A 57,551-nucleotide genomic window follows, 5' to 3' on the forward strand; every position below is an offset into this window, starting at 1 on the left:
TTTCTCGTCCGACACGGCCAACCCTGACTCGCTCTCGCAGAGCGTGAACGTGGTTGCCGGCGTGAGCTACTATCTGTCGTTCGACTATTTCGTGCCGCTGAATGGCTATGGCAATCCGTTCGACGCCTCGCTCCAGTTCCTGATCGACGACGTGCCGGCCGGGCTGAGCCTCACGGCGGGCAGCGTGAGCGGCACCACGCCGCAGACCTGGTACACCTTCACCACGCAGTTCACCGCGACGAACAGCGGCCCTGCCAATCTGAAGTTCAACTTCTTCGGTGACGGCAGCACGGCCGCCGACTTCGTGGTTGACAATGTGTCGATGGCTGCGGTTCCCGAGCCGGCGACCTGGGCTCTCATGATCGGTGGCTTCGCGCTCGCCGGCATGCAACTGCGTCGTCGTCGGGTTTCGACCAGCTTCGCCTGAGCCCCGCTCAGTCTGAACACATGAAAGGCCGCCGGTGCAAATCGGCGGCCTTCATTTTGCGCGTCGTGCCTGACGCGTGAGAGATTTCTTCAACCGTCCGCGCGGGTGAGAGTCAGGAAGACGTCTTCAAGGTCAGGATCATGCGTGGAGACGTCCACGATGCTGTAGCCCTGCGCCTGCACGACATTGAGCACATCGCCCGCCGTGGCCTTGTCCTTGAGATAGGTGATCTTGAGGCTCCGCGCGTCGGACCGCTCGACTCGCTCGAACCGGTCATGCGCGGGCAGCGTCCCGAGGTCGCGGTCGACGGTGACTTCCACCACCTTTTCCCGCGCCATGCCGACCAGCTCGCGCGTCGGCTTGTCCGCGATGAGCCGGCCGTGATTGATGATCGCGATGCGATCGCACAACTCCTCGGCTTCCTCCAGATAATGGGTGGTGAGCACAATGGTCACGCCCTGCGCGTTGAGCGAGCGGACATAGGACCAGAGCTGCTGGCGAAGCTCGATGTCCACGCCGGCGGTGGGCTCGTCCAGCACGAGGATCGGCGGGGCATGGACCATCGCCTTGGCGACCATCAGCCGCCGCTTCATGCCGCCCGACAACGTGCGCGAATAAGCCGATGCCTTGTCCTCAAGGTGCACCGCGCGCAGCAGGTCCATCGAGCGCCGTTCCGCCTTGGGCACGCCATAATAGCCCGCCTGATTTTCCAGCGTTTCCAGCGGCGTGAAGAAGGGATCGAACAGGATTTCCTGATTGACGATGCCGATCGAGAGCCGCGCGTTGCGCGCATCCTTGTCGATGTCGAACCCCCAGATCCGCGCCGTGCCGCTGGTCTTGTTGACCAGCCCGGCGAGGATGTTGATCATCGTCGACTTGCCGGCGCCATTGGGGCCGAGCAGGCCGTAGATGCTGCCGCGCGGCACGGTGAGGTTCACGCCGTCCAGAGCGCGCTTGCCGCCCTTGTAGGTCTTGCAGAGATCCTGAATTTCGAGAGCGGCTTGCGTCATGGTTCGCGCCCTAGACCAAATCGTGGAGCAAGGGAACGCTCAGCGCTCGGCCGCCAGCGCGCAATAGCGCGCCGCGTTGAGGAAATCTGTGCGACGACGTGCGAGCCGCGCGCTCTCTTCGGCATCCTCGCCCCATTGCTCGGCCTGCCAAGCCTCATCCAGGCTCGCCGCCGCAAACAGATCCTCCGCCGACAGCCTGCCTTCCATCAGCGCGAGCGAACCCACCAGCGTGCCGCTGATCTGCACGAGCGTGGCGAAGCCAGCCAGCAGCCACGGATCGAGCGCCTCGACGGCGGCGCGCAGGCCCGCCAATGTCAGCGCCGGCTGATCCACCGGGATGATGCCCTGCGTGACGACGAAGGCGATGCCAAAGCGCTCGCTCGCCCAATCCAGCAAGGGCTGCCATTGGGCTTCCTGCCGCGCGATCAGCGTCTGCGGTCCATCGGCGCGGTAGCAGAGCAGATCGCTCTCGGCATAAGCCGCCACCTGCCCGCGAAAGTCGCCTAAAGCCGGCAGTACGCGGTCGATCGTCGCATTGGCAAAGCCGGTCATCGGCATGGTGGCGGGGTCGATCTTCTCGCCCTGCCCGTTCCATTCCTCCGCAATCGCCTGCGCCAGCGCCGCACCGGGGACGACCAGCAGCGCGCGCGCGGGCGTGCGCACTGCGCGCCCGTCCAGCCCGATCGACCAGCCGTCCTCGCTCGCGATCGCCTGCGCGGAAGTCCAGAACCGCTTCATGTCGGGGCTCAGCTTTTGTCCTTCGGCGTCGCGAACGCGCGCGCCAGCATCCGGGGCACGATGAGAAACTGGATGAAGCCGACGGTGGAGACGATCACGCCCATCCACTTCGCCTTGTCGCCCTGCACCCAATCGAACCGCTCCAGCGAGATTGCCATGCCGAACAGCAGGATGAACGCGCCGGACAGCCGGAACAGGCTGATCGCATAGAAGCGCTGCTTGGCTGCCGCCGCTCGGCGGGTCTGCGCTGCGGCGTCGGACGGGTCCGGACCGGCGCTCTTGGATGTCGTCTCTGTCATGAAAGCCCGATATGGCGCGCCAGCTCGGCACTGTCCATGGCCACGGATGCAGCACCGGCTTCGATCAGCTCTTCGGCGCGATGATAGCCCCAGGCCACGCCCAGCGCCTGGACCCCGGCCGCCCGCGCCATCAGCATATCGAAGCTGGTATCGCCGATCATGACAGCGCTGGCCCGCTCGACGCCCGCCTCGGCAAGCGCCGCGCCGATCATCGCGGGGTCCGGCTTGGAGGGATTGCGATCCGCCGTCTGCAGCGAGATGAAGCGCTTCGACATGCCATGATGCTCGAGCAGCAGCCGCAAGCCCCGCTCCGATTTACCGGTGGCGATGGCGAGCAGCCAGCCTTGCGCTTCGAGCCGATCCAGCAGATCGGCGATGCCCGGGTACAGCGGCTCGCGCAGCCCACCAGAGGCGCGCAGATGCTGGAAGCGCAGCTTATAATGGTCGCAAATCTCGTCGCGCAGCGCGTCGGAGCCATCGGGCACCAGCCGGGCAATCGCATAAGGCAAGGAGAGGCCCACGACCGAAAGGCACTGCTGGCGGTCGGGCGGCACCAGCGACACCGCGCGAAACGCGCCATCCATGGCCTCGACGATGCTGTGCTGGCTGTCGACCAGCGTTCCGTCGCAATCGAAAATGGCAAGACGCAGGCTCATGACAGGCGAGGCATCCGGATCAGGCGGGTGTGGCTGGACGGGCAGACCGTCCAGCCGCCCGTGCCAGACGCGCCCGGGGCACGCAAGGCCAGCGATGGCTGCCCTTGCGGGAACCGCGCACGCCCACCACAGCCTCTCAGTCCAATTGCCGCGGGTCCTTCTCGCCCAGTTCGGGGTAGAACAATGCCCGATTATGGCGAGATTCGTTGAACACCGCGCGCTTGGAAAACAGCCACCTGCCGTCCTCCTTCACATAATCCTCGATGACATGGCCGAAGTAGAGCACCTGCACATCGGTTTGCGGCGTATTGTTCGTCAGCGCGAACCAGTAGACCCGGCCCGACGCGGTCTTGCCGTCCGGGTTCACCGTGATGTCGTGGTTGAGCACATAATGCCGCGTGCGTGGCTGCGACTTGGCGTCCGCTGGAATCGTCGCCTTTTTCGCGATCTGGCCGCGCCATTCCTCGATGGCCTTGCGGATCGCTTCGCGCCCATGTTCCACCCCGCCGATCCAGTCCAGCACGCCGTCACTGGCGAAGCTCTCCGCATAGGTCTCGGCATCCCGCGCGTCGGACGCGATCATGAGCCGGTTCGACAGGTTGACGATCTCGGCGCGCGCGACCGCATAGTCCTCCGCCGAAAGGCTCTGCGCCTGGGCATTACCGGTCATGACCAGCCCCATCGCGACGGCCGTCAGAGCCAGGCACCGCAGTCTCGTCATGGCCATATCTCTCTCCTCCTGTTTTTGCAGCCTCAAGGGCCTCGCTCTCATCACGCATCGATGCCTCCTGCTTTTGGAAATGGCGCCAGTTCGTCCGGCCGAACCCAGATGCCGTGAACCTGCGGACCTGCGCGGAACGGCAGGATCACGCGGGCGATGTCGCCCTCCTCCAGCCGCTGCGCATCGGCAATGATCAGCTCGGAGCGCATCTCCGCATAATTGGAAGCCGTGCCGATCAGATAGCCGTCGCCCTCCGGCGCATCGGCACTGCGCGGAATGAAGGTGCATTCCTGCAGGCTGTGCGTATCGCCGGGGAAATAACGATCGACCTTGTTCGTATGGAGATCGAACCGGGCATAGCTGTTCGTCACGCGCCCGCGCAGATTGCCCGCCCGCGCCTCGTCGAACGGCCGGGTCGGATCGGTGAAGCCCGTGAAGCAATAGCGGTTTTCCTGCGTCAGATAACGCGGATCGATCCGCCCCAGATCGCCGATGGGCAGCGGGAACAGGATCTCCTCCTCCCAGCTATCCTTCTTGGAATTGAGATCGAACGTCAGGCGGCGGACATAGGCCTTGGCCCGTGTCGGGTCCCAGGGCGAGCCATCGACATTAGGGAAGAAGGGGAAGAAATTGGAATCGTAGAAGGGGGCGTAGAACACCACCTTGTTGCCGATGGTCTGCGCGTTGAACGTGTGCATCATGCACCGCTCCGGGCCCTTGAACCAGCGGATGTCCTTGCCGTCGCCGTCGCGCGGCATGATGCCGATGTAGCTGTCCTTGCTGCGGTCCCACCCCCAGTGAACCTTGCCTTCGCGCAAGCGCTCCATGCTGGTGACATAACCACCGAACGGGAAGAGGATGTGCTTCTCGGTCAAGGCAATGTCATGCATCACCGAGACATAGGGGACCTCGAACCGGGTCTCGCGCGTCACCCGGCCCGCCTTGTCCATCGCATAGACGAACACGTCCTTGGAGGCAGGCCCGGTCGCCTCATAGCCGTAAGCGATCATCTCGCCGGTGAACGGGTCGATCTTCGGGTGCGCCGTGAAGGTCTGGCTCTTGTACTTGCCGTCGAAATCCCACGCGCCGATCGTGTCCAGCGTCACCGGATCGATCTGCTGGGGCAGCGAATCCTCCTTGAGCGTGAACAGCTTGCCGCCATGCACCAGCGGGGTGGTATTGGACACGGTGCCGTCGATGCCCTGCACGCTGGGATCGTCGGTAAAGCGATTGCGATAATAGCCAAAGAGCTGACGGCCCGCCTTGAGATTGGCCTGGAAGCGCGGCGTCCGGACGAACTTGCCCTTGTAGGAGACGCGCCCATCCTTGAACCGGAAGGTGCTGACATAGCCGTCGGTGTGCAGCATCGCATCGTCCGGCTTGCTCGGCGGATAATACCATTCGCCCCCCAGGCGTACGAAGGTGCCGACCAGATCGGCGGGCAGTGTGCCCTGCACTTCGCATTCGAGAATCTCGGCATCGTAGCGCTGCGCGGAAAAGAAGCCGCGCTTGGCCGGATCAGAAGAAAAATCGACCACTTGAACCTCCGGTCAAGGGCCGCCGCACATCTCGGCAGACCCGTTCAGACATAACAATTCACTCTGCGCAGCATCTCGTCGGACAGCGGCTCCACGCCCTCGCCGCTGCGGCACCCACACGGCGGATGCCAGGGCGCGGCGCGGCCGGTGCGGTCCAGCCACGGTTCGTTGGAATGGAAGGACAGCACGGCGTCCATCCGGGTTGGTCCGCTCGCGCGCGCCAGCACCGCAGAGCCGCCCGCGCCGATCAGCAAGGCGCCGACGCACGCCCCGCGCAACATCTGGCGGCGGCTGGCCAGAAGCCCCAGTTCATGCGCCAACCGGGGACGATGCGCCCGATTGTCCGACTCCACCGACACGTGCTGCTCTCCTGCAATTGCACATGGTCGTTAGAAGGGCCGGCCCCGCGGGGCTTTACTGGCGACGCATCGTGCTTTGCATTGCCGGGAACAAGCCGCCGGTGGGCAAACCGCCTTGCGCCACGTCCGGCAGCGGGCGGTCAGCCGAACCGGCGCAAGAGATCGCAAAGCTGGGCGATCCGCTCCGGCCCGATGCGCGCATCGAAATGCGCCTCGTAGGCATCGTGGCAGCGCCGCAACTCGGCCAGGAAATCCGTGCCCGCCGCCGTCATCCGCAGCAGGCGCACGCGACGATCCGCTTCGCTCACCTCCCGCGCCACGAAGCCGCGCTTGACCAGATCGTCGAGAAGGCGCGTCATGTTGTTGGAGGTGATGCCCATGATCTCCGAGAGGTCGCCCGGCGCGCAACCGGGATTGCTGTGGATCAGCAGGAGAACGGAATAAGCGCTCGGCGTCATGTCCGTGCCGGCGAAGAAGCGGTTGAAGGTCGTGGAGGCATCGCGCCAGGCCGCATGGAGCAAAAAGCCGAAGGTGTGCTCCAGCCCGGCCAACTGGAAGCCCCTCTCTTTCAGTTGCTCTGTTCGTTCCACCGCCGCCTCGCTCATGTCCGCTCCAGCCTTGGCGCGGGCGATGCGCCCTGTCGACCCTCATGCGCGCGCGCCGGCCATCTTCGGCAGCCCAGTTCGCCGGCAGACGAACAAGAGTTCCCTGTCCGCAAATTGCGAGGGGGCCGGACTTCCTAGAATGAGGCGAACCAGAGGAGCCTGCCATGCCCGCTCACCCCGGCGTCAGCAGACGAACGGCATTGAAAGCCGTCTTTGCTGCGACGACCGCTCCTGCCATCATTCTGCCAAGGGCTTTTGCGATGACATCATCCGAACCGATTGCCGACACGCACTATGGGCGCCTGCGCGGCCGCCTCGAAGGCGATGTGATGGCGTTTCGCGGCATTCGCTATGCGCGGGCCGAGCGCTTCCGCCCGCCCGTCGCGCCGGAGAGCTGGACGGGCATTGCCGATGCGCTCGCATTCGGGGCCAGCGCACCGCAATCCAACCCCAATCCGCCGCCCGGCCCGCCTTATGTCATCCTTGCGCAACTGCCGCGCCCGGCCAATGCGCCGCCCCCACCCCCGCCGATCCCGGAATCGGAGGGCTGCCTGTTCCTGAACATCTGGACCAGCGGGTTGCGCGATGGCCGCAAGCGGCCGGTGATGGTCTCCCTGCATGGCGGCTTCTTCTATGGCGGCTCAGGCTCGGCGGTGGACGGCAGCACGCTCGCTGCGCGCGGCGATGTCGTGTTCGTCAGCCTCAACCATCGCCTCAATGCCTTTGGCTACACCCACCTCGCCGGCCTGACGGAGGCCGACGAATTCGCGCATGCCGGCAATGCGGGAATGCAGGACATCATCGCCGCGCTCGGCTGGATCCGCAACAATATCGAGAATTTCGGCGGCGACCCGGCACGCATCATGGTGTTCGGCACCTCCGGCGGCGGGATGAAGACCAGCTTCCTGATGAGCAGCCCCGCCGCGCAGGGCCTCATCCACCGTGCCGGCGTGCAGAGCGGCCCGGCGCTGCGCTTCATGGAGCGGGACGATGCCGCAACAGCGACGGACCGGCTGCTGCACCGGTTGAACATCCCGCGCCACGACTGGCAGAGCCTGCTCACCCTGCCGGTCCAGACCCTGCTTGCCGGCTATCACGCCGTCGCGGACGATTTGAAGCCGCGCAACTTCACGCATCTGCCCTGTTTCGCCCCGGTGCTCGATCCGCTGTTGCTCCCGCAACACCCCTTCTCGCCCCGCGCGGCGCCGCTCACCAACGCCATCCCGATGCTCATCGGCTGCAACGCGCAGGAAATGAGCTTCTTCTGGGGCAACGATCCCGGCGCCTTCACGCTGGACGAGGCCGGCCTCGAGGCCCGCTCCCAGGCGTTTCTCGGCGACCGCACCGGCAGAGTCCTCAGCCGCTACCGGCAGGCCTATCCCGGTGCCACGCCGAGCCGGCTCTTCCTCCAGTTGTTCAGCGACTATTCCATCCAGGCACCGATCATCGCGCAGGCCGAGCGCAAGGAAGGCGCGCCCGCCTTCATGTACCGGCTCGATTATCAGAGCCCCGCGCTCGGCGGTAAGCTGGGCGCCCTCCACACGATGGAGACGCCGTTCATTCTGAATACGCCGCAGTCCGCCCGTGCCCTGCTGGGCGAGGGCGACGCCCCGGCCATGCTCGCGGCCAAGATGAGCAGCGCCTGGGTCGCCTTCGCCACCAATGGCGATCCCAATGATCAGGCGAGCGGATTGCCCCACTGGGCCACGTATGAGCGGAGCACCCGCGCGACGATGCTGTTCGACCAGTCCTGCCGCGTGGAGCCCGATGCAGGCCAGCTCGCGCGCGAGATCATGGGCGATCTGGTGGAAGGCTAGGCGCGCGGGGACCGCAAGGACATTCCCTCCGTTCGTCCTGAGTAGCCGCTGAGCTTGTCGAAGCGGCGTATCGAAGGGTCGGCCCTTCGATACGATGCTTCGATACGCCTCTTCGGTCCGCGCCTACTTCCCGTTGTCCGGCCCCCAGGGCGAGGTCGCATTATAGGGCGCCGTGATGAAGGTGGCCTCCACCCCGGTGATCATACCGCCCTGGATCTTGAACATTTCCAGCAGCGCCCAGCTATGCGGCTCGCGGAAGATGGATCGCCGCGGTGTGCCGTCGGTCAGGGTGTAATCGGCCAGAACGCCCTTGTGATCGATGAAGCCGCGGAACAAGGAAATGCCTCGCTCCTCATCGACGAGGATCGGTACCCGCCTGACCTTATTGTTGAAGGCATAGCGACCCAGTCGGAAATCCTTCTCGATATCGCCGAAGATCATGCCGTTTTCGTAGCGGATCGCATCGGGCGCAAAGCGCGTGTTGCGGATTTCGCCGATGTTATTCTCCAGCGTCTGGAAGTAGCCATCGCCCAGGCTCAGCAATTCCTCACGGCTATTGCGGCGCGCCTGAGGCACTGGTGCGGCACGGTCGGCGGGACGCACGAAATCCTTGGGCTCCGCAAACGGCGTCGGCGGCGAACTCAGGTTGCGCTTGGTCGAAAGCATGTGCTCGACCTCGGTGATCTTCCGGTTCTCGATCTTCAGCCGGACGGCGAGATAGCCGGGAATTTCGCTCTGGTTGATGGCCATGAACGCAGCGGCCTGGCCGGTCTGCGGGTCAGAGAGCGTCAGCGCCGTACCGACTTCCTCCGTCACAGTATCCCAACTCGCATCGGGAAACGCCATCTCGATATTGTTTTCCGTGAAGCGCACACGATCGGCAAAGGGCGCAGCCGAGACATCATGGGCGAGATAGGCCGCCCGATATTGCCCCATAATTTCTTCAAGACAGGCTTTGTCGCAGCCAGCCTCGGCCTGCACCGCGCCACTCGACATCGCCATCATCATCAATGCTCCCATACGCGCCAGAACCAACCGCATCGCATCCTCCACTCGATCGGCTGTCAGCCTAGCATCGTCACGTCCCCGCGCTTGTCGGGGCGGACATGCGCGTTTTGTCCGTGCGTGAACCGGCATCCAACATCTGCGCGCGATACGCCTTGGGCGCGGTGCCGAATTTTTCGCGGAAGGCGCGGCTGAAATGCGCGGAACTGCTAAAGCCGTTCTCGAAGGCGATCTGCGTCAGCGTCGTCTGCGCCGCCTTGGGCGACGCCAGCGCGGCGCGGCAGCTTTCAAGCCGCGTTCCCCAGATGTATTCGCTGATCGTCTCGTCGCCGTTGAAAACCTTGTGCACATAGCGCTTCGAGCACTTCATCGCCTGGGCGATCATATCGACGGATAGAGCGGGATTGCCGACGTTCCGCCGCACAAACGCACGGATGCGGTCCTGGGTGAGTTCGCGCATCGGCGCCACGTCGCTACCCAGCCGCTGCTCGTGCAGCAGCATGCGCATGAAATCGATCATCGTCTCGCCAAGATCGGCATCGAGCCGGTCGTCCGTCTCGGCGGTCGTGGTAATCGCGCTGTGCAGGCACGCCTGCAGCATGCGCGCGATGCCGCCGCCGACCTGCAGCGCACCGGGCAGCCGGGCGATTGCGTCCTGCTCGTGGCGCGCCAGCCGACCGAGCGGTAGTTGCAGCGCCAGCTTGCGCGAGGCTTCCAGATGCGTCGCCACATAGGGATATCGCCCGTCGCTCACAGACCATTGCCCGGCCCGCACGATATGCTCGCCATGGCGGGTCGAGACGATTGTCGAGCCGCGGTGCTGAAACCAGATGCGGACATGCGGATCGCCTTCGCCTGCGGCAATCAGGCGCCGCGTCCACGCCGCGCGATGCGGGGATGTGTCGAGCCGAAAGACCTTGGCATCGCCGAGCGCCCGGCGGACGACGACGCCCTGAAAAACGTGGTCCTCGATCCGGTCGGCTTCTACCCCGCCGATAGCCGCGGCGCCGGCATTCCAGAACCCCAGCCGGTCGCGGTCTGGGATGTCCTCAGTCGAGACTCTGCGCGCTGCGCCCACTGCCCTCTCCCGTCCTCATGTCCGGGGCCGCTCGCATCCCTCTTAGGACCGGCCGCCCGCATTATCTCTTTGCGAGAGATTGTTTCGTGAGACCGCTCCCAAGTCAAGCCGCTTACAGTGCAGCCACTGTTGCGCCCGTGCATCATGAAACAAGTCCGCGTGCACCATTGGAGAAGGCAAATGCCTTTGCCTGCCGTAATTTGGCGGCGGTCTGCCCGATCAGGTTTCCTCGACCGGTCGGAAGAAAGAAACGGCCAGTCCCGATTTTGCGCTTCGCATCCTTAGATATCCCAATTATAGTAGGACAAAATAAATTACACACAGGGGAGATGTCATGAGAAAGTTCCGTTTTGCGCTTTTGTCGTCCGCGATCGCGCTGATCTCGTCGACCAATGCTTTCGCCCAGGATGCCGCACCGCAGGCGAGCAATACGCAGGCGGCGAGCGACGGCGATATTATTGTCACGGCACAGTTTCGCGAGCAAAATCTGCAGGATACGCCGATCGCCATCACCGCCGTGAATGCGGCGATGCTGGAAGCACGCAGCCAGACCGATATCAGCCAGGTCGCCAACCAGGCCCCCTCTGTGACACTGAAGCCACAGGGCGCTGCCTTTGGCCCATCGCTCGGCGCCAATATCCGCGGTGTCGGACAATTCGATTTCAACCCGGCGGTCGAACCGGGCGTCGGTTTCTATGTGGACGACGTCTATTACGCCACGCTCACCGGCTCGATCCTCGACCTGCTCGACCTCGATCGCGTGGAAGTGCTGCGCGGCCCCCAAGGCACGCTGGCCGGCCGTAACTCCATCGGCGGCGCGGTGAAGCTCTATTCGCAGAAGCCGGAAGGCACGAACACCGGCTATGTCGCCGCAGCCTATGGCAGCCGCAACCGCATCGATCTGCGCGGCAGTGCCGACTTCAATCTGGCACAGGGCATCGACATGCGCATTGCCGGCGTCGCCAAGAAGCAGGAAGGCTATGTCGATCGGCTCGACTTTGGCTGTATGTATCCCGCTGGCGGCACGGCGACCTTCACGCCGGCCTTCGCCACCGCAGCCAATCCCACCCGCGCTCCGCAGCTGATCAATCCCGTCGGCGGTGTGCCCGCGCGCACCAATCGTCCGGACTGCGTGCTCGCCAAGGAAGGAGAGGTCAACTACATCGCAGCGCGCGCGCAACTGCGCCTGCGCCCCAGCGACACGATCGATATCAATATTATCGGCGACTACACCGACGACGATCGCGTCGCGGCCGGCTCGGTGCTGCTGCTGCGCACTTATCCGGATGGCACGGTGGCCTCGCCGCGCTACCCGCTGCCGCTGACCCCGGCGCCCGGCTCCTCACCGGCGCAGAACTATGCGACCGCCTCCGCACAGCGGGACATCAACCCGTTCCCGATCGGCAATACCGCCAATGCCAACCAGTTGGCCTATGACAACCGCTTCATCTGCGGCAATTACTGCAACTTCGCGACCTATGACATGCCCGCGGACACCGCGATCGGTCAGAACGGCCAGCCGATCCTCGTCGGGGGTCAGCCGCTCACCTATCGCGCCGCCTCTGGCGACGGACGCGTGCGTTTCAAGGGTTGGGGTCTCTCCGGACAGATCGACTGGGAAATCTCGCCAAATTTCCAGCTTAACTCGATCACCGCCTATCGCGAGTACACGTCCAACTTCTCCAACGACAACGACGTGTCGCCGATGGCCCACAGCCTCGGCTATGGCCCGCTGACTTTCCGCTTCTTCAGCCAGGAACTGCGCCTGAACGGAAAGGTCAACGACCAGATCAACTTCACCCTGGGCGGCTATTACAGCGATCAGAAGTCGGTCTACACATCCTTCCAGGACCTGCGCTCCTCTGGCCTGCAGTTCCAGCAGAGCGATCCGGTAGATGCAGACAGCAAGGCTGTGTTTGCTCACCTATCGTGGAACCCGGTCGAACAGCTGACCCTGACAGGCGGCATTCGCTATACCGAGGAGTCCAAGACCTACACCTATGTCCGCCAGCGGCCTTATCTGGATGCGACCTCGCTTGCGGCGAACGGCGTGTTGCCGCTGAACGGCACCGTGGGCAAGTATAGCGGAAATCGCGTCGACTATCGCGCCAACGTGCAATATGCCTTTACGCCGGACATCATGGCCTATGCCCAGTTTTCCACCGGGTTCAAAGGGGGCGGCGTGAATCCCCGTCCGTTCTTCGTCCAGCAGGCCCTCTCCTTCGGGCCGGAAACGCTGAGCGCGTACGAGCTTGGGTTCAAGACCGATCTTTTCGATCGCATGGTACGCTTCAACGTCGCGGCCTTCCTCAGCAAGTATAAGGGAATCCAGCTTACCCTCAGCAATTGCACGGCGATCACCGGGGCTGGCTTCGGTGCGCCTTGCGCGCTTCCCGTCAACGCCGGCGATGCCGACATCAAGGGTCTGGAAGCGGAGATCACCATCCGCCCGGTCGAGGGCATGACGCTTGATGGATCGCTGAGCTACATCGACTTCGACTACAAGAAGTTCGGGACCTACACGTCCGGCACCTCCACGGTGGCCGTCGGTGGACCCACCAACCTCAATGGCCCGCAGTTTGGCGATTATGCGCCTTACACGCCCAAGTGGAAGTGGAGCATCGGCGCGCAGTATCGCATCGATCTGGGTAATTCCGGTTCGCTGACGCCGCGCATCGACGCCTCGTACCAGAGCAAGGTCTATACGGTCTCGGCCAACCGCTCGAGTAACCGCATCGACGCCTATGGCGTGGCAAACGCCCGTCTGACCTGGCGGAATGCGGATGAGGATCTCGATGTCTCGCTCGAAGTGACCAACCTGCTCGACGAATATTATCTGCTGACCATCTATGACCAGACGGTCGGTGGCCAGGGTTACTCCAATGGCCAGCCCGGTCGTCCACGCGAATGGGCTGTGAGCGTGAAGAAGAAGTTCTGATCTTTCTCACGACGATTTAAACGGAGGCCGCGGCCAGCTCATGCTGGTCGCGGCCTTCTTCATTCCTGAGCGCTGTGTCACCCGGCCCAAGATTCCAGAACAAAAACTGTGGCTTCCGGGCAACGCTGCCGGAGAGTTCCGAGCAACCCTTCAATCTCCAGCGTCAGACTGGTAGGACCGGCCCATCGACGCGCCACGAGCCGTCGACCATGGGAACCATATAGGGACCAGTGCTATGTTCGCGGAGGCCGACGCTCTCCTGCTGGCGCGTATCCAGTTCGCTTTCACGGTGAGCTTTCACTTCATCTTTCCGGCCTTCTCGATCGGCCTGGCCAGCTATCTTGCCGTTCTCGAAGGGCTGTGGCTCAAGACGGGCAAGTCGGTCTACATCGACCTGTTCCGCTACTGGCTGAAGATCTTCGCCATCGTCTTTGCGATGGGCGTCGTCTCGGGCATCGTCATGTCCTACCAGTTCGGCACCAACTGGTCGGTCTTCTCGGATGTCGCCGGGCCGGTCATCGGGCCGCTGATGGCCTATGAAGTCCTCACCGCCTTCTTTCTGGAGGCAGGCTTCCTCGGCGTCATGCTGTTCGGCATGAACCGCGTCGGCAAGAAGCTGCATTTCTTCGCCACGTTGATGGTCGCCATCGGCACCTTCGTCTCGGCCTTCTGGATTCTGTCGGTCAACAGCTGGATGCAGACGCCGCAGGGCCACATCATGGGCGCGAACGGCCAGTTCCTCCCCGGTGACAGCTGGCTGCCGATCATCTTCAATCCCAGCTTCCCCTACCGCCTCGTCCACACCGTGACCGCTGCCTATCTCACTACGGCACTGGTCGTCGGCGCGGTCGGCGCCTGGCATCTGCTGCGCGATCGCGCCAATGCCCATGCGCGCAAGATGTTCTCCATGGCCATGTGGATGATCGCGCTGGTCGCGCCCATCCAGATTTTCGTCGGCGACATGCACGGGCTGAACAGCTGGGAGCATCAGCGGCCCAAGGTGCTCGCCATGGAGGGCCATTATGAGAGCTATCCGGATGGCGCGCCGTTCATCCTCTTCGGCGTGCCGAACGCCAAGGAAGAGCGGGTCGATTATGCCGTGAAACTTCCGGGCATGACCTCCCTCATCCTGGAACACGACATCCACGCCCCGATCGACGGCCTCAAGACCATTCCCGTTGATGAGCGTCCGCCGGTCGGCGTCGTCTTCTGGTCCTTCCGCATCATGGTGGGGCTGGGCATGCTGATGCTCGCGCTGGGCATGACCAGCCTGTTGGCCCGGTGGCGCAAGGGCCTGTATGACTGGTCGCTGCTGCACCGCTTCGCGCTGGTCATGGGGCCGGCGGGCTTCGTCGCCGTCATCGCCGGCTGGGTGACGACCGAAGTCGGCCGCCAGCCTTATGTGATCTATGGCCTGCTCCGCACTGCCGATGCGGCCTCGCCGCTCGCCGCGCCGGCCGTCGCCGCCTCGCTGCTGGCCTTCGTGGTCATTTACTTCGCGGTGTTCGGCGCGGGCACCTGGTATATCCTGCGCCTCATGAACATGCCGCCGCACCCGGGCGAGACAGGCGTGGAGGAGACCGAACGCGGTCCGATCCGCACCGCCGGGATCACACCCGGCCCGGCGCAAGGCGACCCCAGGTCGACGTCACCAGTTCAGCCGACAGTACAGGGGAGGGCCGACTCATGATCGATCTCACGGTCATCTGGGCGTTCATCATCGCCTTCGCCGTCTTCGCTTATGTGGTGATGGACGGGTTCGATCTGGGCATCGGCATCCTGTTCCCCACCATCACGGTCGGCCACGGGCGCAATCGCGCGATGAACTCCGTGGCGCCGGTGTGGGATGGCAACGAGACCTGGCTGGTGCTCGGCGGCGGTGGCCTGATGGCTGCTTTCCCGCTGGCTTATGCGATCATCCTGCCGGCCACCTACCCGCTGGTCATCGCCATGCTGCTGGGGCTCGTCTTTCGCGGCGTCGCCTTCGAGTTCCGCTGGCGCGATCCGGGCCACCGCGCGTTGTGGGACATGTGCTTCTTCGGCGGCTCGGTGGTCGCCGCGCTGGCGCAGGGCATGATCCTCGGCGCGCTGCTGCAGGGCATCGACGTCACCGGGCGCTCCTATGATGGCAGCTGGTGGGACTGGCTGACGCCCTATACCCTGCTCACCGGCGCCGGCGTGGTCGCGGGCTATGCCCTGCTCGGCGCCTGCTGGATGATCTGGAAGCTGGAAGGCGAGGTGCAGGAGCATGCCTATCGGCTCGCCTTCAAGGCGGCGATCGCCACGCTGCTGCTCATGGGTGCGGTGAGCGCCTATAATCTGCTGCTGCTGTCCGATTATCGCGCCCGCTGGCTGGAAATGCCGAACATCCTGTTCGCCAGCCAGGTGCCGCTGCTCACCGCCATCGTCGCCGGCGCGCTCTTCTACGCGCTCAAGACGCGGCGCGAACTGATGCCGTTCCTTCTGGCGCTGGCCCTGTTCTTCCTCGGCATGGCGGGTCTTGGCGTCACCATCTGGCCCTATGTCGTGCCGGATCAGATCACCATCTGGGATGCGGCAGCGCCTGAGAAGAGCCAGATCTTCATGCTGGTCGGCGTCGCGATCACCCTGCCGCTCATCCTCGCCTATACCGGCTGGTCCTATTGGGTCTTCCGGGGCAAGGTTGGCCATGAGGGCTATCATTGACCCGCATACCGGAAGAGGCACCGCTGTGGCAGCGCCTCGGCTGGATGGCGGGCATCTGGCTGGCGAGCGTGTGCGTGCTCGGCGTCGTGGCCTGGGTCCTGCGCCTCTGGATCGCCTGACACGCCGCCACGCCTAACCATCCGGATGATAATAATCAGCCGGCGCGCCGGGGGCCAATCCGCCTCTCGCTCATTGTGCTCCTGCAACAGGAGCACCGCCATGACTGCCAACCCCTTTTCGATGTGGTTCGATTTCGCGCAGACCTGCATTCGGGCCACCGAGACGATGGTGAGCACGCACAATGTCCTGCTCGCCCGCACGCCGATCATCATGGCGGCATGGCAGTCCCCCTTCACCGCCGATGGTCGCGAGCTCAGCCTGATGGTGACGGAAAAGACTGACGCCTTCGGCAAGGCGGCCCGCGCGCAGGATCGCGGCGCCCGCCGCTTGCGCCAGACCGGCGCGGCCAACGCCCGCGACATGCAGCGCCTCGCCTCGGGCCAGCCCTTCTGGCCCCATGACTGGATGCGGATGATGGAGCGCAATGTGGCGACGACCGTCGCCATGATGGCGCTACCGGGCAAGATGCTCGCGCCTTATCACAGCGCCGTGACGGCCAACGACCGGCGTTTGCGCTGAGGCGGCTGCGCTGGTTGACGAAGCGATAGCGAGCGCGACCTGAGCCCTCCTCTTCAGGGGATCGTTGCGAAAGGGGTAATTGGGTCTTTTTCGTAAGCGACCGTGGATCTGGGTACGTACTGTGCCCCTGAAGAGGGCGGGGTTCCGGCATTGGGAGGCCGCCCTCTTGGCGTTCTGGAGTCTGGCTCAGGCCAGTTTAAGCGATCGCTTCATGTTGTAGGCAAGGGCGAGCAGAAAGCAGTGACTTCGGTTTGCTTTCAGGCCGTTATAGCGCACCGCCGTAAACCCCATCCATCGCTTGAGCGTGGCGAACACGCCCTCGACCTGGGCACGGATGGGGGAGATCAGGTCGTTGTGGCGGCGCTGCAAGGGTGTAAGCGGCGGGCCGCCGCCCCAAGTCTTGTGCATGATCCGCGGCTTGATCCCGGCTGCCTTGAGCCACTGTCGCCGCGCCCGCTTGGCATAGGCCTTGTCGGCATAGACCGCCTGCTCGTCGCCGCACACGAGGCGCTCTGCCATGTCGGTGTCGGCCACGTTTGCTCCGGTCAGTACCAGCCGGCGGATCAGGCGGCTGTCCTGATCCGTGCCGATATGCACCTTGTAGCCATAATGCGCGCGATGCTTGCGCATGGTCAGCGTCGCATCATCGTCCACTGCCTCGCGCGTGCCGCTGCTCGAGCCGGGGCGGAAGGGCGTTGCCACCAGCGAGGCATCGATCATCGTGCCGCGCTTGAGCACGATACCGCGCGCCTCCAACTGGCGCGAGAACTCGCCAAACAGCTTTTCACTCAGCCCGGCCTCGACCAGGCGATTGCGGAACCGGCACAGCGTCGTGTGATCGGGCGACGAGGCTTCGAGCGGCAGGCCGATGAACCGCCGGAACGACACCCGATCGTTGATCGCCTCTTCCAGATCGGCATCCGACAGCCCATAGAACTGCTGTAAAAGCAAGGCCTTGAGCATCAGTAACGGTGGAAACGGCGGCCGTCCGCCCCCTTGATCGAGCCGCACCAGCAGCTTCTCGAACCGATACCACCGCACATCCTGCGATAGCCGATCCAGGCTCTCGTTCCGACCAAGTTTGGGCGATACCCAACCCTCCGCAAAACCGAGCTGACCTGTCATCACCTGCCTCCTCAACGCAAGGCAAGTGAATCAAATGTCACACCGTTTTGCAACGATCCCCTAAAGAGGAGGGGAGACCGGGTCGCAACGCCCTAAACCAGATCTTCAACCATATAATCGATCGGCCGAAAGCTCCCGCCATTGCTGGCATAAGCCGAGCAGGCCGTCAGGCCGATGATCAGATCCATCTCCGCCTTGAGGACAATCCGGTCGCCCGCCGAGCTGAGCGGCGGCAGAACACTGATCTTGCCGTCCGCCCCCACCGGCACATTCATGAAGCAATTGAACGCGACCGGGATCATATCGGCCGTGATTCCATAGGGCGCGAGCGCCGCTGCCAGATTGCCGAAACAACCCGGAACGACCGGCTTGTCCGGATAAAAATGTAGGAAGGTATCGGTGCTGCACGGCGTCAGCAGAAAATCATGGCAGCCGACCGTATCCTGCTCGATCGTCAGCAGCACATTGGACCGGTTCGACCACAGCCTGTTGCCCGTCGTCAGCCGAATGGTCTCCTCATAATCCAGAGTGCGCCCATTGCTGAGCACCTCGCCGATATCCGCGCGATTATAGGCCAGCAGGTCCGCCACCTGGCACCCTTCCGGGTCGATCACGGTCAGATACTGGCCGGCACGCAGTTCGAACGCCACGCCCGAACGGGGCGGAATACGCTCTGCCATCACGCGACCTCGCGGGGGTCATGGAACGGGCATTTCCAGTCTTCGCCGACATGCCGCCCGCTATACTGCGCGGCCTCGCTACTCGTGCCGTGGCGTGCAAGCATCGGGTTGGCTTCACCGGCAAGATCGACATCGCGGGCGATGATCGTCTCGCGGATCTTTTCGTAGCGCCCTTCCTGACGCAATTGCTCGAACTGATCGTGCAGGTTGAACACGATCACCGGCCGCTCGAAACGCCGCGCCGGCCGGCTCGCCGCCGGATGCAGGCCCACTGCGAAAAAGGCTTCGCCGCCAAAGCTCAGCGAGAAATGGGGATCGTCCGGATCGCGGCTCACCCGCTCATCATAGGGCAGGCCAAGCCATGCGTCCTTGTCGGCCAGCGATTGCAGGCGGTCCCACATCGCCTGCTCATAGGCCTTTTCGTCCAGCGGCGCCGCATGCGCGAAAATGATCGCGAGGCTGCGGAACAGCCCCGGGTCGCTCGCATAGGATTGCGCCCAGGCCATCAATTCGCCGTGCAGCCGCAGGTCATCCCAGCCGCTGTCGATGGACCAGCCCACCAGAATGTTAAGCGTCCCGCGCGAGAGAGCCGATTTGGCCCCCACGCACGGAAAACTCCGGTCCATGATAAACGCCTCGAAAGAGGCGCGCAGCCGCGCTTCTTCCTCCTGTGAAATCAGCATCCGTCCTATATCCGCTATCTACTCAGTCTAATTCAGAAATCCTGCCCGGGGCATTCGTTCCAAATCGAGGCGGGTTCCCCGCACTAACAAAAAGCAAATCGCACGGATTGAGGCGGGATTACTGCGCCGGAACAGGGAAGCCCCGCTTGCGCAGCAGCGCATTCACATCCGGGTCGCGACCACGGAAGGCGCGGTACGCTTCGGCCCGGTCGGTCTCGTTGCCGGTCGAGAGCAGCGCCTTGTTGAAGCGCGCGGCCAGCGCCGGGTCCCAGACATTGCCGGTCTCCTCAAAGGCAGCCCAGGTGTCCGCATCCATCGTCTCGGACCACAAATAGCTGTAATAGCCCGCCGAATAGGCATCGGATGAGAACAGGTGATTGAACTGCGGCAGGCGGTGCCGCATGATCATCTCCTTCGGCATCCCGATTTCCGCCAGCGTCTCCCGCTCGAACGCGTCGATATCGGTCGGCGCGTCGGGACGATTGTGCAGCTTCATGTCCACGATGGCCGACGAGAGATATTCGACCGTGGCAAAGCCCTGGTTGAAGGTATCGCTGGCCTTGATCTTGTCGACCAGAGCCTTGGGGATCGGCGCGCCCGTCTGGAAATGGCGCGCATAGGTCTCGAGAATATAGGGCGTCAGCACCCAATTCTCATGAACCTGGCTCGGATATTCCACGAAGTCGCGCGGCGTCGTGCCCAGCCCCGGCCAGGTGATGTCATAGCTCAGATAATGCAGCGCGTGGCCGAACTCATGGAACAGCGTGGTCGCATCGTCGAGGCTGATCGTCGTCGGCACCCCGGCGCTGCCCTTGGCGAAATTGTTATTGTTGGACGCCAGCACATATTCATTGCCGTTGAGATGATCCTGCCCCTTGTAGGTGGTCATCCACGCCCCGGAGCGCTTTCCGGTGCGTGCCCAGGTATCGAGGTAGAACAGCCCGACAACCTTGCCACCGCGCGTCACCTCGAAGGTCCGCACATCGGGGTGGAAGACCGGCACGGCGCCGCTATTCTCGGTGAAGGTGAAGCCGTAGAGCCGGTTCGCCATGTCGAACATGGCGGAGACCATCTTGTCGAGCTGGAAATAGGGCTTCACCTCATTCTGATCGAGGTCGTACTTCGCCTTGCGCACCTTCTCGGCGTAGAAGCGATAGTCCCAGGGCTCGATGGTGATCTTCGGCCCCTTGCCGGCCTTTGCCTCCGCATCGGCGATAGCCTGCATGTCCGCCACTTCCTCGCGCACGCGGGCCACGGCTGCCGGCCACACCTTCATCATCAGGGCCATCGCCTTGTCCGGCGTCTGCGCCATGGTGTCGCGCATGCGGTATTCGGCATGTGTCTTGAACCCGAGCAGCTTCGCCCGCTGGGCACGCAGCGCCACGATCCGCGCGATGGTCGCATTGGTGTCATTGGCATCGCCATTGTCGCCACGATTGGCGAACGCCTCGAACACGCTCTTGCGCAGGTCGCGCCGCGTCGAGCTTTCGAGGAAGGGCTGCACATAGGAACGGGTGTTGATCAGCAGCCAGCCATCCACGCCCTTGTCCTGCGCCGCAGACTTCATCGTCGCCACGAAGTCGGCCGGCAAACCCACGAGATCGGCCTCGCTGGTGAAGGTGATGAACTTCTCCTCATCGGCCAGCACCTTGTTCTGGAAGCTGCTGAACTCCTGCGCCAGCGCGGTCTCAATGCCGATCAGCTCCTTCTTCTGCGCGGCATCCAGCATGGCGCCGTTGGCGACCAGATCCTCATAAGTGCGGGTCAGCAGCCGCATCTGCTTGGCATCGAGGCCCAGCGTGTCGCGCTTGTCGTAGAGCGCCTTCACCCGCGCGAAATAGCGCGGATCGAGCGTCAGTTCGTTGAAGAAGGCGCTGAGCTTCGGGCTCCACTCACCCTGAATGCGGCGGATGTCGTCATTGGAGAGATTGGAGACATACACGCCCCAGATCGGCATCACCCGGTCGGACAGCGTCTCCTTCTGAAGCGCGGTGATGGTATTGTCGAACGTCGGGGCGGCCTTACTGGCCAGCACACCCTCGAACTGCGCCTTCACCGAGGCCATCACCGCCTCGAACGCGGCAGGGAATGCCGCCGGGTCCACCTTGTCCCATGCGGGCACGCCGCCATAGGGGCCGGTCCATGGCGCGGTGATGGTCTCCGCCTTCTGGGCGGCGAGCGGCGTGGACAGCGCGAGCGCGACGGCGCTCAACGGGGCAAGAACATGCTTTGAAGGCATTTGTCGGAAAACCTCAATCCTTGGGAAAACGCAGTGTCGCGTCACATGAGGCCAAACTTATCGGCTACCCGCTTGGTTTCAACCCCTTGCGGGCGACGCGACAGTCCCCTCGACAAGCCTGCGTGCCCGCCGGCACGACCCGGACGCTACGGCGCAGCGTGATCGCCCTGCGCGCAGACCGCATGCCCGCCAGATCAGAAAATCGTCGTCACGCCGATGTCGAAGCGCGTACGGCGGTAGGCGTAGAGCGCGATATTGCTCTCGTTGATCGTATGCGAGACGCCCACGCGCAGCGCAAACCGGCCAAGCGTCACCTTGCGATTGAGCGCGCTCACGCCAAGGCTGTAGCTCGTGTCACGCCGCGCCGTGCCGAACGCGGCAAACACGCCATCGAAGCGGCTGTAGGAAAAACCGGGCTGCAGCGAGAGCGAGAAGCCCATCGGCAATTCGCGCGCGTAGATAGCGCCCGCCGTGTAGGAGGTCTGGGCAAAAGCGCGGTTGGCCGCATCGTGACGATTGATGCCGACGCGCAAATTGCCGAGGCTCTGTTTGTCCAGCGAGCGCGTGACGCCCAGCGACAGGCCGAGCAGCGCCCCATTCAGATGCGTGGCGCCCTTATGGCGCAGGTCGCTCGCGCTGGCTTGCAGGCTGATCGCCGTGCGGGTGCCCGGATAGTAAGCGACATCCGCCTGACCGCCGAGCATCCGGCTATAGGGCTGCCCCCCATACCAGCGGCGGGAGGCCGTGCCGGCGGCGGCCAGCGCGAACCGGCCCAGCGTCACGCGCGGGCCGAGATAGGCGCTCAGCACCATGTCGTCGAACTGCTGCCCCTGATAATCGCGCCGCGAGAGGGATGCGCCAAATCGCTGCCGAACCCGGGCGGACAGACGCGGCGCCCACTCCGCGCCGATCTGCCCATAGACCCCCACCCCGCTCGACCGGCGGGCTGCTTCCGACAGGTCAAACGGCAGGCCGTAGAGCTCGATCGTTTCCGCCGCCGTCGCCGCATTGATGTTGGTATCCGGCGCGAGCGCGAAGGAGGCGCTGAACGACCAGGATCGCATCTCGCGAATGGACTTGAGGTAGCGATCGACATTGGCGGAGACGATCGCGGGCAGATTGGCCGCGCCGGCCAGACGGAACTGTCGCTCGGCATTGGCATAATCCCGGGCGACATAATAAGCGCGCGCCAGCTCCAGCCGCACACGCACGGCCTGCGGCTGATCGGCCAGCAAATGTCGGAACTGCCGGATCGCCTCGCGCGTTCGCCCCGCTTCCATCAGCGCCATGCCGAGGCGAAACCGCAGCTCGGGATTGGCCGGATCACGCGCGAGCCGTTCGGCATAGGCCTCTGCCGACACCGACATGGCCGCCGCTGGCGCTGCCGCTTCCGGCGCGCTGCTGGCCGCCGCATCGGGATGCGCGGCGATGGCCGTTGGTGTCCCGGCCATCGCCATCGCCCCCACCTGGGACATCAGCATGAATGCTCCCACTGCAGACATGTGCTGCCGTCCCATTCGATCCGCTGCCCCCACCACGCCCTCGGCGCCCCACGCGCGGGCAGCGGATCGCCCCTCGGGTTACTGCTTGATTCCGGCGATCGTGCCGAGCGCCGTGTTCGTGCCGTCGGAGAGCGACCAGATCGCGCCGACCTCATCGGCTGCCGGCCCGTAGAAGCTGCCGCCGATCGTGCCGACCGCGCCGCTCTGCAAGGATGCCGCACCGCTCGGTGCGCTGGTCACCGCCGTGGCGCCCGAGAAGTCATTGCCGGAGAGCGAAGCGGTGAACGAGGCGTCGTTCCACGCCGCCTGCTGCCAGTTGCCGTTCTTCTCGTAGCCAACCTGCATGTTGGACGTGGTGCCGGTCAGGCTGTTGGCGGCAAAGTTCACGCTGATCGCGGCATTGCCTTCCAGCTCGCCGACATTGCGGGCACTGCCATCGACAAAGCTGACATAGCCCTCCACCTCGCCGGCATAGGTGGCGGTGCCGCTTGTCGGCATGCCGGCGCTCGGCGTTTCGTACCCGCCGATCAGCGGCGCATAAGTTCCAAGCTGGCCGTTCTGTCCAAAGACCGCCCATTCGCCGAAGCGCAGATAGCTCAGATCGCCATTATCCAGCTCGCCATCGAGCACGACCTCCAGCTTGCGACCGTTGGAGAGGTTGGCCGAGTAGCAATCGTCGCAATCCTCGACGAGGGCCACATTGGTGATCCCGGCCGCGGGGACATTGACGGTGAACTTCAAGCCCGATGAGTCCCGGCTGATCGTGACGCCATTGGCGTTGGCAGTCGCCGCGGCGGTGGGATTCCCCTGTGCGTCGAAATTCACCGCAAGCTGGCTGAGCGGAAAGCTGATCGTTCCCGACGTCTGGGTATCGAACGAGGCGCCATTGGTGGCCTGCACGACCGGCGTCGCGTTGGTGCCCGGCCCTGCAACGACGTTGGCGATCGGCCCCGCAGCAGGCGTGGGAGTCGGCGTGGGGGTTGGCGTCGGGGTCGGCGTGGGTGTCGGTGATGGCGTGGGTGTCGGCGCAGGCGTGGGCGTGGGGGCAGGCGTGGGCGTCGGCGTCGAGTTCACGCCTTCGTCTCCGCAGGCAGACAGGGTGAGTGACAGCGCCGCTGCCGAAGCGAGCAGCAAGGCCCTGGAATAAGTCCGTGAAACTATCATGATGCACCCCCTGGCAAAGACATGGACCGGCTCGGGATTTCATCCGTTCGCCGCTACAGCCTGCGCCTGCCAGAAGGTGATCGACCCGGCATCTCCCAAACGGGATATGCGCGCGCGCATCCGCAAGAAAGGGGCGCCCGGCCCGTGCCGAACGCCCCTTTCAAATCTTAACCGATCAGCTCCGCTCAGGCCGCCTTCGCCTGCTCCTCTGCCGGCGCGAGGCGGATCAGATAATCGAAGGCGGAGAGCGCGGCGGTGGAACCTTGCCCCATCGCGATCACGATCTGCTTGTAGGGCACGGTGGTGCAGTCGCCCGCCGCGAAAATGCCCTGCTGCGAGGTGTGCGCCCGCGCATCGATCTCGATCTCGCCGCGATTGCTCAGCGCCACCGCGTCGGTGAGGAATTCGGTGTTGGGCACCAGACCGATCTGGACGAAAATGCCTTCCAGTTCGACCAGATGCGATTCATCGCTGTTGCGGTCGCGATAGGTCAGGCCCACCACCTTTTCGCCATCGCCATGCACCTGCGTTGTCAGGGCGGAGGTCACCACCGTCACATTCGGCAGGCTGTGCAGCTTGCGCTGCAGCACGGCGTCAGCGCGCAACTGGCTGTCGAACTCGACCAGCGTGACATGCTTGACGATGCCGGCGAGGTCGATCGCGGCCTCGACACCGCTGTTGCCGCCGCCGATCACCGCCACGCGCTTGCCCTTGAACAGCGGGCCATCGCAGTGCGGGCAATAAGCCACGCCCTTATTGCGATACTCGTCCTCGCCGGGCACGTTCATCGTGCGCCAGCGGGCACCGGTGGCGAGGATCACCGCCTTGGCCTTGAGGGTCGCGCCGCTCTCCAGTTGCACTTCAGCGAGGCCGCCCGGCGCCTTGGCCGGCACCAGCTTGCTGGCTTTCTGCAGGTTCATGATGTCGACATCATAATCCTTCACATGCTGCTCCAGCGCAGCAGCCAGCTTCGACCCTTCGGTGTGCGGCACGGAGATGAAGTTCTCGATGCCCATGGTATCCAGCACCTGCCCGCCGAACCGCTCGGCAACGACACCCGTGCGGATGCCCTTGCGCGCGGCATAGATGGCCGCGGCGGCACCGGCCGGCCCGCCACCGACGACGAGCACGTCGAACGGCTCCTTGGCGGCGATCTTCTCGGCCGCGCGGGCGACAGCTCCGGTATCCAGCTTGGCGAGGATCTGCTCGATATCCATGCGTCCGGAGGCGAACGGCTCGCCATTCAGATAGACGCTGGGCACCGCCATCACCTTGCGCTCATCGACTTCCGCCTTGAACAGCGCGCCATCGATGGAGACGTTGCGGATGCGCGGGTTGAGCACGCTCATCAGGTTGAGCGCCTGCACCACGTCCGGGCAGTTCTGGCAGGAGAGCGAGAAATAGGTTTCGAACTGATAGTCGCCCTCCAGCGCCTTGACCTGCTCGATGACGTCATCGCTCACCTTGGGCGGGTGGCCTCCCACCTGCAGCAGCGCCAGCACCAGCGAGGTGAACTCGTGCCCGAGCGGAATGCCGGCGAAACGCACGCCGATATCCGTGCCGGCCCGGCGGATGAGGAAGCTGGGCTTGCGCGCATCGCCTTCATCGGCCGCAATGGTCACAAGATCGCTCAGCCCGGCGATGTCTTCTAGGAGGCCCCGCAGCTCCGACGCCTTGGCGCTGTCGTCCAGCGACGGCACCAGCTCGATCGGCTGCTTGATGTTGGCCATATAGGCCTGCAACTGGCTCTTGATGGCGGCGTCGAGCATGAGAGGGCTCCTTTCGAGATAGAGCCCCTCCCCTTCATGGGAGGGGTTGGTCGAGATAGAGCCCCTCCCCTTCAGGGGAGGGGTTGGGGTGGGGCTGGAGGCCGCAACTTGTCGCTGCGCGAGCGATGCTGCGCATCGCCCCCACCCCTTGCCCCTCCCCTGAAGGGGAGGGGTTGTTAGGATTAGATCTTGCCGACGAGGTCGAGCGAAGGTGCGAGGGTCTTCTCGCCTTCTTCCCACTTGGCGGGGCAGACTTCGCCGGGGTGGCTCGCCCAATATTGCAGCGCCTTGATCTTGCGGAGCAGTTCGGCAGCGTTGCGGCCGACGCCTTCCGGCGTGATCTCGACCAGCTGGATCGTGCCTTCGGGGTCCACGACGAAGGTGCCACGGTCAGCAAGGCCGACGCCTTCGCGCAGGATCTCGAAATTGTTCGAGATGCTGTGGTTCTGGTCGCCCAGCATGTAGTAGCTGATCTTGCCGATGGCCGGCGACGTGTCGTGCCAGGCCTTGTGGCAGAAGTGCGTGTCGGTGGAGACCGAATAGACTTCCACGCCCATGCCCTGGAGCGTCGGGTAGATGTCTGCCAGATCCTCAAGCTCGGTCGGGCAAACGAAGGTGAAGTCAGCCGGGTAGAAGAAGAAGACGGCCCACTTGCCCTTCACGTCCGCCTCAGTCACGTCGACGAACTTGCCTTCCTTGAAGGCCGTGGCGGAAAACGGCTTGATCGGGGTGTTTACGAGACTCATGTCTGCTCCTCTTGGTGAATTGACGCCTTGCACATAGGCATCATTGTTGTTCAGGCAAAATTGATTAATCTCAACGCAAAGATCGATTTTGTCGATCTCTGCGCTGTCAATTGCGCGCCTGTCACACAGTTAGGGAGAAAACATGTCGGCTAAAGGACAGGCGCGACCATCCAACGCACATCGCGCCCTGCCGGTCTCGAACCGGGCAGGGGGTGTGGGGCCAGAGCGGTGCCGCGCTCACCTTTCGCGAAATCAATCCTTGGCGAGATGCTCGGCAAAGAAGGGCAGGACGAAAGCCCGGAAGCGCTCGCGCACGCGATTGCCATGGTCGCCCTCATAGACGGTATAGCTATGCGCAACCCCCATCCGGTCAAGCAGCTTGGCCATATCGCCATTATCCTTGATGAGGGTGTCCTTGTCCCCCACGTCAATCGCGATGGCCTTGAGGCTCTTGAGCGCCGGCAGATATTGCGGGGCCATGGCAAGCGGCGCATTGGCCGCCCATTGCGCGATGATCTGAGGCTGGACGACGCCCTTTTGCGTGCCAAGGTCGAGATAGAAGGGCGCTTTGTCCGGCGCGGGCGACCATGCCGAGGCTGCCGCGAAGTCGGCCCGCACGCCAAAGTCGCCCTTGAGCGCTTCATCCATGCTCATCGCTTCGAGGCGCTGGCTGCGCTCTGCATCCACCGGGCGGGCGGAGAGGCAGCAGGCGCTCATCGCGTAGATGCTCGAAAACACGCCGGGATATTTCATGGCAATGCGTAGCGTCCCGTAGCCGCCCATTGAGTGGCCGCTCAGGCCGCGCGACTCTTGCTTGGCGAGCGTGCGATAGTGCTTGTCGACATAGGCAACGAGATCCTGCGCAATGAAACGCTCGAAATTGCCAGTGGTCGGGGAGCTCGAGTACATCGAGCCGCCATGGCGCGAGTTGGAATCCGGCACGACCAGAATCGCCTGGCGGTTCTTGGCCTCGGCGGTGTTCAGCGCGTCGGCAAAGCCGATATATTTGTCATAGCCCTCGGCCGATCCCATGAAGCCGTGCAGGAAATAGACAACCGGATAGCGCTTGGTGCTCGTCGCATAATCTTCCGGGAGGAAGACGATCACGTCGCGGTCGGCGCTGTTTCCTTCCAGATTGCCTTCCACCGCCTGCGAGTGGACCTTGATGTGCTCCACCTTCACCTCGGCCCGGCTGGCCGTCAGTGGGAGAAGCATCAGAGACGCCGCCATCAGGCAGCGGGCAAACAGGGATTTGGGCGGCATCACTCTCTCCTCAACGCGCGACCCGCCCTTGCGGGCGGATCGTTAGACCATAGCGTTAGCAGGAGTTGCACGACCGCCGCCGACCGCGCAACGCATTATGCGGTTGCGCGGTCGGTCTGATCAGCGTGCCTTGGCTTTCTCTTCGGCAAGCAGCGCCTTTGCCTGCTGGTTGAGATAAGCGCGGATGGCCTCGGCTTCTTCGGGCTTGAGATAGGCCGCGAAGCTCGCCATGCCATTCTGTGCCAGCGCGCCGCCAATCACCACCTGCTGCCACAGATCCTTGTCGGCAATCAGCGGTGAGCGCCGCAGGTTGGGGTTGACCGGACCGCCATGGCAGATCTGGCAGAACTGGAAGAAACCCTTCTGGCCGGTCGCGATCTGCGCCGCCGTGAAGGTCTCGTTGCTCGGCGTCGGCTCGGGCTGCGGGATCGGCGTGTAGGGCGGCAGCTTGCCGCTGCCCTTGATCTTGAACGCCAGCACGAGGCCGTTGGGCATCTTGTTCTTCATGAACGGCGTGCCGCTTGCCATACCCATCGAGCCGCCATAGCCGGCCATGACGGCAATATATTGCTCGCCATTGACGCGATAGGTGATCGGCCCGGCCAGCACGCCGCGATGGGTCTGGAAGGACCACAGCTTCTTGCCATTGTCCGCGCTGAACGCCTCGAAGTCGCCATGCGGCGTGCCCTGGAAGACGAGGTTGCCAGCGGTCGCCAGCGTGCCGCCATTCCACGGCCAGTCGCGCTCGACTTCCCAGCGCGGCTTCTGCGTCACCGGATCATAAGCGACGAGCTTGCCCTTCACCATGGATTCGAGGGCCTTGCGGCGCCCTTCCACGGTATCGGGCAGACCCGGCATCGCCGGCGGATCGAGGAAGGACACTGCCGTATTCCAGCGCCCCTCATGGATCACGAACGGATCGGCATCGCCATAGACCAGAGGATGCTCCATCGCCGGAATGTAAACGAGGCCGGTCTTGGGCGAATAGCTCATCGGCATCCACGCATGGGCGCCGATGCCCGAGGGGATGACCAGCGCCGGCCCATTGTCATAGCGCACGCCGGGCTTCTCGATCGGCCGCCCCGTCTTGAGGTCGATGCCCTCAGCCCAGTTCTGCCGCGCATAGGGCTTGGCGGAGATCAGCTTGCCGTTCGTCCGGTCGATCACATAGAAAAAGGCGTTCTTCGGTGCCTGCATCAGCACCTTGCGGTCGCGCCCGTCGATCTTCAGATCCGCGAGCATGATCTGCTGGGTGGCCGTGTAATCCCAGGTTTCGCCGGGATTGATCTGATAGTGCCACTTATAGGCGCCGGTATCCGGGTCGAGCGCGAGAATGGAGGAGAGGAAGAGATTGTCCCCCTTGCCGGCGCTGCGCCATTTGTGATTCCAGGGCGAGCCATTGCCCACGCCGATGAGAAGCTGGTTCAGTTCCTGATCGTAGACCACGCTGTCCCACACGGTGCCGCCGCCGCCGAGCTTCCAGTAATTCTCGCCATACCAGGTCGGCCGGGCCAGCTTCTCCAGGATCGCGTCGGAGGCAGCGCCATCCGGTCCGTCCTTCGGATTGCCGGGCACCGTATAGAAGCGCCAGACGAGCTTGCCGGTGTTTGTATCGTAGGCGGAGACATAGCCGCGCACGCCCAATTCCGCGCCGCTATTGCCGATGATCACCTTGTCGCGCACCACGCGCGGGGCCATGGTGATGGTATAGGGCTTCTTCTGGTCGACCGTGATGGTCTCCCAGACCTTCTGGCCGGTCTTGGCGTCGATGGCAATCAGCCGACCGTCGATGGTGCCGACGAAGACGCGCCCCTTCCACACGGCGACGCCGCGATTGACGACGTCGCAGCAGGCGTGCGCGGCCTTGGAGCCTTCATTCTCCGGGTCGAACTGCCAGAGCTGCTTGCCGGTCGCGGCATCGATGGCGACGACCTTGGACCAGGCGGTGGAGGTGTACATCACGCCATCGACCACGATGGGCGTGCCCTCCTGCCCGCGCGCGGTATCGAGTTCCAGCGCCCAGGCGAGGCTCAGCTCGCCGATATTGCCGTCATTGATCTGGGTGAGCCGCGAATAGCGCTGCTCATCATAGGTGCGGCCATAGGTCAGCCAGTTGTCGTCATCCTTGCCAGCCGCTTCGAGCCGCGCCTGATCGATGGCGGCGGGGCCGAGAGACGTTTCGCTCCCCTCAACGCCGCTGCACGCCGCCAGAAGCATCGTCAGCACCGCAATCGGCACAGGCCGGATCGACCGCAACACCATAATCCACTCTCCTCTTCGCGCGGCCCGCTCCGGCCCCGGCCTTGTCCTGAAACAAAGATAAGAGGGGAATGCCCGGCAGGCAGTCCCCTCTTTCCCCCTTTTAGTCCGTCATCCTCAGAATTTGAACGACGCGCCGAGGTAGAAGCGGCGGCCATTCATATCATAGAAGTAGGCATTGAACGGGCTGGCACCCACGCCATTCCCGAGCGGAGCCGCTGTATTATACTCGATCAGCGGCGGCGCCTTGTCGAACAGATTGTCCACACCCCAACGCAGCGTCGCATCCCGTGTCACCGCGAACGAGCCGTTCAGATTGAACAGATCGTAAGCCGGTGCGCCCACAAAGGTGGTGGCGTTGTTGGAAGTATAGGTGATCGACTTGGCGGCAGGCAGATGCTGCCACTGTACCCCAACCGTGACAGGCCCAACCGCATAGCTGAACGAGTTCAGCATCTTCCAGCGGAAGGAGCCAGGGTTGATGCCGTTCTCGGCAATGGCTGCGCTGCCCACCGGCCCCAGCGTGCCGGCATATTCAACCAGCTGCCCGGCCGGTCCGGCCGAAGCCGGAAGGGGCGCAGATTTCATCGAGAGCAGATAGTTGAACACCGAGTTCACGCTGAACGTGCCCGGTCCCACCGGAACGGACCAGTCGAGTTGCACATCGATACCCGAGGTGCGGAAACGTCCGTTGTTCAAGTAGGTGACCTGCACATTACCCAGCGCGCCATCGCCGGCCACGCGTCCAATGGCTTGGCAGGTCGCTGCTGCGGCAGCAGCGGCCGGATTGTTGCTGATCGCCGGATTGAACGCGGGGTCGAAACAACGGCGTTGTGCGGTGTCGAGCGTGAGGGGGCCGATGGCGTCGTCCACCTTGATATTATAATAATCGACCGTCAGTCGCAGGCGACGCAGCAACTCGCTGGTCGCTGTGGATTTGAACACGGCGCCGAGAGTCCAGGTCTTGGCCTTTTCGGGCTGAATGCTCGGATTTCCAACGAGGGTCGGGAACGCAAAGGCCGGGCCCTGCGCATTGTAGAAGGCCGGGTCGGAGTAGAAGGTGTTTGCGGTCCCGGCGATCGTCTGGTCCATCAGGATGCGGCAGACCGCCAGCACATTGGCGGCGTTCGGATTGGTGGCCGTATTGGCGGACCAGCCCAAGGTGTTATTCAGGCGACAGACGTCACCACCACCAGCCGCTGTGAAGGTCTGCTGGGGTGCCAAGAACAACTCGGCCACGTTCGGTGCCCGGATAGCCTTGTTGAACCCGCCACGGATGGTGAGAAAGTCGGCAACTTCCCAATCGGCCATCGCCTTCCAGGTGAAGGCATTGCCGGTCGTGTTGTAGTGGGAGTTACGCGCACCCACGGTCACGTCCAGCTTGCGGATCAGCGGCAGATCGGAAAGCACCGGCACGAGCAACTCGCCGTAGAATTCATCCACGCGGATGAGCCCCTTCGAGTTGCCGCTCGGATAGATGCCGATCGCCTGATCCTGGAAGGACGTGCCCTGCGAGGTCAGCGTATCGTTCTCGAACTCATAGCGGTTCTGACGATGGCTCGCACCGACCGCCGCACGAACCTGACCGGCCGGCAGGTTGAACAGCCCGCCCTGCGCGTTCGCTTCAAACACGCTCTGCTGCATGACTGCCCGGTTCTTGAGGTCGGCGCGGATGGCGTCGATACAATCCTGGGAGATCTGCGCGGCCTTGTTGAACGGATTGAAGCCGCTCGTGCAGGTGGCCGATGCCGCACCGAAACCGCCAAAGGCTGCGTTCCCCTGTGAGCTGAATCCGGCGCCCCAGTTGGGCGATTGGATGACAGCCCGGAAGCGCGCGAGCGAGGCCGTACCCGTAATCAGGGCATTGGTTTCGGACTCACCCTGAGACGCATAGGCTTCCCAAGTCCAGTCAGTGCCAGGCACCTTGCCTTCCAAACCGGCGACCAGATTGTAGGTGAACACATCTGTACGAGATTCGCGGTTGGCGTAATTGAGGTAGTAAGTGAGCTGCCAGGGCGCAGTCGGATTACCGCGCGAAGCCAGCACCTGCGCCAACTCGGTTGGGATTGCTCGCCCATCGACGGGAATGAGCGCGGACCATCCGTTCACGGATGGCGAGGGCTGCTGGACCGTGCGGGTCTGAACGCGCGTGAACGTGCCTTGCGCGAAGGCGCCGATCCAGTCGTTGATCTCGTAATTGCCGCGCGCATAGAGGTTGTAACGGTTGAGCGGCAGAACCAGCAGCTCGTCCTGGAAATTCTGCCCGAGCGTTCCGTCGCCCTGACGCTTCCATTTCAGGCCGGTCAGATCGCCCTTGAAGCGCGAAACGCCCCCGGGAGGGCTCTGGAAGAAGCCGGTGAAAGCCGTGCCATCGTCGTTGAAGTAAAGCCGGCTGCCGGCCGCAACGCGCGCGGCGCCGCCCGCAGTCGTTCCGAACAGGTTGTTCAGCGCAGCCTGACTGGGATTGTTACCGCCGACCGGCTGATAGCCCGAGAAATCGGGGAAGAACTCGGTGCCGGTGAAGCGGGGGTCCTGCCACGCGCTGCGGAACCAGGGCCGGTCGCGGCGCAGGGCGCTTTCGCGATCGTTCATGGACAGGCCAATCGTGATGTTGCCTCGGCCATCGTCGAAGTTCGCGCCCATGATCCCGCTGATCGAAAACTCACGACCGTCGCCCCGCTGGGAGATGCCCATCTGGGTATCGAACTGAAGACCCTGGAAGTTCTTCTTCAGGATGAAGTTGACCACGCCGGCCACGGCGTCCGCGCCGTAGGTCGCCGAGGCACCGCCAGTGATGATCTCGACCCGCTCGATAGCCGCTGCCGGAATCGTGTTGATGTCGACAACGCCAAGCCCATTGGCCGGTGTTGCCCGGCGCCCATCGACCAGCACCAGAGAACGGTTGGTGCCGAGGCCGCGCAGCGAAACCGTCGCAGCGCCGGGCGTGCTGGTAGCGGTCGGCTGAATGTCGCTCGCAATGGCGGGGGTTTGGACCGGCGTGAAGCCGGGAAGCTTGTTGAGGTTGGTCTCAAGCGCCGCGGTCGAGCTGTTCTGGAGCAGTTCCTGCCCCGCTGTGACGATCGGGCTGCTGGCTTCATAGTCGCGTCGAACGATGCGCGAGCCGGTGACCACGATGGATTGCTCGTCAGCGCCATCGGCCTGCTGCGCGATCGCGCCCGATGGCATGGACAGAACCGTCAGTGCCGTCGTGCACGCCAATGCCGCGCGCACGCAAAACGAGTCCATTTTTACAGACATAAGTTTCCTCTCCCTTTTCTCAGCCGCCTCCCGACGACTGCACTCCCGCCCACTTTCCGGAGCCCGATTCTGGATCGTCAGGTCGCTGACACAGCCTTGTCGGCACACTCTCGTAGTAAGCTAACTAATAGGCTAGGCGACGATCCGGGACAAACTCAAGCGGATAATATCATCGATAACGCAATCGAACGGAGTGTTGCCAATTAGGCACAATTTTCAGAGTTCCTATTTCTGCTTTAAAACCAGTGCTTTGCAGATATTTCCAGTCCAAAAATCGCCGATAAACAAGGAGATGATGCCGGCCAATAAGTGGATGAAGTCAATTTTCGGAAAAACGCTTTCGACAATTCTGCCGGATTTCATGCAAATTCCGGACTGCGATCCCGCGTAGCCTCCGTCGCGCGCCGCACGCGTTCGCCAAGGCTTGTGGCGTCGGCCAGCAGAGCTTAGATTGTGAGCATGGCCACCGCTGACCATCATATTCACAACCATGCCGAGCCGACGGGCATCAAGCTCTCGGCTGCGGCCCGCGCCACGCTCGAAGCCAAGGGCGAGCAGTGGACGGACATGCGCAGCGACATTTTCGATGTGCTCGCGGCCGAGGAAAAGCCGGCCTCTGCCTATGATATCGCAGACAAGGTCTCGCAGAAGCGGGGGAAGCGCGTCGCGCCCAACAGCATCTATCGCATTCTCGACCTGTTCGTGGCGACCAACCTCGCCCAGCGGGTGGAAAGCGCCAACGCCTATATCGCCAACGCCCATCCCGGCTGCCTGCACGACTGCATCTTCCTGGTCTGCAAGGCCTGCGGCGAGGCCACGCATATCGACAATGACAGGCTGACCAGCGAAGTCCGCCGCATCGCCGGGGAAGACGGGTTCGCAACCGAACGTCCCGTTATCGAAGTGCTGGGCACCTGCGCCAAATGCGCCTGACCTGAGGCGCTCGCAGGCACTGCGACATAGCGCCCTGCCCCTTAGACCAGTTGCGGCGATATGCGATGAGCCTATCATCACAGGTTGGATGACCGTTCGACAATGGCCGGTTAACGCACTAGATAAGAGCCGATGATGGACCAGCCCGAGACGCCCCTGCTCGATCAGGTGCGCACCCCCGCCGATCTTCGCAAGCTCGCCCCCGAACAACTGCGGCAGTTGGCCGATGAGTTGCGCGCAGAAACGATTTCCGCTGTCGGCACGACCGGCGGCCATCTGGGCTCCGGCCTTGGCGTCGTCGAGCTGACGACTGCCATCCATTATGTGTTCAACACGCCCGACGACAAGCTGGTTTGGGATGTCGGGCATCAATGCTATCCGCACAAAATCCTGACCGACCGGCGCGACCGTATTCGGACGCTGCGCCAGGGCGGTGGCCTGTCCGGCTTCACCAAGCGCGCCGAGAGCGAATATGATCCCTTCGGCGCCGCGCACAGCTCCACCTCGATCAGCGCCGCGCTCGGCTTTGCCATCGCCAACAAGCTGAGCGGCCAGCCCGGCAAGGGCATCGCCGTCATCGGGGATGGCGCCATGTCGGCCGGCATGGCCTATGAGGCGATGAACAATGCGCGCGAGGCCGGCAACCGGCTCGTCGTCATCCTCAACGATAATGACATGTCCATAGCGCCGCCGGTGGGCGGCCTCTCGGCCTATCTGGCGCGGATCGTCTCCAGCCGCGAGTTCCTCTCGGTGCGCGAAGCGCTGCGCAAGCTGGCGCGCAAGCTGCCCCGGCCGCTCCACCAGGCCGCCCGTAAGACGGACGAGTTCGCCCGCGGCATGGCCATGGGCGGCACGCTCTTCGAGGAGCTGGGCTTCTATTATGTCGGCCCCATCGATGGCCACAATCTTGACCAGCTGATCCCCGTGCTAGAGAATGTGCGCGACATGGCGGACGGGCCGGTGCTCGTCCATGTCGTCACGCAAAAGGGCAAGGGCTACGGCCCTGCCGAGGCGGCCGCGGACAAATATCACGGCGTGCAGAAGTTCAACGTCGTGACCGGCGAACAGGCCAAAGCCCCCGCCGGCCCGCCCAGCTACACCAATGTCTTTGCTCAGGCCCTGATGGCCGAGGCCGAGCGCGACGAAAAAATCATCGCGATCACCGCTGCCATGCCCTCGGGCACCGGGCTCGACAAGTTCCAGAAGACCTTCCCGAACCGCTGCTTCGACGTCGGCATTGCCGAGCAGCATGCCGTGACCTTTGCCGCCGGCCTCGCTGCGCAGGGGATGCGCCCGTTCGCGGCGATCTACTCGACCTTCCTGCAGCGCGCCTATGATCAGGTGGTGCATGACGTGGCGATCCAGAACCTGCCAGTGCGCTTCGCCATCGACCGCGCCGGGCTGGTCGGTGCGGATGGCAGCACTCACGCCGGCAGCTTCGACATCACCTATCTCGCCACTCTGCCCAACATGGTGGTGATGGCGGCAGCCGACGAGGCCGATCTGGTCCACATGGTCCACACCGCCGCCTGCCATGACAGCAGCCCCATCGCGCTGCGTTACCCGCGCGGCAATGGCGTCGGCGTTCCCCTGCCCGCCAAGCCGGAGCGGCTGGAGATCGGCAAGGGCCGCATCGTGCGCGAAGGCAAGCGCGTCGCCATCCTCTCGCTCGGCACGCGGCTGGAGGAAGCGCTCAAGGCCGCCGATGCGCTGGACGCGCGCGGCCTCTCCACCACCGTCGCCGACTTGCGCTTCGCCAAGCCCTTGGATGAAGCGCTGATCCGCAAGCTGCTCACCACCCATGATGTGGCGGTGACGGTCGAGGAAGGCAGCATCGGCGGCTTCGGCGCGCATGTGCTGACTCTCGCAAGCGACGAAGGCCTCATCGACGCCGGCCTCAAGCTGCGTACCCTGCGCCTGCCGGATTTGTTCCAGGATCAGGACAAGCCGGAAAAGCAGTATGACGACGCCCGGCTGAATGCGCCGCATATCGTCGAGACGGTGCTGACGGCGCTGCGCCATAACAGCACCGGCATCGAGGAGACCGGAGCGCGGGCGTGACGGCCGGCGCTATCCGCACCGGGATCGGCGGCTGGACCTATGAGCCGTGGCGCAGCACCTTCTACCCGGCCGATCTGCCCAAGGCGAAGGAGCTGGACTACGCCGTCAATCATCTCGCGACGATCGAGATCAACGGCACCTTCTACCGCACCCAGTCGCCGGCGACCTTCGCCAAATGGCGCGACGCGGCGCCGGACGGGTTCGTCTATGCGGTCAAGGCGCTGCAATATTGCGTGGCGAAGAAGAAGCTCGCCGAGGCCGGCGAATCGATCGGAAAATTCCTGAATTCGGGCCTCTCCGAGCTGGGCGACAAGCTCGGGCCAATCCTCTGGCAGTTCCGCCCGACGCGTCAGTTCGATGCCGACGACATGGCCGCCTTTTTCGCCATGCTACCGGACAAGATCGATGGCGTTCGCACCCGCCACGCCGTCGAGGTGCGTCATCAAAGCTTTGCGTGTCCCGAGTTCGTCGCCCTCGCCCGGCAACATGGCGTCGCCATCGTGGTCGCGGACCATGACGAGCACCCGCAGGTCGCCGATCTGACCGCCGATTTTGTCTATGCCCGCCTGATGAAGAGTGATGAACAGGTCGAGACCGGCTACGCAGCCGCCGATCTCGATCAATGGGCTGCGATCGCCCAATCATGGGCGGCCGGACAGGCGCCAGAAGCACTGACCTATGTCACGCCAGACAAAGCGCCCGCGCAGTCCCGCGATGTCTTCGCCTACTTCATTTCCGGTGCGAAAGAGCGCAATCCCGCAGCGGCCATGGCGCTCGCCAAGCGCCTGACCGCGCGGGATTGATCCGACCGATCAAACCGGCATCTGCGCGTGATCGCCGGCTTCCTGCGGATCGATGCGGCTGCCCGTCAGCAGCTTGAGACGGCCCTTGATGCCAAGATCGGCTGTCCAGATTTCGATGTCGCCAAGGTCCATCCGCAGCACCAGCAGCTTGGGGTCGTCGCGGCCGTCGAACCACGCTTCGACAGGGTTGCTCCAAAAGCGGTCGATCAGCCCCTCATCGGTTTCCTCGACAAGCTCACCTGAAACGCAGGCGAACACATCATGCCCCTTGGACATGAACTGCGCCATGGCCGGCCCGCCGGACGCAAGGCGATTGTCGCGCTCGGTAAAGAACCAGACCGCACCGCCATAAGCCGGGCCGAGATCCTTATCCAGGCAGGCATGCATGGGCAGCGCGTGCTCGTCGCTGCCGTTGCGGCGGACCATCAGCACCGGGCTGGCGGCCAGCGCCTTCCAGAAATCATCCTTGATATCGTGAGACATGAGTGACTCTCCTTTCCCCCGCTCAACGAGCCGCTGAGCGGAAAGGTTGCAGCGCTGCCCTTCGGGGCGGCGCCGTCACTCATGCTGATAAGCTGCGCCTTATTGCGCGGACGCAACCACGCGCGCGAACTGGCCGTCACCCTCGGGCGCGGCAATGATGTCCTGCGTCACACGGCCCTTTTCGAGCACTTCCGTCTTCGGGTCGCCAACGACCGAGCGGATGCCGACCTCGGCCAGCGAGCGGCCGGCTTCGCGCAGCGCCGAGGTCTCAGCGCCGCTGCGCGCAGCGGTACCGCCGAACATCGCCTCGAGCGCCTGCTGGTTGAGATTCTGCTGGCTGGCCGCTGTACCGGGCGCCGGGGGCGAGAGCGAGAAGTCCGGCGGAATGACCAGCGGCGGCTGGCGAGAAACAGCCATTTCGTCCGGCCGGTCACGGTTGAACAGGCTCGTGCCTCCGCAGGCGGACAGCAGGGTCAGGCCGGCGAGCACAACCGGAAGACGATAAGACAGACGCATGTTAACGGGACTCCTTCGCTGCGGTCTTTTCGCGCAGCAGCAGCGCGCGTGCAAGCAGGATGACGACGCCGATACTGATTGCGGCATCGGCAAGGTTGAAAATGAGGAACGGCCGCCACTCGCCAATGTGGAAATCGGCATAGTCGATGACATAGCCCAGCCGCACCCGGTCGATGATGTTGCCGATGGCGCCGCCCAGCACCAGGCCGAGCGCCAGCGCATCGTCGCGCTCCTTCTCACGCCAGATCCACCAGAGCACGAAGGCGGAGACAGCCATGGTCATGGCGACCAGCGCCCAGCGCATCACGTCGGTCTCGGCGTGGAAGAAGCCCATCGAAATGCCGCGATTCTCGGCGTAGGTCAGCTTGAAGAACGGGATCAGCTCGATGCCGACAAGGCCGCGCTCGTGCAGTTCCAGCACCTGCGTGACGAAATATTTGACGAGCTGGTCAAGCGCAGTCACGCCGAGCGCAAGCGCCACCGCCGCCTTGCGCCAGGCCCCGGCAAGCGCCGCGCTCATGCGAGCACCTCCGCGCAACGCCCGCACAGGTCGCCATCCGCGTCCACCTCGGGCAGATGGCGCCAGCAGCGGCCGCATTTGTGCTTGTCCGTCGCGGTGATCGCCGGGGCGGCCAGATCAGCATCCTGCGTCACGCTGGCCACGATGCACATCTCCGCAAAATCCACGTCCTCGGGCACATCGGCCATCCGCACATCCGCCGCGAGGCTGGAGCGCACGACCTTCTCGCGCCGCAGAGGCTCAATGGCCTCGTTCACCTGATCGCGCGATGAACGGATCGCCGCCCAGCGCACGCCGAGCGACGGATCGCGCCACAGCCGGTCCACCTCGGGCCATTCGAGCAGATGCACCGAGCCATCCTCGCTCGGATAGCGCGCCTGCCAGACTTCCTCGGCGGTGAAGGGGATGATCGGCGCGGCATAGCGCACCAGTGCGTGGAAGAGATGGTCCAGCACGGTGCGATAAGCGCGGCGCTTGTCCGTCTCCGCGCCCGTCGCCGGGTTCACATCGCAATAGAGGCAATCCTTGCGGATATCGAAGAAGAAGGCCGAGAGATCATTATTGGCGAAGTCGTTGAGCGCGCGGGTATAGCGGCCGAACTCCAGCCAGATGTCCCGCTCCTCGCCCTTGTCGACCACCGCGCGCAGCTCCACGTCCAGCTCGGCGAGGCGATGTAGCATATAGCGCTCCAGCTCCGGCATGGCAGAGGTCGCCACCCGATCCGCCGCCTCAAAGCCGGCGAGAGCGCCCAGCAGATAGCGGAAGGTGTTGCGCAGCTTGCGATAGGCATCCGAGGCGCCGGCCAGCACTTCCTTGCCGATGCGCACATCATCGAAATAGTCGGTGGAGGCCGCCCACATGCGCAAGATGTCGGCGCCGCTCTCGTCCATCACCTTGAGCGGATCGACCGTGTTGCCCAGGCTCTTGGACATCTTGCGGCCCTGCCCGTCCAGCGCGAAGCCGTGGGTGAGCACCGCGCCATAAGGCGCATGACCGCGCGTACCGCAGCTTTCCAGCAGCGAGGACTGGAACCAGCCGCGATGCTGGTCCGATCCTTCGAGATACAGGTCGGCGCGGGCACCCTCGCCATAGCGCGCCTCGACCACGAAGGCGTGAGTCGAGCCGCTGTCGAACCACACGTCGAGAATGTCGTTGACGACCTCATAGTCCGCCAGCGCATAGTCCGGGCCGAGCAGCGCCTGATGATCCGCGCCGAACCATGCATCCGCCCCGCCCTGCTTGAACGCCTCGACAATGCGGGCATTGACGGCGGGATCGTTGAGATACTGGCCGGTCTGGCGGTTCACATAGAGCGCAATGGGCACGCCCCAGGCGCGCTGGCGCGAGATCACCCAGTCCGGGCGGTCGCTGACCATGGCGTGGATGCGGTTGCGTGAGCGGGCCGGCACCCAGCGCGTCGCCTCGATGGCATCGAGCGCCACTTCGCGCAGCGTCGGGCCGTTGCTGAGCGGCGCAGCGGCGTTGACGCCCAGCGCGATGCCCGCACCAATGCCAGCGAGCGGCGCGATCTCGACGTCGGACGCGGTGCTCGCCTTGTCCATCGGAATGAACCATTGCGGCGTGCAGCGATAGATGATCCGCGCCTTGGAGCGCCAGCTATGCGGATAGCTGTGCTGGAAATCGCCGGCGGACAGCAGCGCCCCGGCCTCACGCAGATCGGTGAGGATCGGGCCATCGGGACCGTTGAACTTCGTATTGATGACACTACCCTGCCCACCGAGCCACGCCCAGTCGTCACGGTAGCGGCCATCATCGGTGACGGCGAACACGGGATCGATGCCGACCGCCTTGCAGGCGATGAAATCTTCCTCGCCATGATCCGGCGCCATGTGAACGAGGCCGGTGCCGGCATCGGTGGTAACATGATCGGCGGCGATGAACGGGCGGGGACGGTCGAAGAAATCCCCGCGCTCATGCATTGGATGACGGGCGACGGCGCCAGCGAGTTGGGCACTCTTAATGAGGGTCCATTCGGCTGCCGGAGTAAAGATGAACTCCGACGATGAATCGGCGTTCTTTTCAAGTTCCTTGCGCCAGCGATCAAGGAAACTGGGCACCAGTTCCTCAGCAACGAGGACACGCTTACCAGCGAGCTTTTCCAAGGGCGCATCCTCGTTGAACTCACCACGCTTGTGAGCGTCCAACCGCAGATCAACGAGCGCGTAGGAAATCCCCTCCCCATAAGCGATCGCCTGGTTCACAGGGATCGTCCACGGGGTCGTCGTCCAGATCACCGCATAGGCGCCGACCAGCTCCGGCGCATTCGGCGCTTCCACAATCTCGAACGCCAGATCGATCTGCGTCGAGGTGACGTCCTCATACTCAACCTCAGCCTCGGCCAGCGCAGTCTTTTCAACCGGCGACCACATCACCGGCTTGGCGCCGCGATAGAGCTGGTCGCTCTCGGCGAACTTCAAAAGCTCGCCGACAATCGCCGCCTCGGCCTCGAACTTCATGGTGAGATAGGGGTCTTCCCAATCGCCCATGATGCCGAGGCGCTTGAACTGCTCCTTCTGCACGCCCACCCACTTGTCCGCATAAGCGCGGCACTGGGCGCGGAATTCCTGTGGGGGAACCTCGTCCTTGTTCAGCTTCTTCTTGCGATATTCCTCCTCGATCTTCCACTCGATGGGGAGACCGTGACAATCCCAGCCGGGCACATAGGGCGCATCCTTGCCGAGCAGGCTCTGGCTGCGCACGATGATATCCTTCAACACCTTGTTCATCGCATGGCCCATGTGAATGTCGCCATTCGCATAGGGTGGGCCATCATGGAGGATGAAGCGGGTGCGGCCCTTCCGCTCCGCGCGCAGCTTGCCGTAAAGATCCTGCGCCTGCCAGCGCGCGAGAATGCCCGGCTCCTTCTGGGCGAGACCGGCCTTCATCGGGAAGTCGGTCTGCGGCAGGAAGACGGTGCTCTTGAAGTCTTCGCTCTTCTGGCTTGGCTGGTCGGTCATGGGCTTCCGGCAATCGCTATGGCGTCCGCATCGGGCGAGGCGCGGCGTCCGCCCCTAGCTGCCCTGCGCAGACGAACAGGAAATCAGCGCCCGCCCCTACGCGAGGGCGCGCGCTGGCGCAAGCGACGGGCGGCTCCACCGGCGCCGGCAAGGGCACATCGCGCCGCCCGCCGTGGAACTACACGCCGGGCCGGACGTTCCTTTGAGCAGCATCTGGGATGCGCGCGCGGGACACAGCCTGGGAGATCGCTGTCGTCCAGCCGTTTAAAAAGACCGGGAGGGTTGCATGTCGCTTCTCAACATCATCATCATCTTGATCGTCGTCGGCGTGTTGCTGTGGCTCATCAACACGTACATTCCGATGGACGGCAAGATCAAAAGCATCCTCAACATCGTCGTGGTGATCGCGGTGGTGCTCTGGCTGCTGCAGGCCTTTGGCGTGCTAGGCTCGCTCGGCGGCGTCCACGTCAACTAGCCGACGCCGATCAGCCCTATCAAATCCCCATTTCAGCGGCGCGCAAGTCCGCCGCGCAGCAATCGAACGAGGTTATCCATGAAACTTCCCGCCACTCTCGCCAGCCTGGCCCTCATCTCGCTGCCCATCGCAGCCTGCAGTGAGAAGGCGCAGCAGGAAACCAGCGAAGCGGCCGATGCCGTCGGCAACGATGTCGAGCATGCCGGTGACCATGCCGCGCAGGAATCCCGCGAGGCGAGCCGCGAGGCCGGCGCCGCCGCAGACCGGATCGGCGACGACATCCAGCAGGGCGCGCGCGAAGCCGGCGCTGCGGCGGATCGCGTGGGCGACGACATCAGCCGTGGTGCCGATGCCGCAGCCGACCGCACGGGCGCCGCGCTGGAAAACACCGGACGCGCAATTCGCGACTGAATCTGAGGGGTAGCGCCTCCCGGCGCTGCTCCGCGTATATCACAGAAGGGCGGCTCGGTTTACGGGCCGCCCTTTTTGCGTCTGGGCAGCACCGCCCACATTCTCATTCTTTATCAAGATGATCGACGCGCTCTCAGAAGACCGCTTGTCAGGCGATCCATAATTCCGTACATCAGGAATTAACGGTCGCTGAGAGCCGTCTTGGGAGAGTGAACATGAGAGCTTTGTTGTTGTGCACCGTCGCGTGCGCCGCCTTCATCCCCACCGCTGTCGCTGCGCAGGGCGCCGCGGTTTCGCCGGCCGATACGACCAATGATGGTGGCCTGGTCGACATCATCGTCACCGCCCAGCGCGTGGAAGAGAACAGCCAGCGCACCCCCCTCGCCGTCGATGTGATTCGGCCCGAGGAACTGACCCGCCAGAATGTGGTGCGCGCGGAAGACCTCTCGCGCATCTCCCCGTCCCTGTCCGCATCCGGCGGCGGCGGGCCGACGACGGTCTTCTTCGTGCGCGGCGTGGGCAACTCCACCGTCAACGCCTATTCGGACCCGGCGATCTCGTTCAACTATGACGGGGTCTACATCGGCCGCCCCACCTCGACCTCGGGCGTGTTCTACGATCTGCAGCGCGTCGAAGTGCTCAAGGGACCGCAGGGCACGCTCTATGGGCGTAACGCCACGGCGGGCGCCATCAATGTCATCCCCAATCGGCCCAAGCTGGGCGAGACATCCGGCAGCGCGACCCTGGGTTATGGCAATTATAACTGGTTCACCGGCCAGGCCGCGCTGAACGTGCCGCTCGGCGAAACTGTCGCCCTGCGTGCCGCCGGCACATTCTCCAGCCACGATGCCTTCCAGACCGACGGCACCGGCAACCAGCGCGAACATGGCGGCCGCCTGCAGATCTATGCCGAGCCGACGCCGGATCTCTCGCTTCGTGTCGCTGCCGATTATGCCCACCAGGGCGGCGCGAGCAGCAGCGGCTATTATCTGGGCGCCGTCAACCCGACCTTCGGCCCGAACGGCCCCTCGGGATATCAGTTCGTGCCCAGCAACTTCTCGACCCAACAGGGCCTGCTCGATCCGGCCTCCAACGCCTATCTGGCGCCGCGCTTCTTCACGCAGGTCGGCCGGGCCGGCGCGGTCGTGGATGGCGTGCCGTTCAACGACAATGACTATTGGGGCATAACTGCCGAGCTGAACTACACCACGCCCGCCGGTACGCTGACGGTCCAGCCCGCTTATCGCGAGGCGGACCTCGAATATGCCTTCAACGGCGTGTTCCGCCAAGGTTACACCAAGGAAAAGGACAAGCAGACCAGCGTCGAAGCCCGCTGGACCGGCGACTTCGGCCCCTCGGTCGATTATCTGATTGGCGCGATGTACTTCGATGAGGAAATCGCAGCAGTCGCCCGCTATAACCAGCAGAGCCTCTCGCCCTACCAGAATTTTCGGACGAAAACGGAGAGCTGGGCAGGCTTCGGCAAGCTCACCGTGCGCCCTGTCGAACAGCTGAGCCTGACGGCCGGCGCGCGTTACACCTCGGACAAGAAGCGGTTCGACGGCACCTCGAATGTCTACATCCTGTTCTGCGGCAATCCCGCGCCGCCGCAGGATATCTGCCCCACCCTGCCGTTCATCCCTCTGGCGGAGACGGAAGCCGATTTGCAGGCCTTCTATGGCCAGCGCGGTATCCCGATCACGCCGGTCCCGCTCTTCGCCCTGCCGCCGATCGCGGGCGGATCACAGACCGCACCTTTTGTCCTGCGCTCGCAAATCCCCATCAATTCCGGCCTGACGAACAACAAGTTCACCTATCGCCTGGCCGCGCAATATGATTTCTCGCCGCGCAACATGGTCTATGCCAGCTTCGAGACGGGCTATCACGCCGGCGGCTTCAACTTCGCACGCGGCCTTGAAACCTATCGGCCGGAAACGATCGACGCCTACACCATCGGCACCAAGAATCGGTTCCTCGACAACCGCCTGCAGGTAAACCTCGAGGGCTTCCTGTGGAAGTACAAGGACCAGCAGTTCAGCCAGTTCGGCTATGATCTCGGCACGCCGCCCTCGACCGTGTTCCTGACGCGCAACATCGGCAACAGCACGATCAAGGGGCTGGATCTCGACGTGGAGTTCATGGCCACGCCGAACACCCTGCTCTCGGCGAATGTGCAGTATCTCGACACGAAATATGACAGCTTCGTCTACTTCGCGCCGAATCAGGGCCTGCCGGCCAACACCACCTGCGCCTCGACGCCAGAGTTGCAGGTCACGCCCGGTGGCACGATCAGCGTGTTCCGTATCGACTGCTCGGGCAACCAGGCGTTCAACTCGCCGAAATGGTCGTTCAATCTCGACGCGCAGCAGACCATTCCGCTCGGCACATACAAGGCTGTGCTGCAGGGCGGGACGCGCTATCGTGGATCGAGCTATTCTACGGCGGACTATTTGCCCTATCTCCGGTCGGAAGCGGCGTTTGTGAGCTATGCGTCGCTGACGCTCGCAACGGAGGATGACCGGTTCTTCGTCACGGCGTACATCAACAATATCGAGAATAATCAGCGCCTCATCACCGGCAACATCACATCGGCCTCGCTGGTCACGGCCAGCGCAGAACAGCCCCGGACCTACGGTCTGCGTATCGGCGGCAAGTTCTGAGCAAGGTCAGGCTCATCCAGGGAGTTATGCATGGTTAGCGTTACCGATCTTCATTATGTCGCCATGGCCGTGCCGGACCTTGCCAAGGAACGCGAGTTCTACGGCAAGACCTGGGGGCTGATTGAGGTCGCGGAGCAGGACGGCCGCGTCTACTTCGCCGCCGAAGGCATGCCCCACCCCTATGTGATCGTGCTGCGGGAAGACGCGGAGAAGAAGACCGATCTTGTCGGCTTCTCCGCCGCCTCCAAGGAGGATGTGCTCGCCATCTTCGAACAGGTGAAGGCAGCCGGCGCGAAGATCATCAGCGAACCCGCCCCGGCCAGCGGCCCGGCCGGGGGCTTCGCCTTCCGCTTCTTCGATCCTGACGGGCGGGCGATGGAGGTGATCTGCGACAGCACCCCGCGTGAGTTCCGCAAGCTCGACAAGGGCGAGGCCATCCCCATCGGCATCAGCCATGTGGTGTTCCACTCGCCTGACCATGTCGCGCTCGCAGACTTCTACCAGAAGGCGCTGGGCTTCCGCCTGTCCGACTGGATCGGCAAGTTCATGGTCTTCCTGCGCTGCAACTCGGCGCACCACCGCCTCGCGATCCTCCCCGGACCGCCGGCACTCAACCACATCGCGTTCGACGTGAGTTCGGTGGACGAGCTGATGCGCGGCCTCGCACGGATGCATGAGAGCGGCATCAAGCTGAGCTGGGGGCCGGGCCGGCACACCGCGGGCAACAACACCTTCAGCTATTTCGTCACGCCCAACGGCAATGCCGTCGAGTACACCTCCGATCTTGAGGAAGTGGACGAGAACAGCTGGCAGGTCACGCATTATGAGCCGGGACCGAACACCATCGATCAATGGGGCACCGGTCGCATCATCACCGGCAATGTGCCCCATGCCGAAATGCAGCCCGACAAGGGCCTGTGGCAGGTTCCGGCCTAAGAAAGGCGCTTACAGCATGATCCGTACAGCATTGGTCGTCGGCGGCGGCGTCGGTGGCATGAGCGCGAGCCTGTCGCTCGCCAAACGCGGCGTCGCCGTGGAACTGATCGATATCGACCCGCAATGGCGCGCTTATGGCGCTGGCATCAGCGTCACCGGCCTGTCCTTGCGGGCGTTCGATGACCTCGGCATTCTGGATGAAATCCGCGAGCAGGGCTTTGTCGGCACCGGCTTTCGCCTGCGCACGCCGGACGGCGCGGTGGTGATGGAAACGCCGCGCCATGCCGGGCTCGCTCCCATCGATTCGAGCGGCGGCATCATGCGCCCGGTGCTTCATGCCATCTTGCAGAAGCATGTTCGCAAGGCCGACGTCACCGTAACGCTGGGCGTCGAGCCGCGCGGGTTCAGGGAAAGCGGGGACGGGGTGACCGTCGCCCTGTCCGATGGCACGGAGCGCACCGTCGATCTGGTCGTCGCGGCCGATGGCATCCAGTCCAAGACGCGCAAGACCCTGTTCCCCGATGCGCCGGCTCCGCAGTTCACCGGACAGGGCTGCTGGCGCATCGTCGCCGACCGCCCCGAGGGTCTCAACGGCGCCGAAATGTACATCGGCGGCCCGGTCAAGCTCGGCCTCAATCCGATCTCGCAGGATAAGCTCTACGCATTCATCCTCGAGCATGTGCCCGACAACCCCTGGTATGCCGATGAGGACATGCTGCCACGCGTCGCCGAGCTGCTCGCGCCCTATGGCGGCGACATCGTCAAAATCCGGGAAAGCCTCGGCGAAGACTCGCTGGTCAATTACCGCCCGCTCGAATGGCAGCTCCTGCCCCTGCCCTGGCACAAGGGGCGCGTGGTGGTGATCGGCGATGCCGCCCATGCCACCACGCCGCATATGGCCTCGGGCGCCGGCCTCGCTGCCGAGGATGGCCTCGTACTCGCCGATGAGATGGCGAAGACCGACGATGTCGAAGCCGCACTGACCGCCTTTGGCCTGCGCCGGTTCGAGCGCGCGCGGATGGTGGTAGAAAACTCGGTGCGGATCGGCGAGATCGAGATGGCCGGCGGCAATCAGGTGGATGCCAACAAGATGCTCGGCGGAACGATGCAGAAACTCAAGGAGCCCTATTGATGACGGTTGGTTTGGCGACAGTGGGCACGGCTGCCGTGCTCGTCCGCGACGATCGCTTCGTCCCGCTGGCCCATTGGGGCGAGCAGCGCGACCTGCCCGGCCTTCTGGCGGCGTGGGACGAGATCCTGCCGCAGATCGAGCGCTGGGCCGCTGACGAGGCGGCCTTTGCCGGTGCGCAGAGCTTTGCCGAGGCGGATGTGCGGGCGCCCTATCGCCCCGGGCAGGTGTTCTGCACCGGCGCCAATTACAAGAAGCATGTCGTCGGCCTTGTCATGGGCGACCCCTCGATGCGCACGGCCGATGCCGAGGCGATGAGCGACGACGAGCGCCGCCGCAAAGTCGAGGAGATGATGGACGCCCGCGCGCAGGCGGAACCCTATTGCTTCATCAAGCTGCCCTCCTGCGTGGTCGGTCCGCGCGATGCCGTGGTGCTGCCGCGCAACGTCATCAAGCCGGACTGGGAGCTGGAACTGGGCGTGGTGATCGGCAAGCCGGCCCGCCATGTCTCCGCCGCGCAGGCCATGGACCATGTCGCCGGCTTCGTGGTGGTCAACGACGTCACCGCGCGCGAGCAGATTTTCCGGCGCGATGCCGGCGGGCTGGGTGCGGACTGGCTCTCGGGCAAATGCTTCCCGACCTTCCTGCCCTTCGGCCCGATGATCGTGCCCCGGCAGTATGTCGCCGATCCCTATGATCTGACGATCACCCTGTCGGTCAACGGCAAGGTCTACCAGAACGAGTCGACGCGCGACATGATGGTCAGCATCGAGCGGCAGATTGCCTATCTCTCCGACCGCGTGGAGTTGATGCCGGGCGACGTGATCTGCACCGGCTCGCCTTATGGCAATGGCTCCGCCTTCGGCGTGTTCCTGCAGCCGGGCGACGAGATGGAAGGGACGATCACTGGCCTTGGCACCCAGCGCAACCGCTGCGTGGCGGAAGGCGCCAGCTAGGTGCGGGGCCGCAGGCCGTTCATCAGCAGGTCGACGACGAACTCCTCATATCGGCTGGTCAGCTCCTCGGCAGCGATATCTGCCGGGAAGAGTTGCCTGACCACGGGCTCGGCAGTCGCAAAGAAGTCGAACAGTCCGAGGACCGCGACGTGAAGCAGGGCCGGATCGACGTCCCTGATCGAACTGGAGTCCCGCGCGAGCACTTCGCCCAGCCAGGCGACAGCCTCGCGGTTCATCTCCCCGAGGCGCTCGCCCACGTCGGACGATTTCGCGTCGGCCAGCTCGTCGACCATCAGCCGGTGGATATGGCGGTTGGAGCGAGTAAACCGCGCCGTGCGGCGAATATTGTCTTCCACCACTTCATGCGCCGGGCGCGGATCGCGGGCGCTATAGGGCACCCGGTCCATCATCGAGGTCGCAACCGCCAGAAGCAGGTTGCTGCGGTCCTTGAAGTAATAGCGCACCAGCGCCGGGTCCACGCCCGCTTCCCGCGCGATCATCGCAATCGAGATGCGCTCGGGCGGATGCTCCTTCACAAGCCGTTCCGCCGTTTGCAGTACGACCTCGCGCCCAACCCCATTTTCGGCCGGCCGGCCCTGCCCCCGTTTGCGCGGTTTTTTCGCTTCACCCATGGTGCTACGCTTGGCGCGAAAAATATATTCCTGCAAATAGGAATTGCTGGACCGCGCGCAATCGCTAAGCTTTGACGGATATCGACAGGAGAGACGGATGGCCAACTGGCCTTTCACCCAAGGCATTCATGACATCGGCAATGGCCTCTATGGCTATGTTCAGCCGGACGGCACATGGGGCTGGTCCAATGCGGGCCTGATCGCCAGCGACGGCGAGACACTGCTGGTCGATACGCTGATGAGCGTGCCGCTGACGCGCGAGATGCTGGAACGGTTTAAGGCCAAGGTGCCGGAAGCCGCGAAGATCGAGCGGCTGGTCAACACCCATGCCAACCCCGACCATTTCTTCGGCAACGGGCTGGTGGCGGATGCGGAGATCATCGGCACCAACGAAGCCAAGAAGGAAATGGCCGGCTTCAACCCGAAGATGCTCGCCAACCTCAAGAACGTCTATACCGAGATGGGCGATACGGGCGCGTTTCTTTATGAAACCATGGGTCGCAAGTTCGATTTCTCCGGCGTGGATGAGCTGACGCTGCCAAACCGCACCTTCGATGGGCGGCTCGATCTCAACGTCGGCTCCAAGGCGGTCTCGCTGATCGACCTCGGCCCGGCACACACGGATTCCGACACGATCGTGTGGGTGCCGGCGGATCGTGTGGTGTTCACCGGCGACCTGCTGTTCAACGAGGGGCATCCGATCATGTGGGCCGGTCCGGTCGAGAACTGGATCGCCGCCTGCCAATATATCGTCGATCTCGATCCGCAGGTGGTGGTGCCCGGCCATGGCCCGATCACGGACACGACGGCCGTCCGCAACATGCAGGCTTATTTCGAATATGTCCGCGATGAATCGCGCAAGCGGTTCGAGGCTGGCCTTTCCTATGAGGATGCCGCGCGCGACATCAACATGCAGGAGTTCCGCGGCTGGAGCGACCCCGAGCGGATCGTCGCCAACGTCTTCTCGCTCTACAAGCAATGGGGGGCGCAGTTCACGCCGGAGCAGCAGCGCGATCTGTTCGGCGCGATGGGCCGCTACCATCATGAAATGCAAAGCCATGCAGAAGGGTGCGACCATGCCCATTGAGATCAACGCGACGCACGACCCGCAGCGTAAAAGCTGGGTCGAAAGCGCAAACGCGGCTCACAGCGATTTCCCGATCCAGAATTTGCCCTTTGGCCTGTTCCGTCACCGGGGGGTGGCGCGCGGCGGTGTGGCGCTGGGTGCGTACATCATCGATGTACCCCAGCTCCACGCCGCCGCCCTGCTGGATGGCGACGCGGCAGAGGCTGCGGCGGCCATGGCCGGCCCATCGCTCGCGCCCCTGTTGGCCGCCAGCCCGGCATCAGTCAGCGCCCTGCGCGCCCGCCTCTCCGACCTGTTCCGCGCCGATGGGCCGGGCGACCGGCAGCAACTCCAGACCATGCTGGTGCCGATGGCCGAGGCGGAGCTGCTGATGCCGCTCAAGCCCACGGCCTTCACGGATTTCTGCACATCCTACGATCATATCGCGCGGATGGCGCAGAAGGCGCCGCCGCTGGCTGCGCTCTCGCTGCCGGTTGCCTATAACGGACGCGCCAGCTCCGTGCGCGAAGATGGCACGCCGGTCGTCCGGCCGCGGGGCCAGTTTGAAGCCCCGCCCGGCAGCAGCAATGTCCAGTTCGCGCCGGAGCCGATGCTCGACTTCGAGCTGGAGTTCGGCGTGTGGCTGCGCGGCGGCAATCCGCTCGGGCAGCGCATTAGTGTGGCGCAGGCGGAAGACCTCATATTCGGCTGCTGTCTCGTCAATGACTGGTCGGCGCGCGGCATCCAGTTCTTCGAATCCATTCTGGGGCCGCATCTGGGCAAGAGCTTCCTCACCACGATCAGCCCGTGGATCGTGACGATGGAAGCGCTCGCGCCCTTCCGCGTGGCCGCGCGCGGTCGGCCGGGCGACGAGCCGGCGGTCGCCGCCCATCTGCTCGATGCGCAGGATCGCGCGGCAGGCGGCATCAACATCGAACTCACCGCCGACTTCGCCAATGCGGCAGGATCGAGCGCCCGCATCGTGCGCAGCAATCTCGCCGAACTCTATTGGACGCTGGCACAGATGGTCGCGCATCAGGCCTCCAACGGGGCACCGCTGGAAGCGGGCGACCTGATCGCGACCGGCACCGTTTCGGGCGCCGCCCAGGAAGCACGCGGCTGCCTCGCCGAGATCGTGCTGCGCGATGGCGAGACCATCGAGCTGCCAGACGGCACAACCCGCCGCTGGCTGGAGGATGGCGACACCCTCACCCTCAAGGGCCGCGCGATGGCGGAAGGCTATGTGCCCATCGGCTTCGGCCCGTGCAGCGGCACCATTCATCCCGCAGGAGCAAACGCATGACCATCACCACCTGTGGCGACCGCCAGCCGATCAAGGTCGCCGCGCGCGGCAAGCATCTGGTGGTGGACATCCATTGCCACCTCGGCATTCCCTCTGCCGACGCCATCGTGCAGGCCCGCCACCCCGGCCCGCCGCCCGGCATCAACGATTTCACCAGTGCGAAAACGAGTGAGGTCAACCGCGCCCAGTTCGCGACGATGGGCCGCACGCTCAATACGCTCGACCAGCGGCTGGCCGATATGGACCGGCTCGGAATCGACGTGCAGGCAATCAGCCCCAGCCCCGGCCAATATTTCTATTATGCCGATGCCGATGTCGCACGGGAAGCGGCGCGCACCGTCAACGACGGCATGGCGGCCGCGGTCGCACAGCACCCTGACAGGCTGGTCGGCATGGGCACGGTGCCGCTGCAGGATGTCGGCCTTGCCGTCGAGGAAATGCGCCGCTGCGTGCGCGAGCTCGATCTGCGCGGCATCGAGATCAGCTCCAACGTCAATGGCCGCGATTTCCATGCCGAGGAGTTTCGGCCGTTCTTCGCGGCCGCCGAGGAGCTGGGCATCCTGCTCTTCATCCACCCGCTGGGCTTCACCCATGCCAACCGGATGAGCGAATATTATTTCAACAACCTCATCGGCAATCCGCTCGAATCGACGCTGGCCATTGGCCATCTGATCTTCGGCGGCGTGCTGGATCGCTACCCCGGCCTGCGCATCTGCGTGGCCCATGGCGGCGGCTACATCCCCGGCTATTGGGGCCGGATGGACCATGGCTGGCGCGCGCGCGGCGATTGCAGCGAGCATTGCCAGCACGAGCCATCCAGCTATCTGCGCAAGCTGTGGCTCGATACGCTGGTGTTCGATCAGGACCAGCTCGACAGCCTCGTGCGCACCCATGGCGCCGACAAGCTGTGCCTGGGCACCGACTATCCCTTCGACATGTCTGAGCCCGATCCGCTGGGCTTCCATGCCCGCCTGAGCGACGAGGAGCAGCGCAAGATCCTCGGCCTCAACGCCGCTGAACTGCTGGGACTGGAGACTGCCGACAAGAGCTGACCCAGCCACATACGACCACCACCAAGGCCGCCGCACGAAGCAGACCTCCCATAAGAGGCAGGGCCGATCAGGAGAGAAGACGGTGACGAAGACGCAGCACGGCGGGGCCTGGTTGCCCGGCTATACTCTGTTCCTGCTCTTCGTGAGCAATGTGTTCAACTATGCCGACCGGGCGCTGCTCGGCATCGTCGTCGATCCGGTGAAGGCCGATCTGCAGTTGAGCGACACGGCAATGAGCCTTGTGTCCGGCACGGCCTTCGTGCTGTTCAACCTGATCGTGGGCATCTTCATCGCCCGCTGGGTGGACCATGGCAATCGCAAGAAAATCTTGCTGCTCGGCGTCGCCATCTGGTCCGGCGCCACGGCGCTGACCGGCCTTGCCGAAGGCTTTGTGTCGCTTGCGCTCACCCGGGTTCTGGTCGGTGTCGGCGAGGCGACGGCCTTTCCGGTCGCCATCTCCGTCATTGCCGACCTGTATCCCAAGGATCGGCGGCCGCGTGCGCTGGGCATCTATCAGTCGAGCGCCTTTGTGGGCATCGTCGGCGGGTCGATCGCGGCGGGGATATTGGCCGCGATATTCGGCTGGCGGACGATGTTCTTCATCTGCGGCGGCGCGGGCCTCGCCTTCGTGCTGCTGCTCGCGCTGACCATGAAGGAGCCGCAACGTGGCATGCATGACGAGCCAGACGCGGCCGATAACGGGATGCGAAACCTCCCCCAATCCATCCGCTTCCTGCTCGACGTGCCGGGCTTCCGCATGCTTGCCGTCGGCATGGGGATCTCGGCGATGGGCGCGGGCGTGCTGCCGGTGTGGGCGCCGGCGTTCCTGCTGCGCAGCCATGGCGTCAGCCTTGCCGAAGTGGGCGCCCTGATCGCGCCCTCGGTCGGCCTGGGCGGCATCGCTGGCGCCATTGCATCCGGTTTCATGGCCAGCTACTTCACCAAGAAGCACGGGCGGGAGATCGACAGCCTCATGGTGCCCCTGATTGCGCTGCCCCTGTCCATCCCCTTCTTCATCGCCTTCTGCTTCGCGCCGTCGCTGGGCCTCACGCTGGGCGCGGCGGCGATCATGAACTTCCTGCTCTCCAGCGGCATCACCCCCTGCTTCTCCGCAGCCATGGGACTGGCCACGCCGCAGACCCGCGCGGTTGCATCGATGTTGTTGCTCGCTTCGTCGGGCATCATCGGCTCGGCGCTGGCGCCGCTCATGGTCGGTGCGGCCAGTGATGCGCTGACGCCGCAGTTCGGCACCGAATCGCTGCGCTATGCCATGTCTGCCGTGACGGTGGCTCCGCTGCTGGGCTGCGTCTTCCTCTGGCTCGCTTATCGCCGCGCCCGCGCGACGGCCATGGCTGAGACCGCCACCGCGTGAGCACGCCAGCATCCCCGTCCGAGTTCCGCCATGGCTGGCCGGTGGTCCTCGCCGCCGCTTGCGGCTCGGGACTGGGGATTGCCGGATTGCTGACCTACTCGGCGGGCATCTTCGCGAAAGATCTCGAGAGCGCGATCGGCCTCAGCCGCACGACGCTGGGCGCAGCCTTCTTCCTGGCGACGGTGGCGCTGGCCATCGCCCTGCCCATCGCCGGCTGGCTGATCGACCGCGTCGGCCCGCGCTGGCCTGCCGTCGCCGGCTCACTGGCGCTGAGCGGCGGATTCGCGCTGCTCGGGACCGTCGTCCATTCGGTCGCCGGCTATATGAGCGTGATGGCAGGTATAGGCCTCCTGGCCGCCTGTTCGTCGCCCGTAGCCTACACACGCGCCGTCAATGCCGTCTTCGACCGCGCACGCGGACTGGCGCTCGGCCTGACGCAGGTGGGCATCGGCATTTCCGCCGCCGTCGTGCCGCCTGTTCTGGCCATCATTGTGGCAGAACGGGGTTGGCAGGCCGGCTATCTGGCGCTCGCCGCCATTGCCGCGATGGGCGTCATCCCGGCGCTCAGCCTGCCCAACCTCCGCAGCCCCCGGACGCCCGATAGCGCAGGCGGCATGGCCCGCGCCCAGATGCGCTCGCCCCTCTACCTGCTGGTGCTGGCATCCTTCGGCATGATGGCGCTCTCCTTTGCCGGCTTGCTGCCCCATTTCGTCCCGATGCTGCGGGAATCCGGCCTGGATGCCCGCTCCGCGGGATCGCTGGCGGGGCTCATCGGCGGCTCCGTGATCGTCAGCCGGATCGTTGTCGGCTGGCTGGCAGATCGGGTGCCTGCGCCACGCATTGCGGCGGCCTGCTGCGCCTTGTGCGCGCTGGGGTGCATCGCGCTGGCGACCGGCGGCGCAACGCTCGCCTGGGTCGGCGCCATCGCGCTTGGCACGGCCATGGGCGCGGAAGCCGACCTCATCGGCTATCTGACCGCCCGCTACTTCGGCATCACCCATTATGGTGCGCTGTACGCCGTGCAATATGCCAGCTTCATGCTGATGGCCGGGCTTGGCCCGCTCTGGGTCGGGGCACTGGCGGATGCCACTGGCGGATATAATGCCCCGCTCTGGGTGGCCGCTGCCGGCCTTGGCGTTTCCATCTTGCTGTTCCTGCGCTTGCACAACCCACAGACGAGCCGCTAGATCCAGCGACAAGGCAAGTCGCAACCAAACGACCGCCGCGACCATTCACCCGAGGTCGAAACGGCTTTGATCCGGCGCATGGCCGGGCCAGACTGACCGTCACCCCAAAACCGGAGGCCTGCGCCTGATGCCTTTCTGCCCGCCATCTGCTCCCTTCGCCCGTCCTGTCGTACTGGCGCTGACGCTCGGCCTCACGCTCGGTGCCTTCGCGTCGACCGCCTCCGCAAAGGAGAAGGAACCGCGCCGCGTGCGCATCGCCATCGGGCCGGAAATCCAGCCCAGCTTTCCCGGTGCGGACAGCCTGTCCGTCCGGCCTTTTCTGGAAGGCGACATCGCACGCGGCGATGAACCTTTCGAGTTCGAAGCGCCGGACGAGAGCTTCGGCATCCCGGTCGTGAGTGTCGGCGGTTTTGAGGTCGGCCCATCCATGGCCGTGGAAGGCAAGCGAAAGGCGGACGAGGTTCCCGGCTTCGTCAAGGTCAACCGCTCGCTGGAGCTCGGCGGGTTCGTGCAGATGTTTCTCGCCCCTTCCTTCCGCCTGCGCGCCGATCTGCGCCAGGGCGTGACCGGCCATGAGGCGCTGGTCGGATCGGTCAGTGCCGACTGGATCATGCGCGATGGGGACCGTTGGCTGGTGTCGGTCGGCCCGCGCGTGACGCTCGGCAGCGGCAAGCACCAGCGCACATGGTTCGGCGTGTCGCCCGCGCAAGCCGCCGCCTCGCACTTGCCGGTGTTCGAGGCGAATGGCGGCGTTCAGTCCGTCGGTGCCGCTGCCGGCCTGATCCGCCAGCTCGATGCCCGCTGGAGCCTCCATGGCTATGCCCGTTACGACCGGCTAGTCGGCGATGCCGCCGATTCGCCGGTCGTGCGGGCCTATGGCGCGCGCGACCAGTTTTCCGGCGGACTGGCGCTGGGCTACACCTTCTGGTGGGGCAAACGCTAAGCCGCGCGGGGCACCTATCACCCCTCCAGCCGCGCGTAGGCCGGCGACCGGGTCAAAGCCTCCCAGCGCGTGCACCATTGGCGCACCGGCTTGGCATCCGGCCAGAAGGGCGTCCAGATCTCACCCGGCTCGGCGCCCAGGGCGCGCGCGACCTTCTGGCTCGGCACATTGTCATCGGCGATCATGTGCAGCGTCTCACTCTGGCCAAGGGCCTCGTGCGACCAGCGGAAGGCGGCGGCTGCCGCCTCCGCTGCATAGCCCTTGCCCTGTGCGGACGGAAAGATGCACCAGCCGATCTCGAACGCCGGCCAACCGGGCGGGTTCATCGGCCCGACATGGCCGATGAATGCCCCGCTCGCTTTCTCTTCCACCGCGAAATTGCCATAGCCGCGCGCGACCCAATGGCCGGCGAGACTGCAGAAGCGTTGCCAGCTTTCGCCATAGCTAAGGCCGCGCCCTTCCTTGGTGATGAACCGCGCGAAGTCATCGTCCGCCATGGCCGCGCACAAGGGCTCGGCATCGGCAGCACGAAACGCCCGCAGGATCAGCCTGGGCGTTTCGATAGTCGGTGCGCGATCGATGGTTGGGGCAGTGCCGTTCTGTTGGGTCATCCGTGGCCTCTCCTTGTCAGCGCAAGTCTTGCTGGAGACCTGCGCGGTGACAAGGCATGATTAGGCCCCGAGGATGATCCGCGCCCGCACGACATCGGCGCTCATCTGCTCGACCAGTGCATCCAGGCTGTCGAACTTGCGCTCGCCGCGCAGCCGTTCGATGAGGGCGATCTCCAGCGTCTGGCCGTAGAGGCTGCCGGAGAAATCGAACAAATAGGTCTCCAGCAGCTCGCGCGGCGGCACGAAGGTCGGGCGGATGCCAAGATTGGCCGCGCCGCAGACGATTCGCCCATCGGGCAACCGCGCGCGCACGGCATAGATGCCGTAAGCCGGGCGCAGATAATGGCCCATCTCCATATTGGCGGTCGGGAAGCCGATGGTCCGGCCGCGCTTGTCCCCATCGATGACTTCGCCGGCAATCGCGAAAGGACGCGTGAGGAGGCCCGTCGCCGTGGCGCAGTCACCGGCCAGCAAGGCCTCGCGCACGCGGCTGGAGGAGATGATCTCGCCCTGCTCGTCGCGCACCGGCGCCACGGCCTCGGCCGCCAGGCCATGCACCGCGCCAAGCGTGCGCAAGGCGGTGACGTTGCCCGAGCGCCCGCGCCCGAAGGTGAAGTCCTCGCCGGTCACCACCCCCGCCGCGCCAAGTTCCGTCGCCAGCATGGCCACGAAGTCCTCCGCGCTGTGCGAGGCCAGCTCAGCCGTGAAGTGGAAGACCAGCATGGCATCCGCGCCCGCCTCGCCGAACAGGCGCTCGCGCTGATCGAGCGTGGTCAGGCGGAAGAAGGGCGCATCCGGCCGGAAGAGGCGCATGGGATGCGGATCGAAGGTCGCGACAATGGCCGGACGGCCCTGCGCACGGGCCAGTTCCACGGCGCGGCCGACCACGGCCTGATGGCCCCGGTGAAAACCGTCGAAATTGCCGAGGGCAATGATGGCACCGCGCAAATGTGCCGGTATCGGCTGATCGCTGCTGATCCGTTCCATGGCGGGCGCCTATAGGCGGAGCGACGCGCGGGCGCCAGCCCCGATGGCGGCTCGCATGCGCACCGCGATCAGGCTCCGCGCCGCAGAAATGTGCGGTAGCTGAAGGCGGCGACTGCGCCCTCCGCCGGGTGATCCTCGCGCATCGTCTCATCCCACCGGGCGGGATCGGGCGCATCGATGCGCGCGTCGCCGGGCGGCGAGAGATGTACTTGCGTGATCTCCAGCCGGTCGGCCAGCGGTTCGAACAGCCGATAAACTTCCGCACCGCCAATCACCGACAGCACCGGCGCCTGCGCGGCGGCAAGGGCTTCATCGACGCTGTGGACCACCTCTG

General features: G+C 64.3%; 51 protein-coding genes (2 of these 51 running past the window's edge). 22 read left to right on the forward strand and 29 right to left on the reverse strand.

Going from position 1 to position 57,551, the window contains the following annotated elements:
* Positions 1 to 427, forward strand: the 3' portion of a protein-coding gene (locus M2332_RS06790) for a PEPxxWA-CTERM sorting domain-containing protein (RefSeq protein WP_264571130.1). The gene continues 242 nt to the left of window position 1, outside the view; the window shows 427 of its 669 coding nt (coding positions 243–669); the start codon falls outside the window, past its left edge; it ends in the stop codon at positions 425 to 427.
* An 89-nt stretch (positions 428 to 516) separates the two neighbouring features.
* On the opposite strand, the gene M2332_RS06795 is transcribed toward M2332_RS06790, so the two are convergent.
* The 8 genes from M2332_RS06795 to M2332_RS06830 form a co-directional block, all read right to left on the reverse strand.
* Positions 517 to 1,437 (reverse strand): ABC transporter ATP-binding protein, encoded by a 921-nt coding sequence (locus M2332_RS06795; RefSeq protein ID WP_264573451.1) that lies wholly within the window; start codon positions 1,435 to 1,437, stop codon positions 517 to 519.
* 39 nt (positions 1,438 to 1,476) lie between these two features.
* Positions 1,477 to 2,175 carry an ATP12 family chaperone protein gene (locus tag M2332_RS06800; RefSeq protein WP_264573452.1) on the reverse strand — a complete coding sequence of 233 codons (699 nt, stop codon included), beginning with the start codon at positions 2,173 to 2,175 and terminating at the stop codon, positions 1,477 to 1,479.
* Between the two features lie 8 nt (positions 2,176 to 2,183).
* Positions 2,184 to 2,474 carry a purine permease gene (locus M2332_RS06805; RefSeq protein ID WP_264573453.1) on the reverse strand — a complete coding sequence of 97 codons (291 nt, stop codon included), beginning with the start codon at positions 2,472 to 2,474 and terminating at the stop codon, positions 2,184 to 2,186.
* Positions 2,471 to 3,130, reverse strand: a complete 660-nt coding sequence (locus tag M2332_RS06810) for an HAD-IA family hydrolase (protein ID WP_264573454.1) — start codon at positions 3,128 to 3,130, stop codon at positions 2,471 to 2,473. The genes M2332_RS06805 and M2332_RS06810 overlap by 4 nt, the downstream gene beginning before the upstream one ends.
* Before the next feature lie 136 nt (positions 3,131 to 3,266).
* Complete coding sequence (locus M2332_RS06815; protein ID WP_264573455.1) at positions 3,267 to 3,857, reverse strand: nuclear transport factor 2 family protein; 591 nt, start codon at positions 3,855 to 3,857, stop codon at positions 3,267 to 3,269.
* Positions 3,858 to 3,901: 44 nt separating this feature from the next.
* Complete coding sequence (locus tag M2332_RS06820; RefSeq protein ID WP_264573456.1) at positions 3,902 to 5,389, reverse strand: carotenoid oxygenase family protein; 1,488 nt, start codon at positions 5,387 to 5,389, stop codon at positions 3,902 to 3,904.
* A gap of 44 nt (positions 5,390 to 5,433) precedes the next feature.
* Positions 5,434 to 5,748 (reverse strand): hypothetical protein, encoded by a 315-nt coding sequence (locus tag M2332_RS06825; protein ID WP_264573457.1) that lies wholly within the window; start codon positions 5,746 to 5,748, stop codon positions 5,434 to 5,436.
* A gap of 140 nt (positions 5,749 to 5,888) precedes the next feature.
* Positions 5,889 to 6,353 carry a MarR family winged helix-turn-helix transcriptional regulator gene (locus M2332_RS06830; protein ID WP_264573458.1) on the reverse strand — a complete coding sequence of 155 codons (465 nt, stop codon included), beginning with the start codon at positions 6,351 to 6,353 and terminating at the stop codon, positions 5,889 to 5,891.
* A gap of 260 nt (positions 6,354 to 6,613) precedes the next feature.
* Between M2332_RS06830 and M2332_RS06835 the strand changes: the two genes are divergently transcribed.
* Positions 6,614 to 8,170, forward strand: a complete 1,557-nt coding sequence (locus M2332_RS06835) for a carboxylesterase/lipase family protein (RefSeq protein ID WP_264573459.1) — start codon at positions 6,614 to 6,616, stop codon at positions 8,168 to 8,170.
* Positions 8,171 to 8,293: 123 nt separating this feature from the next.
* On the opposite strand, the gene M2332_RS06840 is transcribed toward M2332_RS06835, so the two are convergent.
* On the reverse strand, positions 8,294 to 9,211 hold the full coding sequence (locus tag M2332_RS06840; RefSeq protein WP_264573460.1) for a hypothetical protein: 918 nt from the start codon (positions 9,209 to 9,211) through the stop codon (positions 8,294 to 8,296).
* Positions 9,212 to 9,248: 37 nt separating this feature from the next.
* Positions 9,249 to 10,253, reverse strand: a complete 1,005-nt coding sequence (locus M2332_RS06845; RefSeq protein ID WP_264573461.1) for a helix-turn-helix domain-containing protein — start codon at positions 10,251 to 10,253, stop codon at positions 9,249 to 9,251.
* Positions 10,254 to 10,587: 334 nt separating this feature from the next.
* On the opposite strand from M2332_RS06845, the gene M2332_RS06850 reads away from it, so the two are divergent.
* The 5 genes from M2332_RS06850 (at position 10,588) to M2332_RS06870 (ending at position 16,515) form a co-directional block, all read left to right on the forward strand.
* Positions 10,588 to 13,191 carry a TonB-dependent receptor gene (locus tag M2332_RS06850; protein ID WP_264573462.1) on the forward strand — a complete coding sequence of 868 codons (2,604 nt, stop codon included), beginning with the start codon at positions 10,588 to 10,590 and terminating at the stop codon, positions 13,189 to 13,191.
* A 235-nt stretch (positions 13,192 to 13,426) separates the two neighbouring features.
* Complete coding sequence (locus M2332_RS06855; RefSeq protein WP_264573463.1) at positions 13,427 to 14,881, forward strand: cytochrome ubiquinol oxidase subunit I; 1,455 nt, start codon at positions 13,427 to 13,429, stop codon at positions 14,879 to 14,881.
* Complete coding sequence (cydB, locus tag M2332_RS06860; RefSeq protein WP_181560456.1) at positions 14,878 to 15,876, forward strand: cytochrome d ubiquinol oxidase subunit II; 999 nt, start codon at positions 14,878 to 14,880, stop codon at positions 15,874 to 15,876. Before M2332_RS06855 ends, cydB begins: the two co-directional genes overlap by 4 nt.
* Entirely contained in the window at positions 15,873 to 15,995 is a 123-nt protein-coding gene (locus tag M2332_RS06865; protein ID WP_264573464.1) for a DUF2474 domain-containing protein, read from the forward strand. The genes cydB and M2332_RS06865 overlap by 4 nt, the downstream gene beginning before the upstream one ends.
* 100 nt (positions 15,996 to 16,095) lie before the next feature.
* Positions 16,096 to 16,515 carry a hypothetical protein gene (locus M2332_RS06870; protein ID WP_264573465.1) on the forward strand — a complete coding sequence of 140 codons (420 nt, stop codon included), beginning with the start codon at positions 16,096 to 16,098 and terminating at the stop codon, positions 16,513 to 16,515.
* A 186-nt stretch (positions 16,516 to 16,701) separates the two neighbouring features.
* On the opposite strand, the gene M2332_RS06875 is transcribed toward M2332_RS06870, so the two are convergent.
* From M2332_RS06875 to M2332_RS06925, 11 genes are all read right to left on the reverse strand, one after another.
* Positions 16,702 to 17,640 (reverse strand): IS5 family transposase, encoded by a 939-nt coding sequence (locus M2332_RS06875; RefSeq protein ID WP_264573466.1) that lies wholly within the window; start codon positions 17,638 to 17,640, stop codon positions 16,702 to 16,704.
* A gap of 92 nt (positions 17,641 to 17,732) precedes the next feature.
* Entirely contained in the window at positions 17,733 to 18,320 is a 588-nt protein-coding gene (locus M2332_RS06880) for an urea carboxylase-associated family protein (protein WP_264573467.1), read from the reverse strand.
* Positions 18,320 to 19,003, reverse strand: a complete 684-nt coding sequence (gene gntA / locus M2332_RS06885; protein WP_264573468.1) for a guanitoxin biosynthesis heme-dependent pre-guanitoxin N-hydroxylase GntA — start codon at positions 19,001 to 19,003, stop codon at positions 18,320 to 18,322. Before gntA ends, M2332_RS06880 begins: the two co-directional genes overlap by 1 nt.
* Before the next feature lie 118 nt (positions 19,004 to 19,121).
* Positions 19,122 to 21,215, reverse strand: a complete 2,094-nt coding sequence (locus M2332_RS06890) for a M3 family metallopeptidase (protein ID WP_264573469.1) — start codon at positions 21,213 to 21,215, stop codon at positions 19,122 to 19,124.
* 221 nt (positions 21,216 to 21,436) lie between these two features.
* Complete coding sequence (locus M2332_RS06895) at positions 21,437 to 22,723, reverse strand: porin family protein (RefSeq protein WP_264573470.1); 1,287 nt, start codon at positions 22,721 to 22,723, stop codon at positions 21,437 to 21,439.
* A gap of 99 nt (positions 22,724 to 22,822) precedes the next feature.
* The gene (locus M2332_RS06900; RefSeq protein ID WP_264573471.1) at positions 22,823 to 23,908 is read right to left on the reverse strand and encodes a transferrin-binding protein-like solute binding protein; all 1,086 of its coding nucleotides are present in this window, start codon (positions 23,906 to 23,908) and stop codon (positions 22,823 to 22,825) included.
* A 185-nt stretch (positions 23,909 to 24,093) separates the two neighbouring features.
* The gene (ahpF, locus tag M2332_RS06905; protein WP_264573472.1) at positions 24,094 to 25,677 is read right to left on the reverse strand and encodes an alkyl hydroperoxide reductase subunit F; all 1,584 of its coding nucleotides are present in this window, start codon (positions 25,675 to 25,677) and stop codon (positions 24,094 to 24,096) included.
* Between the two features lie 182 nt (positions 25,678 to 25,859).
* Positions 25,860 to 26,423, reverse strand: coding sequence for an alkyl hydroperoxide reductase subunit C (ahpC, locus tag M2332_RS06910; protein ID WP_181560465.1), 564 nt, complete (start codon positions 26,421 to 26,423; stop codon positions 25,860 to 25,862).
* Between the two features lie 252 nt (positions 26,424 to 26,675).
* Complete coding sequence (locus M2332_RS06915) at positions 26,676 to 27,686, reverse strand: alpha/beta hydrolase (protein WP_264573473.1); 1,011 nt, start codon at positions 27,684 to 27,686, stop codon at positions 26,676 to 26,678.
* A 120-nt stretch (positions 27,687 to 27,806) separates the two neighbouring features.
* Positions 27,807 to 29,948, reverse strand: coding sequence for a PQQ-dependent dehydrogenase, methanol/ethanol family (locus M2332_RS06920; RefSeq protein WP_264573474.1), 2,142 nt, complete (start codon positions 29,946 to 29,948; stop codon positions 27,807 to 27,809).
* A gap of 114 nt (positions 29,949 to 30,062) precedes the next feature.
* Positions 30,063 to 33,191, reverse strand: a complete 3,129-nt coding sequence (locus M2332_RS06925; protein ID WP_264573475.1) for a TonB-dependent receptor plug domain-containing protein — start codon at positions 33,189 to 33,191, stop codon at positions 30,063 to 30,065.
* A gap of 471 nt (positions 33,192 to 33,662) precedes the next feature.
* Between M2332_RS06925 and M2332_RS06930 the strand changes: the two genes are divergently transcribed.
* The 3 genes from M2332_RS06930 (at position 33,663) to M2332_RS06940 (ending at position 37,000) form a co-directional block, all read left to right on the forward strand.
* Positions 33,663 to 34,136, forward strand: a complete 474-nt coding sequence (locus M2332_RS06930; RefSeq protein ID WP_264571155.1) for a Fur family transcriptional regulator — start codon at positions 33,663 to 33,665, stop codon at positions 34,134 to 34,136.
* Between the two features lie 132 nt (positions 34,137 to 34,268).
* Positions 34,269 to 36,197: a 1-deoxy-D-xylulose-5-phosphate synthase gene (gene dxs / locus M2332_RS06935; protein WP_264573476.1), complete on the forward strand. Its 1,929-nt coding sequence runs from the start codon at positions 34,269 to 34,271 to the stop codon at positions 36,195 to 36,197.
* Positions 36,194 to 37,000 (forward strand): DUF72 domain-containing protein, encoded by an 807-nt coding sequence (locus M2332_RS06940; protein WP_264573477.1) that lies wholly within the window; start codon positions 36,194 to 36,196, stop codon positions 36,998 to 37,000. Before dxs ends, M2332_RS06940 begins: the two co-directional genes overlap by 4 nt.
* A gap of 9 nt (positions 37,001 to 37,009) precedes the next feature.
* Here the strand turns inward: M2332_RS06940 and M2332_RS06945 are convergent, their stop codons facing one another.
* The 4 genes from M2332_RS06945 to ileS form a co-directional block, all read right to left on the reverse strand.
* The gene (locus M2332_RS06945) at positions 37,010 to 37,483 is read right to left on the reverse strand and encodes a pyridoxamine 5'-phosphate oxidase family protein (RefSeq protein ID WP_181560471.1); all 474 of its coding nucleotides are present in this window, start codon (positions 37,481 to 37,483) and stop codon (positions 37,010 to 37,012) included.
* Positions 37,484 to 37,582: 99 nt separating this feature from the next.
* Entirely contained in the window at positions 37,583 to 37,999 is a 417-nt protein-coding gene (locus M2332_RS06950) for a DUF3035 domain-containing protein (RefSeq protein WP_181560472.1), read from the reverse strand.
* A gap of 1 nt (position 38,000) precedes the next feature.
* Positions 38,001 to 38,519, reverse strand: coding sequence for a signal peptidase II (gene lspA / locus M2332_RS06955; protein ID WP_264571159.1), 519 nt, complete (start codon positions 38,517 to 38,519; stop codon positions 38,001 to 38,003).
* Positions 38,516 to 41,497 (reverse strand): isoleucine--tRNA ligase, encoded by a 2,982-nt coding sequence (ileS, locus tag M2332_RS06960; protein WP_264573478.1) that lies wholly within the window; start codon positions 41,495 to 41,497, stop codon positions 38,516 to 38,518. Before ileS ends, lspA begins: the two co-directional genes overlap by 4 nt.
* Positions 41,498 to 41,783: 286 nt before the next feature.
* On the opposite strand from ileS, the gene M2332_RS06965 reads away from it, so the two are divergent.
* From M2332_RS06965 to M2332_RS06990, 6 genes are all read left to right on the forward strand, one after another.
* The gene (locus M2332_RS06965) at positions 41,784 to 41,972 is read left to right on the forward strand and encodes a Thivi_2564 family membrane protein (protein ID WP_181560474.1); all 189 of its coding nucleotides are present in this window, start codon (positions 41,784 to 41,786) and stop codon (positions 41,970 to 41,972) included.
* Positions 41,973 to 42,050: 78 nt separating this feature from the next.
* The gene (locus M2332_RS06970; protein WP_181560475.1) at positions 42,051 to 42,383 is read left to right on the forward strand and encodes an entericidin EcnAB; all 333 of its coding nucleotides are present in this window, start codon (positions 42,051 to 42,053) and stop codon (positions 42,381 to 42,383) included.
* A 215-nt stretch (positions 42,384 to 42,598) separates the two neighbouring features.
* A complete protein-coding gene (locus tag M2332_RS06975) occupies positions 42,599 to 45,043 on the forward strand; it encodes a TonB-dependent receptor (RefSeq protein ID WP_264573479.1) in 2,445 nt (814 codons plus the stop codon).
* A gap of 30 nt (positions 45,044 to 45,073) precedes the next feature.
* A complete protein-coding gene (locus tag M2332_RS06980) occupies positions 45,074 to 45,979 on the forward strand; it encodes a VOC family protein (protein WP_264573480.1) in 906 nt (301 codons plus the stop codon).
* Positions 45,980 to 45,995: 16 nt separating this feature from the next.
* Positions 45,996 to 47,111, forward strand: coding sequence for an FAD-dependent oxidoreductase (locus tag M2332_RS06985; protein ID WP_264573481.1), 1,116 nt, complete (start codon positions 45,996 to 45,998; stop codon positions 47,109 to 47,111).
* Positions 47,111 to 48,064 carry a fumarylacetoacetate hydrolase family protein gene (locus M2332_RS06990; RefSeq protein ID WP_181560479.1) on the forward strand — a complete coding sequence of 318 codons (954 nt, stop codon included), beginning with the start codon at positions 47,111 to 47,113 and terminating at the stop codon, positions 48,062 to 48,064. Before M2332_RS06985 ends, M2332_RS06990 begins: the two co-directional genes overlap by 1 nt.
* Here the strand turns inward: M2332_RS06990 and M2332_RS06995 are convergent.
* A complete protein-coding gene (locus M2332_RS06995; protein ID WP_264573482.1) occupies positions 48,061 to 48,696 on the reverse strand; it encodes a TetR/AcrR family transcriptional regulator in 636 nt (211 codons plus the stop codon). The genes M2332_RS06990 and M2332_RS06995 overlap by 4 nt on opposite strands.
* A gap of 97 nt (positions 48,697 to 48,793) precedes the next feature.
* Between M2332_RS06995 and M2332_RS07000 the strand changes: the two genes are divergently transcribed.
* From M2332_RS07000 to M2332_RS07025, 6 genes are all read left to right on the forward strand, one after another.
* A complete protein-coding gene (locus M2332_RS07000; protein ID WP_264573483.1) occupies positions 48,794 to 49,783 on the forward strand; it encodes an MBL fold metallo-hydrolase in 990 nt (329 codons plus the stop codon).
* Positions 49,755 to 51,065: a fumarylacetoacetate hydrolase family protein gene (locus M2332_RS07005; protein WP_264573484.1), complete on the forward strand. Its 1,311-nt coding sequence runs from the start codon at positions 49,755 to 49,757 to the stop codon at positions 51,063 to 51,065. The genes M2332_RS07000 and M2332_RS07005 overlap by 29 nt, the downstream gene beginning before the upstream one ends.
* Entirely contained in the window at positions 51,062 to 52,117 is a 1,056-nt protein-coding gene (locus M2332_RS07010) for an amidohydrolase family protein (protein WP_264573485.1), read from the forward strand. The genes M2332_RS07005 and M2332_RS07010 overlap by 4 nt, the downstream gene beginning before the upstream one ends.
* Positions 52,118 to 52,199: 82 nt before the next feature.
* Positions 52,200 to 53,489 carry a spinster family MFS transporter gene (locus M2332_RS07015; RefSeq protein WP_264573486.1) on the forward strand — a complete coding sequence of 430 codons (1,290 nt, stop codon included), beginning with the start codon at positions 52,200 to 52,202 and terminating at the stop codon, positions 53,487 to 53,489.
* A complete protein-coding gene (locus M2332_RS07020; RefSeq protein WP_264573487.1) occupies positions 53,486 to 54,676 on the forward strand; it encodes an MFS transporter in 1,191 nt (396 codons plus the stop codon). Before M2332_RS07015 ends, M2332_RS07020 begins: the two co-directional genes overlap by 4 nt.
* 127 nt (positions 54,677 to 54,803) lie before the next feature.
* Positions 54,804 to 55,619 (forward strand): MipA/OmpV family protein, encoded by an 816-nt coding sequence (locus M2332_RS07025; protein WP_264573488.1) that lies wholly within the window; start codon positions 54,804 to 54,806, stop codon positions 55,617 to 55,619.
* Between the two features lie 17 nt (positions 55,620 to 55,636).
* Here the strand turns inward: M2332_RS07025 and M2332_RS07030 are convergent, their stop codons facing one another.
* The 3 genes from M2332_RS07030 to M2332_RS07040 form a co-directional block, all read right to left on the reverse strand.
* Positions 55,637 to 56,230 (reverse strand): GNAT family N-acetyltransferase, encoded by a 594-nt coding sequence (locus tag M2332_RS07030; RefSeq protein ID WP_264573489.1) that lies wholly within the window; start codon positions 56,228 to 56,230, stop codon positions 55,637 to 55,639.
* Positions 56,231 to 56,290: 60 nt separating this feature from the next.
* Complete coding sequence (locus M2332_RS07035; protein WP_264573490.1) at positions 56,291 to 57,217, reverse strand: bifunctional riboflavin kinase/FAD synthetase; 927 nt, start codon at positions 57,215 to 57,217, stop codon at positions 56,291 to 56,293.
* Positions 57,218 to 57,285: 68 nt separating this feature from the next.
* A protein-coding gene (locus M2332_RS07040) for a dihydrofolate reductase (protein WP_264574916.1) crosses the window boundary here: on the reverse strand, positions 57,286 to 57,551 show its 3' portion. 232 nt of this gene lie beyond the right edge of the window; the window shows 266 of its 498 coding nt (coding positions 233–498); its start codon lies off the right edge, out of view; it ends in the stop codon at positions 57,286 to 57,288.

Source organism: Sphingobium sp. B11D3A (assembly GCF_025961695.1).
Taxonomy (GTDB): domain Bacteria; phylum Pseudomonadota; class Alphaproteobacteria; order Sphingomonadales; family Sphingomonadaceae; genus Sphingobium.

Bases quoted from the DNA above. Each gene is read 5' to 3' on its own strand.
- M2332_RS06795 (WP_264573451.1), bottom strand. From the start codon at position 1,437: ATGACGCAAGCCGCTCTCGAAATTCAGGATCTCTGCAAGACCTACAAG.
- M2332_RS06800 (WP_264573452.1), bottom strand. From the start codon at position 2,175: ATGAAGCGGTTCTGGACTTCCGCGCAGGCGATCGCGAGCGAGGACGGC.
- M2332_RS06805 (WP_264573453.1), bottom strand. From the start codon at position 2,474: ATGACAGAGACGACATCCAAGAGCGCCGGTCCGGACCCGTCCGACGCC.
- M2332_RS06810 (WP_264573454.1), bottom strand. From the start codon at position 3,130: ATGAGCCTGCGTCTTGCCATTTTCGATTGCGACGGAACGCTGGTCGAC.
- M2332_RS06815 (WP_264573455.1), bottom strand. From the start codon at position 3,857: ATGGCCATGACGAGACTGCGGTGCCTGGCTCTGACGGCCGTCGCGATG.
- M2332_RS06830 (WP_264573458.1), bottom strand. From the start codon at position 6,353: ATGAGCGAGGCGGCGGTGGAACGAACAGAGCAACTGAAAGAGAGGGGC.
- M2332_RS06835 (WP_264573459.1), top strand. From the start codon at position 6,614: ATGACATCATCCGAACCGATTGCCGACACGCACTATGGGCGCCTGCGC.
- M2332_RS06840 (WP_264573460.1), bottom strand. From the start codon at position 9,211: ATGCGGTTGGTTCTGGCGCGTATGGGAGCATTGATGATGATGGCGATG.
- M2332_RS06850 (WP_264573462.1), top strand. From the start codon at position 10,588: ATGAGAAAGTTCCGTTTTGCGCTTTTGTCGTCCGCGATCGCGCTGATC.
- M2332_RS06855 (WP_264573463.1), top strand. From the start codon at position 13,427: ATGTTCGCGGAGGCCGACGCTCTCCTGCTGGCGCGTATCCAGTTCGCT.
- cydB (WP_181560456.1), top strand. From the start codon at position 14,878: ATGATCGATCTCACGGTCATCTGGGCGTTCATCATCGCCTTCGCCGTC.
- M2332_RS06870 (WP_264573465.1), top strand. From the start codon at position 16,096: ATGACTGCCAACCCCTTTTCGATGTGGTTCGATTTCGCGCAGACCTGC.
- M2332_RS06875 (WP_264573466.1), bottom strand. From the start codon at position 17,640: ATGACAGGTCAGCTCGGTTTTGCGGAGGGTTGGGTATCGCCCAAACTT.
- M2332_RS06880 (WP_264573467.1), bottom strand. From the start codon at position 18,320: ATGGCAGAGCGTATTCCGCCCCGTTCGGGCGTGGCGTTCGAACTGCGT.
- gntA (WP_264573468.1), bottom strand. From the start codon at position 19,003: ATGCTGATTTCACAGGAGGAAGAAGCGCGGCTGCGCGCCTCTTTCGAG.
- M2332_RS06895 (WP_264573470.1), bottom strand. From the start codon at position 22,723: ATGCTGATGTCCCAGGTGGGGGCGATGGCGATGGCCGGGACACCAACG.
- M2332_RS06900 (WP_264573471.1), bottom strand. From the start codon at position 23,908: ATGATAGTTTCACGGACTTATTCCAGGGCCTTGCTGCTCGCTTCGGCA.
- ahpF (WP_264573472.1), bottom strand. From the start codon at position 25,677: ATGCTCGACGCCGCCATCAAGAGCCAGTTGCAGGCCTATATGGCCAAC.
- ahpC (WP_181560465.1), bottom strand. From the start codon at position 26,423: ATGAGTCTCGTAAACACCCCGATCAAGCCGTTTTCCGCCACGGCCTTC.
- M2332_RS06915 (WP_264573473.1), bottom strand. From the start codon at position 27,686: ATGCCGCCCAAATCCCTGTTTGCCCGCTGCCTGATGGCGGCGTCTCTG.
- M2332_RS06920 (WP_264573474.1), bottom strand. From the start codon at position 29,948: ATGGTGTTGCGGTCGATCCGGCCTGTGCCGATTGCGGTGCTGACGATG.
- M2332_RS06925 (WP_264573475.1), bottom strand. From the start codon at position 33,191: ATGGACTCGTTTTGCGTGCGCGCGGCATTGGCGTGCACGACGGCACTG.
- M2332_RS06930 (WP_264571155.1), top strand. From the start codon at position 33,663: ATGGCCACCGCTGACCATCATATTCACAACCATGCCGAGCCGACGGGC.
- dxs (WP_264573476.1), top strand. From the start codon at position 34,269: ATGATGGACCAGCCCGAGACGCCCCTGCTCGATCAGGTGCGCACCCCC.
- M2332_RS06945 (WP_181560471.1), bottom strand. From the start codon at position 37,483: ATGTCTCACGATATCAAGGATGATTTCTGGAAGGCGCTGGCCGCCAGC.
- M2332_RS06950 (WP_181560472.1), bottom strand. From the start codon at position 37,999: ATGCGTCTGTCTTATCGTCTTCCGGTTGTGCTCGCCGGCCTGACCCTG.
- lspA (WP_264571159.1), bottom strand. From the start codon at position 38,519: ATGAGCGCGGCGCTTGCCGGGGCCTGGCGCAAGGCGGCGGTGGCGCTT.
- ileS (WP_264573478.1), bottom strand. From the start codon at position 41,497: ATGACCGACCAGCCAAGCCAGAAGAGCGAAGACTTCAAGAGCACCGTC.
- M2332_RS06965 (WP_181560474.1), top strand. From the start codon at position 41,784: ATGTCGCTTCTCAACATCATCATCATCTTGATCGTCGTCGGCGTGTTG.
- M2332_RS06970 (WP_181560475.1), top strand. From the start codon at position 42,051: ATGAAACTTCCCGCCACTCTCGCCAGCCTGGCCCTCATCTCGCTGCCC.
- M2332_RS06975 (WP_264573479.1), top strand. From the start codon at position 42,599: ATGAGAGCTTTGTTGTTGTGCACCGTCGCGTGCGCCGCCTTCATCCCC.
- M2332_RS06980 (WP_264573480.1), top strand. From the start codon at position 45,074: ATGGTTAGCGTTACCGATCTTCATTATGTCGCCATGGCCGTGCCGGAC.
- M2332_RS06985 (WP_264573481.1), top strand. From the start codon at position 45,996: ATGATCCGTACAGCATTGGTCGTCGGCGGCGGCGTCGGTGGCATGAGC.
- M2332_RS06990 (WP_181560479.1), top strand. From the start codon at position 47,111: ATGACGGTTGGTTTGGCGACAGTGGGCACGGCTGCCGTGCTCGTCCGC.
- M2332_RS06995 (WP_264573482.1), bottom strand. From the start codon at position 48,696: ATGGGTGAAGCGAAAAAACCGCGCAAACGGGGGCAGGGCCGGCCGGCC.
- M2332_RS07000 (WP_264573483.1), top strand. From the start codon at position 48,794: ATGGCCAACTGGCCTTTCACCCAAGGCATTCATGACATCGGCAATGGC.
- M2332_RS07005 (WP_264573484.1), top strand. From the start codon at position 49,755: ATGCAGAAGGGTGCGACCATGCCCATTGAGATCAACGCGACGCACGAC.
- M2332_RS07010 (WP_264573485.1), top strand. From the start codon at position 51,062: ATGACCATCACCACCTGTGGCGACCGCCAGCCGATCAAGGTCGCCGCG.
- M2332_RS07025 (WP_264573488.1), top strand. From the start codon at position 54,804: ATGCCTTTCTGCCCGCCATCTGCTCCCTTCGCCCGTCCTGTCGTACTG.
- M2332_RS07030 (WP_264573489.1), bottom strand. From the start codon at position 56,230: ATGACCCAACAGAACGGCACTGCCCCAACCATCGATCGCGCACCGACT.
- M2332_RS07035 (WP_264573490.1), bottom strand. From the start codon at position 57,217: ATGGAACGGATCAGCAGCGATCAGCCGATACCGGCACATTTGCGCGGT.